The following is a 57,671-nucleotide window of genomic DNA, read 5'->3' on the forward strand; positions in this document are numbered from 1 at the left end:
TGGAACGAGAGTGCCAGCTGAGCGAGCGGAGGAGCCATCAGAATCAATACAATGATGGCGAAACAGCTGCCCACGAAAGAGGCGATGGTAGTGATCATCAGTGCCGCGCCGGCTCTACCTTTCTGCGACATCGGGTAGCCGTCGAGGCAGATCACGGCTGACGAGGCGGTACCCGGCAGGTTGAGGAGAATCGACGCGATCGAACCGCCGTACTGGGCGCCGTAGTAGATCCCCGCGAGCATCACCAGGGCGGCAGTGGCGGGCACGTGAAAGGTCAGCGGCATCAGCAGCGACACGGCTGCCAGGTGGCCAATGCCGGGGAGAACGCCGACGATCATGCCAACGCTCACACCCAGCAGGCAGTAGAGCAGGTTTTCCATGGTCAGCGCGGTGGCCAGGCCGAGCTGAAGACTCTCGAGTAGGTCCATGGTCAACTCCAGATCAGAAACGGAATGGGCACGCCCAGCACCAGGGCAAATAGCCCCCAGATCGCCGGGACGAGCACGCAGGCGAGCAGCAACAGCGCCAACTTGTTGGCGTTGCGGTCAGCCAGGCCGGCAAGCACCACCACCGCGAGCCCTGCGGGGGCGAAACCAAAGCGCGGCAAGAGCCAGGCAAACGCAATGATCGCCGCGGGGATGACCAGCCAGGGACGCAGGTTTAGGGGAGGGAGCTTTTCATGGGTGCGAAGCGAGCTGAGCACAACGCCGGCCCCCAGCAGTAACAGCAGCGTGCCAAGGGTGATCGGGAAGAAGCCTGGGCCCATACGACGTGGCGTACCGAAGCTGTAGTCGGAGGCCACCACCAGTACCAGGCTTCCAATCAGCACGCAGACCAATCCCGCCAAGAAGTCCTTGGAGGTAAGTACATTCATCGTCTAATCCCGTCAGAAGTGGCCAGGGCCCAATGGGCTGAGCCCTGGCCATTGATGTCAGTCGGCGCTGATGTTGGCTGCTTCGATGATGGTCGAGAACTGCTCGCGCAGATCATCCAGCATCTGGCCGAAATCCTCTGACGTCATGGGAGAGACGATGGCGCCCCGATCGGCGAAGGTGGTCTGGGCCTGCTCGGTTTCCAGGTAGGCCACCACATCTTCATAGATCTTCTCTACGATTTCATCGCTGACGCCCGACGGTGCGAACAGGCCTGCCCACTGGCCGGCTGCAACATTGGGAACCCCTCCCTCCATCAGGGTGGGAAGATCGGGATGCGACGCCACGCGCTCCTCACGCGCGACCCCCAGCAGTTTGATATCACCGCTATCGACGAAGGGACCAACGGACGACAGGGCCAGTACGCCGACCTCGGCTTCTCCAGAGGCAACAGCCGTGGCAGCCGGTGCACCGCCTCGGTAAGGGATGTGCACGGTATCGATGCCGGTTTCGTAGTTGATCCACTCTGGCACGATATGGTTCAGCGACCCGATGCCGGCTGATGCAAAGCTGATTTCACCTGGATTGGCTTCGGCATAGGCGAGGTAGTCTTCGGTGGTGTCGAACGGTGCGCCGCTGTAGGCCGCCAGCACGAGCGGGGTATCGCTGATCATGGTGATCGGGCGGAAGTCGGTGGCAGGATCGTAGGGGGCATCGTCAAACAGGTAGGGGTTGATGACGTTGACGCCCATGTCAGCCACAAACAGCGTGTGGCCATCGGGCGCGGCGCGCGCCACCGTAGTGGCAGCAACAAAACCTGCACCGCCGGTCCGGTTGTCGACGATGACCTCTTGACCCCATATTGGCGTCATGGCCTCTGCCACGGTGCGGGCGGCGATGTCGGCAATGCCTCCTGGTGCATAGGGCACCACGATGGTCACTGTCTGGTCGGGCCACGCATGTGCTGAGAGTGGGACGCTGGCGAGGGCGATAGCGCCGATGGCGTGTGCAAGGACCTTCTTATTGTTCATGTGGTATTCCTTATTATCGTTCTAACGGTGTGCTTGGCGTGTATCTTGGGCCTCTCGGTACGCAGGCAGATGGCGTGTCTGCCTCAATGGCGTTGAGTGGCGATCTCGTCTTGCCCTCCGTTGGCTGGCCAATCGAATCCTGACCTCAGGTTTGACCAATTATCGGGATAGGTCAAGAAATGGTTGCCCAATTTTTTTAAGCGACCTACAGTTGAGAATAAGGTGCTATTCACGCAAGGGGATGTTATGGAAGAACATCACGCAACGCTGGTACAGCTGCGCGCCTATCTGTCGCAGAGCGGCAAGCGGCCCAATGATCGCTTGCCCCCTGAGCGGGAATTGGCACGGCACGTAGGTGTCACGCGAGGTGAATTGCGCAAGGCGCTGGCCATTCTCGAGAAGGAGGGGCTGGTATGGCGCCACGTGGGTAAAGGCACCTTTGTCGGTGATCGCTCGCCTCTCAAGGCGTTCGATCCGGCGAATCTATTGCATCACTGCAGTCCGTCAGACATCGTTCGAGCGCGCATGACCTTTGAGCCCGGCCTGGCCGCTGAAGCGGCGCTGCAGGCCACGCCGAGGGATATCGAGGCGATGCGTGACGTGGCCAGGCGGAGTCGCGAAGCGTCGACCTGGCGTGAATACGAGGCCTGTGATAACCAGATCCACAAACTGATAGCCGATTCCACCCAGAACCTGATCACGGCCTCGATGTTCGACATGCTGTCGGGCGTGCGGCGGGCGATGGTGTGGGGGAGGCGCCGCACAGAGACGCTGCGCCCGCTGCCGGACCATCACTCGTTCATTGAGCACGAGCGTATTATCCAGGCGATTGCCGATCGTGACCCTGCCGCCGCCTCTGCGCAGATGCTGCAGCACCTTCTGAGCGTGGAGCGCCAGCTGCTTACGCCACACTCGCACATGGAATTGGTCCATCCCTTCGAGGGTGACGCCGATGTTTCAAACCAATCAAACCAATATAACCAATAAATGGCCGACGAATGATCGGCGCTGGAGACGCTTGCTATGACGAACCAACGATTGGATGGCAACACCCTGGAACGTTGCCGTGCGCTTTCCACCTCAAGCCTGAGCGATGCGCTTGATAAGCATGGGCTGCCCGGGGCGGTGGAGGGGTTGCGACCATTAATGCCGGAGGCCTGCATCGCGGGGCAGGCGTTTACCCTGGCCTACATGCCCGTGGGGGCCGAGGGCGGCACCGTAGGAGACTTCCTGGATGATCTGGGGGTGGGGGACGTGGTGGTGATTGACAACCGCGGCCGCACCGATTGCACCGTATGGGGCAATATCATGACCGAGGTGGCCAAGCGCAACGGGGTAGAGGGCACCGTGGTCGACGGCGTGAACCGTGATCTGCAGGAGAGCCTGGCGCTGACCTACCCCATCTGGTCGCGGCAGGGGCATATGCGAACGGGCAAGGACCGCGTAATGCTGCAGGCGATGAATGTGCCGGTCTGCCTTGGCACGGTTCGCGTTGAGCCGGGCGATCTGGTCTGCGCCGATGGCAACGGTGTGGTCGTGATTCCGCTGTCGCAAGTCGCCTCTGTACTCGCCACGGCAGAAAGCATCGAGGAGAAGGAAGAGGCCATACTGCGCGATGTTCGTAGCGGGTCGTCGTTGGGTGAGGCGCGGGCTAATCACGGCTACCATGCGCTACAGACCCGGGATGCTAGCTGACACTTCATGCTGATACTGCTGTCGATACTGACGCTGGCGCTGGCGGGGATTGTCAAAGGCGCCATTGGCTCTGGAGTGCCGCTGATCGTGGTGCCGGTGTTCACCGTGCTCTACGATATCCAGACCGCTATTGTCGTCTTGCTGGTGCCCAACCTGCTGAGCAATCTCTGGCAGGTTTGGCTCTACCGTCGCCATCTATTGCCCCTGTGCTTCCTGGTGGGATTTGCCGCAGCGGGGGGCTTGGGCGTGCTGCTGGGTACCTGGGCGCTGGTGAGCATCAACGAGAAGCTGCTGTCGATCACCGTTGCCGTAACCATGCTGGCTTACCTGGGATTGCGCCTGCTCCGACGTGATGCCGAGCTCGGACAGGCGCTGGCCAACAGGCTGGTCATCCCTGCCGGCCTGTGCGGCGGCGCACTGCAGGGCGCGGTGGGGATGTCGGCGCCGGTATCGGTGGCGTTTCTCAACTTCATGCGGCTGGAGCGCCGGGTGTTCATAGGCTCCATTTCGACGTTCTTTGCGGCCATCACGGTGGTACAGATACCCGCGCTACTGTCCGTCGGACTCGTCACATGGCCCCTGGCCATGGCCAGCGTGGCAGCATTCGTCGTCATCTGGCTGGCCATGCCGCTGGGAGGGCGGCTAGGGCATTACCTTGCCCGCGACGTGTTTGACAAGGTCATCATGGCACTGCTGTTTATCATTGCCATGCGGATCCTGCTGGACGCCTTGCTGTCATCCGTCAACGGTTAGCAGGCCCAGGGATAGCGGTATCCGGCGGGTGCCCGGGAAAGCACTGATTGATAATAGCGGAGGCCGGGGCACATACTGAGGAGAGCGATGACCGACTCCTCCTTATATGGATGCTGCTGCCCATGTGGATCCTACAACCATGTCGGCCGACATGGTGCCGGACACGACACCCCGTCATCCTGGTGGTGATCAGCGCCGTCCTGGCTGTCTTGGCGTCGAGCGCCAACGCCGATACCCATGACCCTTGGCACCCGTCCTGCGTGGCCTGCCTCGGCGACCTTCCGACCCTGGCCGCTGAAGTGACTGCGTAGTGAAGCTCCTGCGTCTCTCCCTTATCAGCATCACCGGTTGCCTGGTCGGCTTGGCGACCCTGGTGTTGCTGGGAGGCTACAGCCTGTCGCAGATGCAGGATAGGCAAGACGAAGTCGCCGTCTTGATGGCGTTGCAAAGTCGCATCAATAGTTTCTCTGTGGTCAGCGACAAGCTGCTGCGACAGCGGGCCGACCTCGAGCTCTGGGAGGCGTATCGGGGCGAGGCGGCCTCGATCCAGGCGGATTTGATCCCCTTCGCTGAAGACCACCTCGGTGCCGTGCAGGCCATACGCCATATCGACGATATCGTTGAGGAGCTCGAAAGCTTTTATGCGGTTCTTGTGCTCCCCCTGCCCGGTCAGATGATCACCAGCAAGGTGGCTGGCTATGGCATCGCTCTGGACGCGGCCCTCCAGGACATCGTTGGTCTGCGTCAGCATCAAGCCGCCAGGGCAACCCATAGGCTGTCCATCGGCTTCGCCACCACCGCGGGTGCCTTTGGGGTTCTCTGCGTGATCGCCTTTGGTGTGATATTCAGGCGCATCAATGGTCCCCTGCGAGCTATTTCCCGCGCTACCAGGCGGGTTGAGGCCGGAGAGTGGGGAGTTCGCGTCCCGTCGACGGGGACGGATGAATTCGCCGACCTTTCAGGCACCTTCAATCGGATGCTCGACCAGCAGGACAGCATGATGACGACCTTGTCCGGGGCCCTGGCCACGCGTCGGGCGCTGATCGACTCCCTCCCCGCCCATATCGCCCTGCTGGATGGCGACGGCAAGATTCTCGACGTCAACGACCAGTGGCGTCATTTCGGCACTCTCAATGATAGCCAGGACGCCAACTTCGGCGTCGGCAGCAACTACCTCGAGATTTGTCGTGCTGCCGATGGGGACTGTGCCGAGGATGCCCACAAGGCAGCCGTGGGCCTGAAGGCCGTGCTCGACGGCGACGAGCAAAGCTTCGTTTTCGAATATCCCTGCCACTCCCCGAGCCAGCCGTACTGGTTTCGCATGATGGCCAACCGGCTCGAGCCTGGCCGGGGCACGGAAGATTCCCTGGGTGTCGTGGTGATGCATGTGGATATCACCGAGCGCAAGATGGCGGAGATCGAGCTCAAGCAGCAGGCCTACCAGGACCCACTCACCGGTCTCGCCAATCGACTGGGCTTCAGTGAGGCTGTCTCGCAGCACCTTGACCGGCACGGCTGGGATCCGCAGGCCATCATCGCTCTGCTGGATATCAGGGAGATGCGCAACGTCAACGATGCCCACGGCTACGACATCGGAGATCGCCTGCTGATCGAGATGGCGCGTCGCCTTGAAGCGCATCTCTGCGACAACACTCTGATCGCTCGTATCAGCGGCGACCAGTTCATACTTTTCCTCCCCGGTGACGGCTCTTCCCACCCCAGTGAGCGTCTCGATGCGCTGACCGAGATCTTCCATCTGCCGGTGTGCATCGATGACATCGTCATCGAGATTGCGGCCCGTGTGGGCTACACCCTGCTCGGCGAGGACGAGCGTAGCGACGAAACCCTGCTCCATGAGGTAGAGATTGCCTTGCACGAGACCCGTCAGCGCGACATCAGTGAGTTCTATCGCTACAACCCCGAGATAGATCGGCTCGCCCAGCAGCGCATCGACATGACGCGCGACCTCCGGCGGGCCCTGAAGGAGGGCCAGTTCGAGCTGCACTATCAGCCCAAGGTGGATCTGGCCACCGGCGAGATGATGGGCTGCGAGGCGCTGCTCCGGTGGTTGCACCCGGAGCGTGGCATGCAGATGCCGGGCCAGTTCATCCCGGTCGCCGAGCAGAGCCAGTTGATCGGCCCGATCGGTGACTGGGTGCTGTTCCAGGCCTGCCGCCATCTCAGTGAGTGGCAAGAGGCAGGTCTCGATCTGGTCCAGGTCTCGGTCAACGTCTCGCTGGACCAGTTCCGCCTGGGCGACTTTACCCGCAAGGTGCGCGAGGCGCTCGATACCCATGGCATCGACCCGGCGGCACTGACCCTCGAGATCACCGAGAGTGTGTTCAGCGAGGAGTCCGAGTTGCTGCGTCGACAGATCAACGAGCTGCATGCGCTGGGGGTAAGGCTCTCACTGGATGACTTCGGCACCGGTTACTCGTCTCTGCTCTACCTTCAGCAGTACCCCTTCGACGAGATCAAGATCGACATGGGGTTCGTACGGCGCATTCTGGACGACCCTCTCAACCGCAACATCGTGTCCATGATACTGGGCATTAGCCAGGTGCTCGGGGCCGACACCGTGGCGGAAGGGGTAGAGAATACCGCCGTGCGTGACGCCCTGCTCGAGTTGGGATGCCATATCGGCCAAGGTTACTACTACAGCATGCCGCTCGAAGTGGAGGATTTCCGCTGGTTGCTGGAGAAGCGCTCCCGGCTGCCCCTGACGCCGCTCCCTTCCGGAAATAGTTCAAGAGATGGCGCACCATAGAGCAAGATTCCCCGCAGTTTAGCGTTAGGCAGTCTGGAGGTTCGATGAACGACACCGACACGACCACGGAGCGCGGTCTTATCAAGCGAGCCACCGGCATCCATCACCTGGATGCGGTCACCCACGGAGGACTGCCGGCCGCTGGAGCAACCTTGGTGGTCGGCGAACCGGGCTGCGGCAAGACCATTATCGGGCTGCAGATACTCGCCAGTGCCCTGGCAAGGGGGGAGGGCGGTGTCTTCATGAGCTTCGAGGAGGCTCCCGAGCAGATCCTGCGCAATTTCGATTCCTTCCGCTGGGGGCGGCAACTGCGAGAATCATCGCGCTGCGAAATCCTCGACGGCCAGGCGATAAAGGGGGGCGCATTCTCCGGCGGCTTCGATATCGAGGGGCTGCTCGCGGTGCTGGATCACTGCGCCAAGCGCGTGGAAGGCGCCTGGATCGTCCTCGATGGGATCGACCAGCTGCTACGTCGCCAACCCGACAGCCAGAGTGCCATCGACCAGATCGTCCAGCTCAATGATTGGAGCATCGAGCAGGGGTATTCTCTGCTGCTGACCGGCAAGCATACGGGCAAAGACCGTTTCCAGCCGGATCACCTCGGCGGCATCGAGTTCATGCTGAACACGATTCTGGTGCTGTCGAACACCCTGGTGGACAAGCGCCTCAACCGACGCTTCCGCATAGCCAAGTATCGGGGCACTAGCCACAACCCCAACGAGCTTGCCATGCTGATCGACGCTACCGGCATCCAGCTGCCCTATGCCGAGCCTTTCGCCGCCGAAGCGGTACCGGCCGCCGGCGAACGCATCAGCATCGGTATCGAACGTCTCGACAGCATACTCGAGGGTGGCGTCTATCGCGGCTCGATCACCCTGATCTCCGGCCAGCCCGGGACCTCCAAGACGACCCTGGGGGCGGCCTTTGTTGCGGCCGCCGCCGGGCGTGGCGAGCGAGCGCTTCTGCTCAGCTTCGACGAATTTGCCCGCCAGATCGTGCGCAATGTCGCTACCTTGGGCATTGACCTGCAGTCGCCCATCGATAGCGGTCATCTCAAGGTAGTCGCCAGGGCCAGCTGGGACGGGCTGGTGGAAGAGCACTACATGGCCGTGCTTGCACTACTCGATGATTTCCAGCCGGACTGCCTGGTCATCGACCCGGCCTCAGCCCTGCTCAAGTCGTCCGGTGCCGACAGCGCCTTCCTGGCCCTGGAGCGTCTGATTGCCGTGACCCGCACGCGGGGCATTACCACCATGATCACCTCGCTGTCAGAGGCCGATGACCCCTTTGGCGAGTCCTCCCTGAGTCACGCCTCGACCCTCGCGGATACCTGGATCGTGCTGCGCTACCAGATCAACGGCGGTGAGCGAAATCGCTCGCTGTCGGTGGTCAAGTCGAGGGGCACGGCCCACTCCAATCAGGTCCGCGAGATGATTCTCTCCTCCGAAGGTGTCGATCTCGCCGATGTCTATCCTTTCGGCAGCGAGGTCTTGATGGGCACGGCGCGGGCCCAGAAGGAGAGCGAGGAAGTCGACCTGCGACAGCGCCAGGTCAAGGAGCGCTTTCGACAGCAACAGCAGTTGGAACTGGAGATCGACAAGACCCGTGCTTCCATCCAGCAGGGCCAGGCGGAACTCGAGCGCCTTCAGGAGGAGCTGCTGGCAGAGCATCGTGACCAGACGGCAACCGATCGTGGCGCGGACCACCACCAGGACAGTATCCTGCGCCGCCGGAATCCCGGCCAGGGAGGGCAGGACCAGTGAACAGCGCACCCGCAGACGATGCCCACCCGCATGACGCGGTTCTTATTCTGTTCGTGACCGGCGAGGCGCCCCGGTCCCGCCGGGCCCACCAAAACCTGACGACCGCCCTGGCGGCTAGCGGAATCGGAGACGCCGCGCCCCGCGAGATCGATTTGCTGGGTGATCCGCAGGAGGCCATCAACTTCGGCATCTTCGCCACACCCGCCCTGATGCTCGTCGATGCGTCGGGAAGGCGCACAGTGCTCTACGGCGACCTCTCCGATGAGCACAGCCTGAAAACCTTTCTCTCGCCGCTCCGTGAGCCAAGGCGATGACAGCAACACGTCTAGGCAACAGACATTGTCCCAAGAAACGAAAAAGCACCCGTAGGTGCTTGATTAGATAATTCGTTTCACATTGCATCAGCGCGCTCCTACTGCTTAAGGTTACAGAGTGAAACAGCTCATTCTGTAGACTTAAGGAAGTTCCATGCCCCCATCATTACTGCGTTCAATCCTGTTGGTTGCTGTTGCCTTGCTCGTTTCGGCCTGCGCCACACCCAAGCCGCCCACTTGGCAAAAGGAAGGGGTCAGTGCCGAAGAGACGCGTACGGCCTACGCTGAGTGCCGCTATGAAATTGGCATGTCGGACAAGACTCAAGCAGAAGGACAGCAACTGCTGAATTACTGCATGGAGCGTCATGGCTTCAGGCTCCGCCCCTAGGCGCCATCAATCGGTCGTAGCCTTCTGCACCCAAGTTTGATGAGATAGACGCCAGTCACCACGGCCGCTCTAAGCGGCCGGCTCATCGCAAAGGGAACCGCTGTACATGATCCTCACCCTCAACCAGCTGGAACGGCACCTGTTCAAGGCGGCCGATATTCTGCGTGGCCGCATGGATGCCTCGGAGTTCAAGGAGTACATCTTTGGCATGCTGTTTCTTAAGCGCTGCTCGGATGTCTTCGAACAGCGTCAGGAGGAGGTCCGCGGCCAGCTCAGGCAGGCCGGCAAGGGCGAGGTGGAGATCGCCAACGTCATCGAGATGCCAAGCTGGTACAAGGCCACCTTCTACGTACCCCACCAGGCCCGCTGGTCGTATCTGCTCAAGGAAGCCCACCAGGGCGTGGGCAATGCGCTCAACAAGGCGCTGGCCGGACTCGAAGAGCATAACCCCAGCCTCGCCGGGGTGCTCGAGCATATCGATTTCACCCGCAAGGTGGGTTCCACCACGCTGCCGGATAAGAAGCTCCGCGAGTTGATCGTCCACTTCAGCGAGTACCGCCTGCGCAACGAGGACTTCGAGTTCCCCGACCTGCTCGGCGCCGCCTACGAGTACCTGATCCGCGACTTCGCCGACTCCGCCGGCAAGAAGGGCGGCGAGTTCTACACGCCGCGTCCGGTGGTCCGCATGATGGTGCGGCTGATGAACCCCCAGGAGGGCCACAGCGTCTACGACCCCTGCATGGGCTCAGGCGGTATGCTGATCCACGCCAAGGAGTACCTGGAGGAGCAGGGCGGCGATCCGCGCCGGCTCAACCTCTTCGGCCAGGAGGCCTCCGGCTCGGTGTGGGCCATCGCCAAGATGAACATGCTGCTGCACGGCATCGGCTCAGCCAACCTGCAAAACGACGATACCCTCACCGACCCGCAGCACGTCGAGGGGGGCGAGCTTACGCGCTTCGACCGCATCCTGACCAATCCGCCCTTCTCCATCGGCTACACACCGAGCCAGCACTTCCCTGAGCGGTTCCACTACGGCAGCGTGCCTGAGGGCGCCAAGAAGGCCGACCTGATGTTCCTGCAGCACATGGTCGCCTGCCTCAAGTCCGACGGCCGCCTGGCCACCGTCATGCCCCACGGCGTGCTGTTCCGCGGCGGCGATGAGAAGCGCATCCGCGCCGGCCTGCTCGAGGATGACCTGGTCGAGGCGGTAATCGGCCTGGCCCCCAACCTCTTCTACGGCACCGGCATCCCGGCCAGTGTCCTGGTACTGCGTGCCAAGGGCGCCAAGCCCGATGAGCGCAAGGGCCGGGTGCTGTTCATCAACGCCGACCGCGAATACTACGAGGGCCGCGCCCAGAACCACCTGCTGGCCGAGCATATCGAGAAGATCGCCAGTACCTACGAGACCTTCGAGGAGGTGCCCGGCTTCGCCCGGGTGGTGTCCCTCGAGGCGCTGCGCGACAACGACTACAACCTCAACATCCGCCGCTACGCCGACAACACTCCGTCGCCGGAGCCCCAGGACGTACGCGGCCACCTCAAGGGCGGCGTGCCGGTGGCGGAGATCGACGCCAGGCGCCCGCTGTTCGACGCCCAGGGCCTCGACCCCATGACGCTCTTCACGTCCCGAGCGAACGACCCCGACTACGTGGACTTCGCCGAGCACCTGGCCGAGAAGCGTGACCTCAAGCCCGCCATCGAGTCGGACGCCGGCCTTAACACCAAGGAAGCCAGCGTGATGGCCGCCTTCGAGACGTGGTGGGCCGAGCACGGCGCCAGCATCACCGGCCTCTCCGGCAACGGCGGCCGGCTTACACAGCTGCGCGACGAGCTGCTGGGCAGCTTCACCGCGGCCCTGGAACCCACCGCCATGCTCGACCGCTTCGCGGTGCGCGGCATCATCGCGGGCTTCTGGTTCGACAACAAGAACGAGTTTCGCACCCTGCAGACCAGGGGCTGCCTGGGCGTAGTGGACGCCTGGCGCACGACGATCAACAGCCTGCTGGAGGACGAGCAGAGCAAGGCCAACCCCCTCGACCATCGCCTGGTCCATTTCCTGCTGGAAGAGTACGTCGCCGAGCTCGAGGCGCTCGCCGCCAGCAAGGCCGAGCTCGACGCCCGGATCAAGGCCGCCGAGGCCAAGCCCGAGGGTGATGAGGACGGCGCCGATGTCAGCGAGGACGACGACGCTCCTACTATGGCCGAGATCAAGGCCTGGAAGAGCGAGCGCAACCAGGTGAAGAAGCAACATAAGGCCAAGGTCGCCAGCTTCGAGCAGCACCTCAACGCCGCGGTGGACGCTCTCGACGAGCCCGCCGCCGCCGAGCTCGTCGGCACCATCCTGCACAACGGCCTCAAGGGCATTCTCGAGCGCTATATCCGCCAGCAGCGCCAGCAGGTGATCGCCGCCTTCGAGACCTGGTGGGACAAGTACCGGGTGACGCTGGCCGATATCGAGGTCGAGCGGGACGCTGCTGCCAAGGAGCTGCAGCAGTATCTGGAGGGGCTGGGGTATGTTTGAGCCTATCTCCGAGCTCGCTGAAATCAATCCGCCCCTCAGAGCCCCAGTTCTAGATCGTTCTGACGACCTGGTTTCTTTCATCCCGATGGGTGACGTGAGCGAAAGCGGTCAGTGGTTGACTCACAAGACGAGGCCGTTACGAGAGGTGAAGTCTGGCTTCACTCCGTTTCAGGAAGGTGATGTTCTTATCGCAAAGATCACCCCCTGCATGGAGAATGGCAAAGGCGCCCATGCCGTTGGCCTGGAGAACGGAGTCGGCTATGGCAGTACAGAGTTCCATGTTCTGCGGGCCAAAGCCGAAAACTCGCCCCGCTATATCTTTCACATCTCCCAAAGCTCGAGCCTCAGGCTGAAAGCGGAAGCCTCTATGATCGGATCAGCCGGTCAGAAGCGGGTGCCCTCGGAGTTCTTTCGAAAGCACCGAGTCTTTGCCCCCGTCCTGACTGAACAGCGCCAGATCGCCCAAATACTCGACACCCTCGACACCCAGATCCACAAGACCGAGGCGCTGATCGCCAAGCTGGAGAAGGTCAAGGAGGGCCTGCTTCACGACCTGCTGACACGCGGCATCGATGAAAATGGCCGGCTACGACCCAGCCCCGATCAGGCGCCGGAGCTCTACAAGGAGTCGCCGCTGGGGTTGATTCCTAGGGAGTGGAGTATTGCCTACCTGAGTGATTTACTGGCTTCTGTCAGTCCTGCAATGCGTTCAGGCCCCTTCGGAAGTGCATTGCTGAAAGATGAACTGGTGGAGAGCGGCGCGCCCCTGCTCGGGATTGACAATGTCAAAGTAGAGGAATTTTCAGCCAATTTCTCTCGATTCATCACACCCGAAAAATTCGCCGAGCTATCAAGGTATGCGGTCCGCCCCAACGACATTATGATTACAATCATGGGTACAGTCGGCCGGTGCTGCATAGTTCCCGAAGGCATTGGGGATGCGCTTTCCTCCAAGCACACATGGACTCTGACTCTCGACCAAGAAAAGTATTCGCCTTTTCTGGCCATGCTGCAGATTAATTATATGTCTTGGGTGCTCAATCATTTCAGTCGTGATCAGCAAGGTGGAACTATGTCCGCCATACGGTCTGAGACACTAGCGTCGCTTTGCCTTCCTGTTCCGCCCCGGCATGAGCAGTCTGAAATAGAGTTCCGTCTTCTTGAAATAAACAAACGTCTTGCATCGGAGATTACTGCGCTTAGCAAGATGCGACTTGAGAAATCAGGCCTTATGGACGACCTCCTTACCGGCCGTGTCCGCGTCACACCGCTGCTCGACCAAGCCCGGGCCACCACCCCGGCATAGAGCGGGGCTCTTACAACACCATCACAACACCAGGACCAAGTCGCACAGGGAACTGCCATGACCACCTTCGACAGCGCTCTTTCAATGTTCTGGCGCTCGCTGCCGCTCTTTCCGAAGTTCAGGCTCAAGGACATCATCACCGGCAAGATCCAGCTCCCCGATTTCCAGCGCGGCTGGGTCTCGGGTGGCGCATGGCGGGCTGTCGGTCGGACAACTAAGATAAGAGCGAGACGTCCAATAAGTGAACGCAGGGAAGCCCCATGATCAACGTGCCGATTCCTGACTGGACCGCAGAAGGCGTGCTGCCGCCGGTGGATGCGAACAGCCCGACATCGCCGGCCCGCTCCCCTTACGAGGTGTCACTGGTCGATCTCGTCCAGCGCTTCGGCACTTCACAGGAGCGCATCAGGATACTCGATGGTTTTCTGCGCTACCGCCAGGGGCTTCACGATGCCGGGCTGACCCAAGGGTTCCAGTGGCTGGATGGAAGCTATATGGAACACGTTGAGTCACTTGAGAAACGGCCCCCGAATGATATTGACTTGGTTAGCTTTATCGAGTTTCCCGAAGGAATGGATGAGCGAACAATTCGAGATCACTTTTCTGATGCGATTGGTTTATCAAGAAGCAGCCGAATTCTCGTCAAAAGGTCATTCATGGTGGATGCCTTCCTGGTGCCTCTCAGTTCTATATCTGCGGTCGAGCTTGTACAGATTAGCACCTACTGGTATAGCGTCTGGTCTCACCGAAGAGATAGAGCATGGAAGGGATTTCTTCAGGTTTCTCTTTCGCCAGCTCACGAAGCGAGGCAGTGTCTTGACGCCCTCGCTGCTCAGGAGGATGGCTCATGAACCGTCAGGAATATATTGACCTTCAAGCCGAATGCAACACGCTTAGGGGGATGCTGGCAAAGATACCTGGAGATCGTGTGCTCTCCAGGGCCAGCCTGGAAATTCGGCTTGAAGAACTCGAAGAAAAATTGGCAGATACCTCTGTCCTGGAGTGCGAGCCTGCCAAGGCAGTACTGACGTTCAACGGCCGTCCTGTCAAAGGGTCAGAGGGAATTCTGGCTGCTTTCGCTTCCAAGGCGCTCTCTTCGTTTTCGGAGGCAATTACCGCCGTGGGCGCCTCGCTTCATGCCACGCTGGCAGCCACGGGTCCGGTGCCTAATCGCGACCAGTATCAGATGATGATCACCGGTACCGCTCGCGGCTCATTTGGCTTTCAGCTTCAGGACGCTACAGCACAGCTAGAATTTGCTGAGGATAGCACCGTCGCCAAGGCTCTGGAGGCAACGCGCTCCTTACTTGACGGAAGTATCGGAGTCGATGACGATCAACTGGCAGAAGCCGCTGCTGATATGGATCAGCGTGCGCTGGACAAGATTCGCAGCTTTGTAAGCGTACTGAATGACAACGAAGCCGTTTGCACGCTCATGCATGGTGACAAATCATTTCACTTCAAGGATTCAACTCAGGTCAAACGCAGCCTCGAACGGTTGAGCACGGAGTATCTATCCGAGAGCGAACGGATGCTCTCGGTAGTATTTGGCGGCGCCCTTCCACACAGGGGAAGCTGTGAATTCCAGATTGAAGAAAGCAAGGAGTGGTTGACAGCCAAGATAGGGCCAGGCGTCGAATCCCCCGACTCCATCAATGATCATCGTGGGGAAATGGTCGCGGCTAAGATGCTGGTGACCCAAGCCGGGCATGGCAGGCCACGCTACAAATTGCTGGAGCTGCCTGCATGGCCAACACGTCAGTCGTCGGAGTGAGCGCGTGAGCGAGCGCTCGACTATGGCGACTCTGCCGCACGCCATGCTGGGGGAGTTGATCCGCCGCTACTGAGTGCTGGGTATCGAGTGCTCTATGCTTGAGGTGCATCACCTCGCCTGGCTGCTGGTACGGCAATGCCAGCGTCATGGGCTGCGTGATCCCCTTGGGGCCGCCTTCCAGGCTCACCGCTACGGGCCTTATGCCGATGACTCATTGAAAGTGACCTTGGCCGGAACGGTTGGTGATCTACTCGGCTGCGAAGGCGACATTAACACCTCGGATGTCGCCATTGTATGGTTTGACGAGAGCCAACACGCTGAAATGGAAGCGAGGCTGGCAATGGCCGATACCGAGCCCTATCGAGCGCCATTCAATACCCCATACTTAGATCCTGCGCCTGGTCCACCAGGGCCTGCAGCGCGGCTTCGCTGGAGATGGCCTTTCCCGGCTCCTCCCCCCACAGCATGCCGACAGGCACGGCGTAGCAGCCCGGCACTTGCAGCTTGAGGCAGTGGCGACCGGTGTAGATCAGCATGCCACCGCGGAACCCTCTGCCGGCCTGGTCGGCGAGCCGGGCCAGGCCGGCGGCGTCCTTGGCCTGGACACTGGCGGCACGCTTGACCTTCACTCCCCAAAGCTCCTGACCGCGCTCGATGACGAGATCGACCTCGACCTGGTCCTTGTCTCGGTAGTGGGAAAATCGTAGCTCAGGGTCTACCCAGGAGGCCTGAGCCATCAGCTGTTCGACCACATGGCTCTCCATCAGGGCACCGAAGCGTTCTGCCTTGGTTAGCCACTGGTCAGGTCCCAAGCGTCCCAGAGCCGCGGCAAGCCCGGTATCCATTAGATGCAGCTTGGGGCTCTTGATCAGCCGCTTGGCCTGATTACGGTGCCAGGCGGGGAGCTGCTGAACCAGAAAGAGGCGCTCCAGGATACCGAGGTACTTGACGACGGTTGCACGCTCCATTCCCTGTTCCTTGCTCAGCGTGCTGACGTTGAGCAGGCTGGCAGTGCGGTAGGCCAACAACTCGATCAGGCGCAGCATCCCGTCTTCGTCCTGAATGGCCGCGATATCTCGCACGTCGCGCTGCACAATGGCGTTGAGGTACTGGCGATACCACTGACGTGCCCGGTGGGGCCGCCGGCGGTTGGGTTCGGGATAGCCACCTTGGCAGAGCACCTCTGCCGTAGGGGCGAGTGGCGCGGTATCCGGCACCATTTTGGGTGCTAGCTCCCCCGCCACCAGTGTCGCGAGCAGAGTCGACGTGCTGACGCGCTTCTCCTGCTCGGTCAGCGGATGCAGGTAGATGACCTCCATGCGTCCAGCCAGGGAGTCCTGAGCCTTGGGTAGGAGCAACAAGTTGGCGGAGCCTGTGAGCAGGAAGCGGCCCGGCTGGCGATTGCGATCCACCACTGACTTGATCGCCAGCAGCAGTTCCGGTGCTCGCTGTACTTCGTCCAGAATGACGCGTTCAGGCAGGCTCTCGACAAACCCGAGCGGATCCTGCCGAGCCGCTTCCAGCAGCGTCGAGTCATCCAGATTAAGATAGGTGCGCTCGGGCTCGATGCGCCGAGCGAGGGTCGTCTTGCCCACCTGACGCGGCCCCAGTAGGCAGACCACCGGCGTATCAGCGAGGGACTCAAGCACTCGATCGCGAATCAGCCGTGGGAGATAAGGGGATTCCATGCTGCGCCTCTTTCAGCGTCCAGTTGCTGGCTAGAGTATCGTCCACCTGATGGCTAGTTCATCGTCCAATTGATTCCTGATGGTTCGTCTAATTGATGATAGTTCCTTCGTCAATCTGTTGAATAACCCTCTGGCTGACTGTGGTGCTTGGCGGGGGCGGGGGCGGCTCCGCCCAGGAAATTTCCCGCTTGGCACCGCTTTCGTTACCATCGAAGGCACTCATTGCATCCTGGAGCTCTCACCATGGCAGGTCCCGAGTACACGGACGTCGAGAAGCCCTTCATCGACCAGTTGGTGGGGCAGGGCTGGGAGTTCCTCGCCGGTTCCCTGGACGATCCCGGCGCCACTCACCGTGAGAGCTTCTCCCAGGTGGTGATGGAGCCCGTGCTGCGCGAGCGGCTGCGCAAGATCAACCTGCACGACGGCCAGCCCTGGCTGGACGACAGCCGCCTGGACCAGGCGGTATCCGCCATCACTCGCCTGCCGGCCAGCAGGGTGCTGGAAGCCAACCAGCTCGCCACCGATCTGCTGGTCAACGGCCTGGCGGTGGAGGGGCTCGAGGGCTGGGACGGCGGTCGCGGCCAGACTCTGCGCTACATCGACTGGGAGGAGCCGGCCAATAACGCCTTCACCGTGGTCAACCAGTTCAAGGTGAAGTGCCCGCCGGGTCACGATACCGGCAAGGGGCACGTGATCCCTGACCTGGTGCTGTTCGTCAACGGCATCCCACTGGTGGTGGTGGAGTGCAAGAGCCGCAGCGTGCCGGAGGGCCTCAGCCAAGCGGTGGATCAGCTGCGCCGCTACCATGACCAGCGCTTCCTGGAGGGCGAGGTGGGGGAGCATGAGGGCGCTCCGGCGCTGTTCGCCACCAGCCAGTTCCTGGTGGCCAGCAACTTCGATGAGGCCCGGGTGGGTACCATCGGCGCCCGCTTCGCTCACTACCTGAGCTGGAAGACCGTCGCCCCGATGCGTGAGGCCGAAGCGGCTATCGATCTTGGCGTGGCCGATCTCTCCGCCCAGCAGCGTCTGATCGCCGGCATGCTGACGCGAGCGAACCTGCTCGACATCGTGCGCCACTACACCCTGTTCATGAACGTCGGCGGCCAGACGATCAAGCTGGTGTGCCGCTATCAGCAGTTTCGCGGCGTGACCCGGGCCGTCGAGCGGCTGAAGAGCGGCAAGACCCGCCTCGAGGACGGCGAGGCCGACCGCCGGGGCGGTATCGTCTGGCACACCCAGGGCAGCGGTAAAAGCCTCTCCATGGTGTTCCTGGTGCGTAAGCTGCGCACCGACCCGACCCTGCGGCGCTTCAAGGTGGTGGTGATCACCGACCGCAAGGACCTCCAGGCCCAGCTGGCGGCCACCGCCGAGCTCACCGGCGAGGGCGTCGAGCGGGCCGGCAACACCGCCCAGCTCAAAAAGCTGCTGGCGCGGGACGGCCCCGGGCTGGTGTTTGGCACGGTTCAGAAATATAGAGACCAGAAGTACCGGGACTCTGACGCCGACGACGAGGCAGACTCATACGATGAGCGCAGTGGCGGGGGGTTGGACAGCGGCCGCCGCGATGCTGCCGAGCCCCTCAAGAAGCCGTCCCTGAGCGCTCCCTTCGAGGTGCTCAACACCAGCGAGGACATCCTGATCCTGGTGGACGAGGCCCATCGCACCCAGGCTGGTGATCTACACGCCAACATGATGCGCGCCCTGCCCAACGCCGCCCGTATCGGCTTCACTGGTACGCCCATCATCATGGGTGACAAGAAACGTACCCACGACATCTTCGGCGAGTACATCGACCGCTACACCATCAAGGAGGCGGAGCAGGACGGCGCCACCGTGCCGATCCTCTACGAGGGGCGGACCGCCAAGGGGGCGATCAAGGATGGCGCCAGCCTCGACGGCCTCTTCGAAGACCTGTTCCGCGACCACAGCAAGGAGGAGCTGGAGGCGATCAAGAAGAAGTACGCCACCAAGGGGCAGATCTTCGAGGCGCCACAGCTGATCCAGGAGAAGGCCGAGGACATCCTGCGCCACTACGTCACCCACATCCTGCCCAACGGCTACAAGGCCCAGCTGGTGGTCTACAGTCGCCGTGCGGCACTGCGCTACGTCGAGGCTTTGGAACAGGGCAGAGCTGAGCTGCTGGAGGAGGCGCTGGCGCTCTCTCCCGAGGACAAGGCGCTGGACGACACCCAGCTGCTCGCTCGGCCACTGCGGGTCAAGGCGGCCATCCAGGCTTGGCGCTATCGCGACGTCCTGCGCGAGCTGGAATTCGCCGTGGTGTTCAGCAGCGACAACAATGACGACCCCTCCTGGGCCAGGTGGAGCGACCGTGCCGCCGTCGAGAGCCATATCAAGCGCTTCAAGAAGCCACTGCCGCCGCTGGATGGAGCAACACCCAAGGACCCCACCAAGCACGACCCGCTGGCCTTCCTGATCGTCAAAAGCATGCTGCTGACCGGCTTTGATGCGCCCATCGAGGGGGTGATGTACCTCGACCGCTCCCTGCGCGAGGCGGAGCTGCTGCAGGCCATCGCCCGGGTCAACCGCACCGGCCACGGCAAGACCCACGGCATCGTGGTGGACTATTTCGGCGTAGCCAACCACCTCAAGGAGGCGCTAGCCGCCTACAGCGAAGAGGACATCGAGGGCGCCCTGCAGAGCCTCAAGGATGAGATCCCGCTGCTGCGCGACCGCCACCTGCGGGTCGTCGACGTGCTGCGCGGCCAGGGCGTGGACGACCTGGACGACACCGAGGAGGCGGTGCAGGCCTTGGCTGATGAGCGTGTGCGCGCCGAGTTCGTGGTCAAGCTCAAGGAGTTCAATCGCGGCCTGGATGACGTCCTGCCCCGGCCCGAGGGGCTGGAGTTCGTCAACGACGCCAAGCGGCTCGCCTTTATTCATGCCCTGGCCCGCAATCGCTACAAGGACACCCCGGAACTCGGCCGCGACATCGGCAACAAGGTGCGCAAGCTGATCGACGACTACGTGATTTCACTCGGCATCGACCCACGCATCCCGCCGGTGCAGCTCACCGACGCCGAATTCGACGCGCACCTCGGCCGCCAGGCCGGTGACCGCGCCAAGGCCTCGGAGATGGAGCACGCCGTGCGCTCCCACGTGCGCAAGCACCTGGACGAGGACCCGGTGAAGTTCGGTCGCCTCAGCGAGCGCCTGGAGGAGCTGCTCCAGCAGCTCGACGGCCAGTGGGCCGATCAGGTCGAAGCGCTGAAGACACTGATCGGCCAATTACGCGATGGCGCAACTGGTCCGGGCGAGGGGATGCCCGATATGCCCGCTCATGCTCAACCCTTCTGGCGCGAGCTGGCTGCCAGCGCCAGCCTGGAGCCGGATAGCATCGACTCGGCCACCGCCCAGAAGCTGCTCGATGCCACTGGGGAGGTGGTGGCGACGATCCAGCAGGAGATCGCCATTCCCGACTTCTGGAAGCCCTCGCATATCCCCGATCAGGAGCGCCTCAAGCAGCACCTGTTCAGCCAGCTAATGATGGGCAGCCTGGTTCCCGTGGATCAGGCCGAGGCCACCGCCGAGCGGCTCTTCGACCTCGCCCGCAGCAACCACCAGAAATTGGTGAGCGCGTGACGCAGCTCGCCGTGGACGACCTCACCTTCGAAGTGCGTGAGAGCTCGCGTCGCAAGACGTTGGAGATCACCGTGGACCGCGAGGGCGAGCTGGTGATTGCCGCGCCCACCGGCACCGAGGAACGGCTCCTGCGCGACTTCGTGATCGAGAAACGGCTGTGGATTTATCAGAAGCTGGCCGAGAAGGCCGAGCGCCGCCGCCGGCTGCCGCGCAAGGAGTTCGTCAACGGCGAGGGCTTCCTCTACCTGGGGCGCAGCTACCGGCTGAAGTGCGTGCCCCCTGATGCCCAGGAGGCCCCGCTCAAGCTCGCCGCCGGCCGCTTCCAGCTCCGTGAGGACGCCCTGAGCGAGGCCCGGGAACACTTCGTTCGCTGGTACAGCGCCCGCGCCAGTGACTGGCTTGCCGCCAGGGTGAAGGCGCATTCCCAGCGCATGGAGGTGGAACCCGCCGGGGTAACGGTCCAGGATCTCGGCTATCGATGGGGCTCCTGCGGCAAGGGCAACCGGGTCTACTTTCACTGGAAGACCATCCTGCTGCCTCGCCATATCGCCGAATACGTGGTTGTCCACGAGCTGGTTCACCTTCACGAGCCCCACCACACCCCCGCCTTCTGGCGCCGCCTGGAGCGGGTCATACCAGACTACGAGCAGCGCAAGCGCTGGCTCGCTCGGCATGGGATAGAGGTGGAGGGCGTCTAAAAGTGATGGGACGACCGTTGCTACCAGGGGAACACCATTGCTGGCATCTTGCCAAAAAGCTGACCACACCATGCCAAAAACAGACCCAATCATGCCCCCAGAAACGAAAAAAGCACCCGTAGGTGCTTGATTCGTATGCTTTGTTGGTGGAGGCGGCGGGAATTGAACCCGCGTCCGCCGGCACTCGCTCTTCGGCTCTACATGCTTAGTTCCGTCTTTTGATTTAACGCCACTGGCTCCGACGGGCAGGATCCAGCTACGCGATTCTTCAAAGTTTTAGCAGTTGACGTGAAGACGCCGCCAACCGCGATCCCATCAGTTTGCGCTCATATCCCCGCCGTGATGAATGGGCACATCACTTTGGGGCCGGACTAGAAGCTAACAGCTATTAAGCTGCCAGCGCGCCCTGAGCGTAGTTGTCGTCGTTTGCGACTATTTAGTCGTGATGTTTTATTTACGAGATACATCACGCTCTCGGCATGCACCTAGGAGGTTGTCACCGGCGTCGAAGCCATGTCGCCCCCGTGGAACCTCTTCATTCTAACAGGTGGGGACGGCGCGACGCCAGTTCAAGCGTGCGCCGCTCAGTGATCGCGCATGATCCGTGCCTTCTGACGGTTCCAATCGCGCTCCTTCTCGGTGGCGCGCTTGTCGTGCTGCTTCTTGCCGGTCACCAGCGCCAGCTCGCACTTGATCAGGTTCTTCTTCCAGTACAGCTTGAGCGGCACGCAGGTGTGCCCCTTGTCCTGGGTGCGCGAGAAGATCTTGGCGATCTCCTTGCGATGCAGCAGCAGCTTGCGGGTGCGCGTCGGATCGGCGAGCTCATGGGTGCTGGCGGTGTTGAGCGGGGTGATGTGACTCCCCAGCAGCCAGGCTTCGCTGTTCTTGATCAGGATATAGGTGTCGGTGAGCTGCGCCTTGCCGGCGCGCAGGCTCTTGACCTCCCACCCGGCCAGCGCGAGGCCCGCTTCGAAGGTCTCGTCGATGTGGTACTCGAAGCGAGCCTTCTTGTTCTGGGCGATGACGGAACTGGACGGGCCTTTGCCCTTGCCTTTCTTGTTGGCCATGGAACCTCATGTGTCGATATGCCTTGGCAGCCCCATTCGAGATGGGGGGAAGCGTGATAAGATTCAAGGCTTGACGAAATAGCCGACCATGATACGCGTACGGCCCAGCAAAGTCAGCGGAGAGGTAAATGCCTACGGTCAATCGGTCCGCCCTGGTGCGGCACTCCCCAAAGGCCATGTTCGACCTGGTCAATGATTTCGAGCGCTATCCGGAATTTCTCCCGGGCTGTCGGCGGGCGCGTCTGATCGAGCGCGACGAGGAGCACCTGATCGGTGAGATGACCCTGGGCAGGGCGGGGATAGAGCACAGCATCATGACCCGCAACGATCTGGTTGAACCGGAGCGTATCGAGCTGTCGCTGGTCAAGGGGCCCTTTCGCCGCCTGCGCGGCCGCTGGCTATTCACGCCGATGGGCGAGGACGCCTGCAAGGTCAGCCTGGAGATGGAGTTCGAGTTCGCCAATCGGCTGCTGGGCATGGCCTTCGGCAAGCTGTTCCAGCAGGTGGCTGGCCAGCTGGTGGAGTCGTTCACCCGCCGTGCGGATGACCTCTATGGCCGCTGAGGCCTGTCTGCTTGTCGGCCAGGGGGCGCGTTGATGGCCGCCACGATGCGGGTCGAGGTGGCTTTCGCCATGCCCGAGCGGCAGAGGCTGGTAGCACTGAGGGTGCCTGTGGGTACCACGGCGCGCCAGGCGGTGCTGCGGGCCGAGATGGCAAGTGAGTTTCCTGAGCTGGGGGAGGCCTTCTTCCGTGAGGCGCCGCTGGGCATTTTTGGCGCGGTACTCAAGCGCGATGACCAGCCCCTAGCGGAGGGCGATCGGGTCGAGATCTACCGGCCGCTGCAGATTGATCCCAAGCAGGCGCGCAAGCAGCGCGCCTCGCAGGGCAAGGCGCGCTGAGCGATATCCACTCGCCTGACAACGTTGCGCAGCGGTTAGAGTGACGGATCCTGCTGGATCGGCTCCTGCTCGCTGGGCTCCGGCTGGCTAGGCTCTGGCGCGCGCTCGGCAGGGGCGCCGCCGGCCGGCGCAGTGCCGCCGCCCTGCTGGGGCTCTGCCTCGGGCTGAGGGCCCTGCGGGGCCATGCCGTCGTCCGGGCCAACGCCTTCCGGCGCGGGGCCGGGGCCGTCCTCGGGCATCAGATCGATATCCCGTGACAGGTCGCCGTCGCGACTGATATCGACGAGCCGGTCGCCGTCGAAGGTCAGGGTGACGCGGCGCTGATCCACGCCGCCGTAAGCTTCGTCGAGGCGGAACAGATAGTCCCACTGGCTGGCATCGAACGGCCCCTCGAGCAGGGGAGTGCCCATCACGCCTCGCACCTGGTCGCGACTCATGCCCGGCTGCAGTTGGCCGACCATGTCCTGAGTGACCAGGTTGCCCTGGGCCAGATCGCGCTTGTAGACGCCTATGTAGCTACACCCGCTTATCAGAGTGAAGGCAACGGAAAGGGTGACGGTTTTGATCAGCTTTTGCATTTGAGCCTGTTCTTCACTATCGTTGAGTCGGTCGATCATACCCGACCCTACACGTTACTGCGAAGAGCAACCATGGCCGATCAAAACCATGAACTACGCAAGGCGGGTCTGAAGGTGACCCTGCCCCGCGTGAAGATCCTACAGATCCTGGAAAATGCCCCGGGCCAACACCACTTGAGCGCGGAAGATGTCCACAAGGCGCTGCTTGAGGCCGGTGAAGACGTTGGCCTAGCGACGGTCTACCGGGTGCTGACCCAATTCGAGTCCGCCGGTCTGGTGATTCGCCACAACTTTGATGGCGGTCACGCGCTGTTTGAGCTCTCTCAAGAGGAGCACCACGACCATATGGTGTGTCTCGAGAGCGGTGAGATCATCGAGTTCTTCGATGAAACCATCGAGCGCCGCCAGCAGGAAATAGCCGAGGAGCACGGCTTCGAGCTGGTTGACCACGCCCTGGTGCTCTATGTGCGCCCCAAGGGCTCCAAGGCGACACGCCAGGAAGGCATTCAGAAAAAGTAAGCGGAATGCTGTTGCGTTACATCACTCGGCCCCGATCCATGATCGGGGCCGAGTGGTTTATGGGCACTGCCAGGCGCGTGTCAGCAGAGGGCTAGTGATGGGCGCGCTGGCTGGCGTCGAGCATCTCGCGGGCATGGGCCAGGGTGCGCTCCGAGAGCTTGACGCCGCCGAGCATGCGCGCCAGCTCGCGAACCCGGCCGGCGCCGTCGAGCAGCATCATCTGGGTCAGGGTGGTGTCGGCCTCGGCCTGTTTCTCGATATGCAGGTGCTGATGAGCCTGGGCGGCGACCTGGGGCAGGTGGGTCACGGTCATCACCTGGCCGTTGGTCCCCAGGCGCTTGAGCAGCTGGCCGACGATCTCTGCCGTAGCCCCGGAGATACCCACGTCGACCTCATCGAACACCAGGCTCGGGATCGTCGAGTGGCTGGCTGCCACCACCTGGATCGCCAGGCTGATCCGTGACAGCTCGCCGCCAGAGGCGACCTTGGTCAGCGGCCGCGGCGGCTGACCCGGGTTGGCGCTGATCAGAAAGCGCACCGTGTCCATGCCGTCTGCGGCCGGGGTGTCGCGGGCCTCGACCTGCACCGCGAAGCTGGCCTTGCCCATGGCCAGAAAGGCCAGCTGCGCCTGTACCTCCTCGGCGAAGCGGGTGGCCGCCTGCTGGCGCGCCTCGCTGATCGTCCTGGCCTGCTGGCGCCAGGTGTCGCGCAGCTGCTCCACCTCCTGACCCAGCGCCTCGAGATCGTGCTCGCCACCTTCCAGTTCGGCCAGCTCATGGTGCAGGCGCTGGTGCAGGGCGACCAGCTCGTCCGGCAGGACATGGTGCTTGCGGGCGATGCGATGCACTGCACCGAGCCGCTCGTCGACCTCGGCCAGGCGTGCCGGGTCGAGCTCGGTGCTATCGACGAAACGCTGCAGTTCGCGGCCGGCCTCCTCGACCTGGATGCGCGCCTCCTCGAGCATGCCGAGCACCTCGGCGAGGCTGCCGCGATCGCTACCGGGTAGCGCGCTGAGGCGGCCCACCGCCTGGGCGAGCAGCGTCTGGGCGCCGCCGTCGTCGTGGTCGCAGCAGTCGGCGGCGGCCTGCGCCTCGCGCAGCGTCTCCTCGGCGTGGGCCAGCCGCGTCTGCTCCTCCTCGAGTATCTCGAGTTCGCCCTCGGCCAGCGCCAGCTGATCGAGCTCCTCGACCTGATAGCGCAGCAGTTGGCGGCGCGCCGCCAGCTCGTCGCCGTCGTTGGCCAGCCGCTTGAGGTTGCGCCGCGCCTGCTGCCAGCGGCGATGGGTCTCGCCCAGCGTGGCGACGGCATCGCGATGGCCAGCGTAGTCGTCGAGCAGGCGCAGGTGGGTCTCCTCGCGCAGCAGCGCCTGATGCGCATGCTGGCCGTGGATCTCGATCAAATATTCGCCGAGGGCCTTGAGGTCGGCAATGGTCGCCGGCTGGCCGTTGATCCACGCCTTGGATCGCCCGGCGGCAGTGATCACCCGGCGCAGCAGGCAGTCGTCGCTGGGCAGCTCGCGGCTCTCCAGCCAGGCGCGGGCCTCGGGCAGGGCGGTGATATCGAAACGCGCCGAGAGGTCGGCACGCTCGCGACCGTGGCGCACGCTGCCGGCGTCGGCGCGTTCGCCGAGGCACAGCCCCAGGGCGCCGAGCAGGATCGACTTGCCGGCGCCGGTCTCGCCGGTGACGGCGGTCATGCCACCATGCAGTTCCAGGTCGAGGCTATCGACGATGGCGTAATCACGAATTGCGAGCTGTACCAGCATGGCCGCCTGTCTCCTTGCAGTCTTTGTCGCCCTCTGTGCGTTTATACAGTAGCCGATAATCGGCGACAATGCTCGCGACCTCGCCGCATCAACCCATGCCTTGAGATTGTCGTCGGCATCCCCATATAGGCTGCAATCCGATTTACTACAGCCTGCAGATACTGCATGTCGTGAAATGTTCAGGCGGCTGCATGCCGCCTTTCGATGTCAGGAGACACTCATGGCCAAACAACCGCAGACGCCGCTGGACGAAGAGCTGGCGCGTGCCGAGCAGGACGCCGAGCCGCAAGAGACGCCGCTGGATGGCGATCTCGAAGAGGCCATCGATGCCGCCACCGACGAGGGTGAGCTGGTCGAGGAGCCGGTGGCCGGCGATGCCGACGCCGATGTCGATGCGCTCAATGCACGCATCGAGGAGCTCGAGCAGAGTGCCGCAGAGGCCAAGGACCAGGCGCTGCGCGCCGCCGCCGAGGCCCAGAACGTGCGCCGTCGCGCCGAGCAGGAAGCCGACAAGGCGCGCAAGTTCGCGCTGGAAAAATTCGTCAAGGAACTGCTCCCGGTGATCGATAGCCTGGAGAAGGCGCTGGAGGCCATGGAGGACGGCGCCAGCGACGCTCACCGTGAAGGCGTGTCGATGACCCTCAAGCTGCAGCTCGACGTGCTCGGCAAGTTCGGCGTCGAGGCGGTGGAGCCCCACGGCGAGCCGTTCGACCCGCAGTACCACGAGGCCATGGCGATGGTGCCCAACCCGGAGCTCGACCCCAATACCGTCATGGACGTGATGCAGAAGGGCTACCTGCTCAACGGGCGCCTGGTACGGCCGGCCATGGTGGTGGTCAGCCAGGCGGCGAGCTGATCGCGACAAGGCGATTGGGGGCATGGGTCTTGAAAAGCGTCAAGCGGCCCCCAGATAGACGACAACCCCGCGGCGTAGGCCGCGATGTACGAATCAAGTAACAACTTTCGAGGATTTCCTATGGGACGCATCATCGGTATTGACCTGGGGACGACCAACTCCTGTGTCGCCGTTCTCGACGGCGACAGCGCCAAAGTCATCGAGAACGCCGAAGGTGGCCGCACCACGCCGTCCATCATCGCCTACACCGATGATGGCGAGACGCTGGTCGGCCAGGCGGCCAAGCGCCAGGCGGTCACCAACCCCGAGAACACCCTGTACGCCATCAAGCGCCTGATCGGTCGTCGCTTCAAGGACGACGTCGTGCAGAAGGACATCAAGATGGTGCCCTACACCATCACCGAGGCCGACAACGGCGACGCCTGGGTGGAAGTGAAGGGCAAGAAGCTGGCACCGCCGCAGGTCAGCGCTGAAGTGCTGAAGAAGATGAAGAAGACCGCCGAGGACTATCTGGGCGAGGAAGTGACCGAGGCGGTGATCACCGTGCCGGCCTACTTCAACGACAGCCAGCGTCAGGCTACCAAGGACGCCGGGCGCATCGCCGGTCTCGAGGTCAAGCGCATCATCAACGAGCCCACCGCGGCGGCGCTGGCCTACGGCATGGACAAGTCGCGCGGCGACAAGACCGTTGCGGTCTACGACCTGGGCGGCGGTACCTTCGATATCTCGATCATCGAAGTGGCCGACGTCGACGGCGAGACGCAGTTCGAGGTGCTGGCCACCAACGGCGACACCTTCCTGGGTGGTGAAGACTTCGACATGCACCTGATCAACTATCTGGTCGATCAGTTCAAGTCGGACTCCGGCATCGACCTGTCTGGCGACAACCTCGCCATGCAGCGCCTCAAGGAAGCCGCCGAGAAGGCCAAGATCGAGCTCTCCAGCGCTCAGCAGACCGACGTCAACCTGCCCTACATCACCGCCGACAACACCGGCCCCAAGCACCTCAACGTCAAGGTGACCCGGGCCAAGCTGGAGTCGCTGGTGGAGGACCTGGTGCAGCGTTCGCTGGGGCCGTGCAAGACCGCCCTGGCCGATGCCGGCCTGTCCGCCTCCGAGATCGACGACGTGATCCTGGTCGGCGGCCAGACCCGCATGCCGATGGTGCAGAAGAAGGTCGCCGAGTTCTTCGGCAAGGACGCCCGCAAGGACGTCAACCCGGATGAAGCCGTGGCCGTGGGTGCGGCGATCCAGGGCGGCGTGCTGGGCGGCGACGTCAAGGACGTGCTGCTGCTCGACGTCACTCCGCTGACCCTGGGTATCGAAACCCTGGGTGGCGTGATGACGCCGCTGATCGAGAAGAACTCGACCATCCCGACCAAGAAGACCCAGACCTTCTCGACCGCGGATGACAACCAGACTGCCGTGACCATTCACGTGCTGCAGGGCGAGCGCAAGCAGTCCAGTGGCAACAAGTCGCTGGGTCGCTTCGACCTGGCGGATATTCCGCCGGCGCCGCGTGGCGTGCCGCAGATCGAGGTCGCCTTCGATCTCGACGCCAACGGCATCCTGCACGTCTCGGCCAAGGACAAGGCCACCAACAAGGAGCAGTCGATCGTCATCAAGGCCTCCAGCGGCCTCTCCGACGACGAGATCGAGCAGATGGTTCGCGACGCCGAGGCCCACGCCGACGAGGACAAGAAGTTCGAGGAGCTGGTGCAGCTGCGCAACCAGGCCGACGGCATGATCCACGCCGCCCGCAAGACGGTGCAGGAGGCCGGCGAGCACGCCAGCGACGAGGAAAAGGAGGCCATCGAGAGCGCCGCCCAGGAGCTCGAGGAGGCCATCAAGGGGGATGACAAGGACGACATCCAGGCCAAGCTCGACAAGCTGACCGAAGCCTCCGGCAACCTGGCTCAGAAGATGTACGCAGCCCAGGCCGAGGCGGCCCAGCAGGGCGGCGGTGAAGGCGGCGAAGACGCCGGCAAGCCGGACGAGGACGTGGTCGACGCGGAATACGAAGAAGTCAACGACGACCAGAAGAAGCCGTAATCGTCGAGGGTATGCCACGGCCGACGGCAGCGCGGGGGGATGACTCCCGCGTTGCCGTTTCCGCGGATCAGGCGATAACTGCCTAGACCAGGAGGCGCATGGACCCATGTCCAAACGCGATTATTACGAAGTGCTCGGCGTCGAGCGCGGGGCCGACACGAAAGAGATCAAGAAGGCCTACCGACGCCTGGCACAGAAATACCATCCGGACCGCAACCCGGATGACGAAAGCTCGGCCGAGCGTTTTCGGGAGGTCTCCGAAGCCTACGAGATCCTGAGTGACAGCGAGAAGCGTGCCGCCTATGACCAGTTCGGCCATGCCGGCGTCGACGGCCAGGCCGGCGGCTTCGGTGGCGGCGGCTTCGGTGGTGGCGCGGGGGCCGGTGGCTTCAGCGACATCTTCGGCGACGTCTTCGGCGATATCTTCGGCGGTGGCGGCGGCCGGCGCAGCCCCCATGCGCCGCAGCGGGGCAGCGACCTACGCTACAACCTGGAGCTCGACCTGGAGAGCGCGGTTTCCGGCACCACCGTCGATATTCGCGTGCCGCGCCACATCGAGTGCGACCGCTGCGACGGCCAGGGCGCCGAGCCGGGTTCCAGCAAGGAGACTTGCCCCACCTGTAACGGTCATGGCCAGGTGCGCATGCAGCAGGGCTTCTTCGCCGTGCAGCAGACCTGTCACACCTGCCACGGCAGCGGCGTGCACATCAAGGTGCCCTGCCACAAGTGCCACGGCGAGGGCCGGGTGCGCGAGACCCGCACCCTGTCGGTGAAGATTCCCGCAGGCGTCGATACCGGCGATCGCATTCGTCTCAACGGCGAGGGCGAGTCCGGCATTAACGGCGGGCCGCCCGGCGATCTCTACGTCCAGGTGGCGATCAAGCCGCACCATATCTTCCAGCGCGACGGCAAGCACCTGCACTGCGAGGTGCCGATCAACTTCATCGATGCCGCCCTGGGCGGTGAGCTGGAAGTGCCGACGCTGGACGGCCGGGTCAAGCTCAAAATCCCCCCCGAGACCCAGACCGGGCGGCTGTTCCGCCTGCGCGGCAAGGGCGTCAAGCCGGTGCGCGGCGGCCCCCCGGGCGACCTGCTGTGCAAGGTGGTGGTCGAGACCCCGGTCAACCTCAACGAAGAGCAGAAGGAACTGCTGCGCCAGCTCCAGGAGAGCCTGGGAGGCACCAACAGCGCCCACCACTCGCCCAAGAAGAGCGGCTTCTTCGACGGCGTGAAGCGGTTCTTCGAGGATATGAAGCCGTAACGCTTCCGGCTCTCCCCGGAAACGAAAGGGCCCCCGGCATCGCCAGATGCCGGGGGCCTTTGTGTCCAGATTTCAGCGTTGGAGGTGATCCATGTATCAAGTTAGGGCCGCCTTGGCGTGGAGCCAAGGGGGCTGGTGAGGCAATAGGTTACCTGATCAATTCTAGACTGTGCAGCTTTGGAAGATGGAACTTCATGTCCTGGGAGAGGTTTCCCTGCAATTACCTGCTGTGCTAGTCTCGAAGTACATTTTGGCTATGCATTAAGCTAAGGTAGTGAGCTTTTTTCCCCATTGATTAAGGATAAGAAGCGTGAAGTTCAAACGGTTGCTGGATAGCCTAGCGAGATCATCGGCTCAAGCAGTAAGTACTCTTGGGCAAGGAGAAAGTGAAGAAGAGGAGCTAAAACAATATCTGTATGTGGAAACTGAAATAGAAAAAGATTTCAAAAAAACCCTAGATTCATGTCGAGGCTCTACTTCGGTTGTTTTCCTTTGTGGTTCTAGCGGTGATGGAAAATCAGAGATTCTAAAGCGGTATTATAAGGATTATTCAGAGGATTTTTTTTTCCACCTTGATGCAACTCATAGTTTTAGACCGGATCAGAGTGCTATTGAAACACTGGACCAACTTTTCGATAAATATAAATATTCCGATAAGCCGCTAGTAATAGGCATAAACGTGGGGATGCTATTCAACTATGCGGCAACTGGGTCGGAACGCCATCAAGATATAAGGTCAGCGATTGAGGAGTTTACCAGCGCAGGAATTTTCAGCTCTCCATTCATTTTTTTGAATTTCGAGGATTATCCGAAATTTAGTCTTGAGGATGGCTCTGCCGGGTCGGCATTTATCAGCAAGCTGCTAGAGAGGATAGTTTATCCCTCTGAAAAAAACCCTCTTTACCGTGCCTATTTGGATGAAAGAGAGGAGTCGTCCGGCTTACTGAGCATCAATTATAGACTCCTCCAGCAGGAAGTGGTAAGGGAGCGAATAGTACAGCTTTTGCTTTCTTCACGGTTGCGTTTTGATCAATTTTTATCTGCACGGGCGCTGCTGGATTTTGTTCACCACTTAATCTGTGGTCCGCAAAACCTTTTCGAAAACTTATTTGCATGTGGTCACAATGAACTCTGTGACATTATTAGTCATTTTGACCCTTGCTCAATCCGGTCGCAAAAGCTTGACCAGTTTCTCATCCAGCATTCCTTAGGAGTGAAGGAGCAGAGATTTACTGAATTCCAGGAAGAAGTTTTCAGTGCATTCAATATAAAAGGGTTAGACGCTGCTGGCTGGTTGCGACTATTCTATGTACTCCAAGATCTCAAGATCGGCAATAATTACCACCAGGAATATGTCGAGGATCTTCAGCGCCCTTTATATGGCCGATATATTGATGTATGGCGATTACATGCAGCCTTTGACAACGGTGCAGAAAAAAGACAATTACTTCGAAAGTTTTATAATGATGAATTGATATCAGCTTTAATGCGCTTTGGGAACCGCCTGTCTCCTTCATTGATAAAGCGAAAACACATGTATTTGTGCAAGCGAAACGGTGTTGTCATCTCTGCCCAAGCAGATATTCGGCCAGATTTCAAAAGGATCGAAGGCGAGGCAGTAAAAAATATTTACGAATTTCCTATTTGCTTAAAGGTTTCGGATGTTCCTTTGAGGACGTTTCACGTCAATGTGAATTTCCTTGAACTGGTAACAAAGATTAATAATGGTTATCGGCCTAATAAGCATGACAAGAATACCATTGTTATTTTGGAAGAAGTCGTGGATGAGGTGACCAGGGTTGCTGTTCGAGCGAAGAAGTTATTTTTCACAACCGATTATCGACAAATTTCGCTTACCAATGAGCCGGATGACGGGGAGTTTGTGGTTGGAGGTGATGAATGAGTATCTCTGAAAACTTGGCTAAGCTTGCTGATCAAGAAATACAGGAACGAAACCTTGTTAATAGTTTTCTGCCCTTTCGGCAGCAGAGATCTAACGCTGCAGAATACGATTTTGAAGCTATAGCTGGTAGTGTTCTCTCTGCAGCTCTTGGACAAAAAATTAAAAAAGGCCATAGTCTGGAATCATATAAGGGCGAAGTCATTTCGCGACTAGCAAATAAACTAACTGATAATTCCATGGATGGTCTCATTCATGAAATGTATTTCAGTGGTGAAGTTCCTGGTCTTTATAAGGTGTCGCCAGAATTTCTTCTATTTAAAGAGTCTGTTGCTGATGGATCGACCAATAAGCATGTGTCCCAGTTGTTTAAAAACTTCGTTGCAGAAAGTGGTAGGACATTTTCCAAGCTAAGTAGTGAAGTCAACTTCCTAGAGTTAGAGTTGATATCAGAGCTTCAGGATGATTTGGAAGCATACCGGCCAGTATCACTGGAGTCTCCCTATCTTCCCTTCCTTTCCGGGTTATTTGTTGAGGATCTTCAGTTCCTATCCGGGCATCCTAACTATCTGCTTGACAACATTCGTTCGTTCTTTGGTCTATATGTTTTTTTGTATAGTGCCCAATTGGCATTAAATATTAATGAATGGGAATCTGAGCCAAAAAGCAAGCCTCTTTATTTTATACTAGATACTGAAAAGGCAAGTTTGGAGCGCAAAGATGTAAGAAAAGCCTTTCTATGGCTGAAAGATAAGGTTGCTGATTTGTTTCCTGTTTTATCAATGTTGGAGTATCTGAATCAACCTCAGAATAAGAAAGCAGTTAAGTATCCATTGTGGCAGTTTTTAAGCTATATTGAGAGTCTCAGTGAGGTGGAGCGTGGCAATGTTCAAAGGTCAATGGAGATCTTCTGCGAGAAATATCGGGATAAGCGAAGTCTTCCAAAGCATGGAGAATATCCAAGTGACATTGTTTCCATGATCCGTGTCTTAACGGGAACTGCCAAGGAGATCTTCAGTAGACGGGGAACTAGTCAGTTCACGGTTAATAGCAAGTTTGTGAATGCGTTTGAGAATGAAATTGCGCAACACTTCATTCAGGCGAGAGGCCGTTCAGGACGAGTCTTAGTGATCTCTCAGGACTATTTGCTTCTACTTGCTAATTTGGCAGTTGGTGCTCGAGAGAAAATACAATTTCAGGAACTATTAGCCGAATTTCGGAAGCGAGGTATTTGGTTTGATCGCCAATCTGAGCAAGCGATTATAAAGTTTCTCGAGCGCATCGGGAATGTTGAAAGAATGAGTGATAGCGGGGATGCAGTATATGTCAGAAAGACACTTTGAAGCCTTTCTCGTAAAGAATCTGAAAAAATGGCTGCAAGGGAAGATATCAAAAGGAGACCGATATCAGTTCAAGTCGCCAGATCCAGAAAATACGGTTGCGCTGGTTTCAGAACTTTTATCAAGCCGGGACGGCGTGCTCTCGGTCCGTGATCAGGAGCTATCCTACATTGATATCGATGGCTTCCGCCTCTTGGTTGTGGGCCACTTAGAGCAGCATAATATACAGAACGCTTGTTATACTGAAAACTATATTTCCAACCTGCGAGACGCTGTCGCAGCACAAGACTCACCTTTTGAAAAATGTGCACTACTGATCATTCACAATAGCCTATTGGACACACTAATAAACAGTGCTCTTGATCTCGCGCGAGGAGACGCTGTATGGTCCCCGAAATCTATCAAGCAACAGCTTGAAGGGTTGATTTCAGAGGGGCTTAGCAATCAGGTCGCTTCACGTTGCCTACTCGAACATCAGGTTCGTGTAATCACAGAAGAAGATTCCAGTGTTTTCGGATTCAGGCACCTACACGACTCGATGCTTGACGGAGTTCTTTGTTTCGAGGAGTTGGGCCTATTTAATGACCCCATTGTGCTTAGCAATACTAATGAAAAGCAGGTCGAACGTCGTCTTGAGGTCAATCGACAGTTACGGTCAGAGATTGAGTTTGCTGTCGAACACTATCCTAACGATCTTGAAGAGCGGCTGACGAAATTCGGCTCTAAGTTTATCCAAAAACACTTTGGCGAAAATCCAGAAGAGCCATGGAGCACATTAAATTATGGCGATTTCAAGGCTGAAGAGGATCAGCAGAAAAAGCTTTCGCTTGATTTTGAGGGGCTAGAGGAAAAAGATTGTGTAGTTCAAGTTCGTAATAAAAAAGAGACTGCAGCAGGACTGCGAGATAAACACCTAATTATTGTGATGCCTGAAGGCCAAGAAAGATTTGAGTTTAAGATAAAATTCGTAGGACAAAGGCTAGAGAAGCATGAGCTAGAGCCGCAGCCTAAAAAAATTTCAGATCGTGTCGCTATTGAGTTCTATGGCCGAGGCAAAAAGTCGGTTTATACGGTATCTGGTGCATGCGGAGTAGATCCACTGTTTTTTACACTGCGCTTAAATCGCGACTCTTCGAGCGAGAAGTATAGCTTTCATTGTATGGTCCTCCGTGAGGGAGCATTTCACCTGGCTTCCTTTGAAAACCAGTTTCTAATTGACCGAATCCGAAGGGCTCTCGTCCTACAGGCCGAGCAGCATGTGCTGGAAATCAATCCGAAGCTAACGGAATGCCTGACCCTTGATGACAGTGGAAAAGCGATATCTACCACGGAATACGGGAGAGTAGATTTTCAGCAACTGTATGAGGAGTCCGACGAGGTAAGTTTCATCCTAACGAACGGCGAGACGGAACTAACCGTACTAGTTGAAGGAGAAGCAAGCAAGGAGAGTGTCCGCTTACCCTTGATGCTTGATCCGGACCGGTTCGCGAGACTTTTCAATGACGATAACTACAACGGTATTTATCGACGGGCTAAAGAAACAGTTGTCATAGACAATCAGGAATCTGAACCACTGTTCCTGAGGAAACAGTTACTATTGGCCGAAGCTTCATTCGTGTCAGATGAATTAATCGAATGGGATCAGAATCATAGCAATGGAATCTCAGCTTCGAATTTGCAGCTTGCTGATAAGGTACTTTATACTAAGTATCAAGCGCTGATTGCCTACTTTCAGCAGAGGAAGACACTCCCTTCGCTTGCAAGCTGGGGGCCTGAGCTAGTCGATATTGCCAGGGATTTTGTTTTCGCGTGTATTCAATATCTTGAGTCCATTCCGAAAGGGCAAACCCTCAGCACCGTGAACCGTTTGGTCATGCGTGTAGGTTTTGCCACAATTGAAGGGCGAAGGTTCCTTACACCATTCCATCCGTTGGTAATCGCTTACTATATTAATTTGATTGATGAGATAAAATTTGATGGAGACGCTCGAAGCTTTAAACAGCTTCCTGAGGTCACGAAAAACCGTTTAACCCCTCGTGGATTGATACCTCATCTTTATGATCCGGTGCACAGGTATAGTTACACACAGTCTGTTAAGCAGAACCCCTTTTGGCTCGAGGTGGTGCCCCATCAAGACACGAGTTTCGATTTCGTTACCACTCTTGTTAAACACAAGATCGAAGAGTTCACGGCTACCTTCACAAAACTCTTTCAGCATGTAGAAGATGCCCCCCTGCTCATCAACTCGGTGAACAATGCTGAAAATTATGAATTGTTCCGAGGTATTGTTTCTTATTACCAGGATAATTTGGAAAAGGGGTGCTATATTCACGTTAATCTTTATGATGAGGAGCTCATAGAAACAGAGTTTGATGTTTTTGCCGAGATGGGGCTGTATGACGACATTAAGAAGAATTATCGATTAGATAAAGGCGCTGCGCGTCGGAATGCAGACACCATTATTGATCTTTTAAGGACTCGTTTTACCTACAGTAAGTTCCGGCACGATGCGGCTGATAACCAGGCCTATGCTCATCTTTGTTTTTTTAAGAATGATCAAAAAGTTGAAGCCGTAGACAATAACATAGACGAACATCTGTCAGGCGTGGCCTGTGGCGGCTTGTTAAACGGTGAGTCATCTCGAAGTGAGAACGGTCGGTTCTTCACCGCTTTTGGGCTAAAAGGAGTCGTCTACGAGAACAAGCCACACCTGAAGCTCGCTAAGCTTGTTGGCTCACTTTCTCGTCCTGCGCAGTCGAAAAATGACCGCTACCATGATCATTCAGCTATCAGCTTAGCTGTCAGCGAGGACTTCAGATCTCTGCTGCAGCGTTCATACGATAGTTCAATATGGACAACTATTATCGATCCAAAGGTGACCTTGGAGTTTTTCGAGACGACCAAGGGTGTGATACTCATCCACTATTCCGATCAGTACACTAGTTCCTCTGGGTATGATGCGATCACCGTAACTAAGCAGGTGGATCTGTATAAGAATATACTAGGAAGTTCTGGTGTCGATCTTATTCGGGAATTTAACGCCTTTAATGGTGAGTGGCTCCTCAAATTAATCACGGACCCCCTTACCGAAAAAATTGCCAAACAGGGGATAATAGGCGCATACAAGATCGTGAGTGTGTTGCTAGATCAGTCGGATATCACCTGGGTTCCGCTCTCCGTTGCAGAAATGATCCGTGTGGCTGGCAATATTGGACTAGCGATGTCTGATAGTGACTTCTCACGTTACAACCGAGAGATTCGAAAAGGCGTTATCTCTGACGACATCATCTTTGCTGGATTCAAAGATAACCACCTCTATCTCCTACCTGTTGAGGTAAAAGCAGGCTCCCGTCCAGACTTTACCAAGGCTCGGAAGCAGGCGGTTGAGCTGAAAAGATACATGGAAGAAGATTTGTTGGGACCGAACACCATGGAGGCACGGCTATACAGGGCTCTGTTTGTCAGGCAAGTTCTTCTCCAGATAGAAAAGTACGAGCTTTATGAGGTTTTTGAAAAAGAGCACTTCGGATTCTTCCTCGAAAGGAGAGAGGAATGGCTTGAAGGAAATTATGCGATTGGCCAGCTTCGCAACTATCCAAAAGCGATGGTTGTCGCACACATCAATGCTGAGAGTTGTTTTGAGGAAAATTACGAAATACGGGAAGAGGTGCTTGAAGCAGAGATTCCTATGGGCATCCTTGAACAGCTTGTTCGCACTCCCTATCGAGAGCTAAAAAAGAAAATTAAAGATAAAAGAATTCTCCACGTACCAGATGCATTTTTCCTTTCATCTTTTGAGCAATTCGAAGATGCTGATGGAGAGTGTGTCTCTAAGGAATCGCAAGAGAAGAGTGAGGAGGTAGAATCAGTTTCCAAGGTAGAGGAGGTAGAGGAGGTAGAGGAGGTAGAGGAGGTAGAGGAGGTAGAGCCGCTAGCTCCAGCTAACGACGGCGCCTCATCAGGTGAAGAGGATTCGTTAAAAGTTGAGCCGGGTCCTCTTAAGGTCCAGTTTGGCACCGACGTGCAAACTGGTGAGTCGGTCTACTGGGAGCCAACGAATACTGATAAGCTCTTCAATACGAACACTGGTATTATCGGCACCATGGGGACTGGAAAAACTCAGTTTACCAAGTCAGTAATTACCCAGTTGTACCGAAATCAGCACCAGAACGTTGATGGATTACCCATTGGTATTCTGATCTTTGACTATAAGGCGGATTATGTAAAAGAAGATTTTGTCCAGGCTACTAACGCGAAAGTTCTAGATCTCCACCGCCTTCCTTTTAATCCGTTCGCCATATTTGGTGACCGACCGATGCAGCCCGTACACACAGCGAATTTGTTCAGAAGCACGCTTGCAAAGGCTTTTGGTCTCGGGAACAAGCAACAAAATAAAATTCGCACGTTAGTGATGGATGCATATGAGCGTGCAGGTATTTATCCGCAAGATAGGGTGACCTGGACGAGGCCGGCTCCGACCTTATGCGATGTATGGGGGCTCTATCAGGAACAAGAAAAAGTGGAGCATGATTCTCTCCACGCAGCGCTAGACGATCTGATGAGCTTTGAAATCTTTGAGTCAAATACATCTGAGACACTATCACTCTACGATATGCTGGAGGGTGTGACAGTCATTAATCTATCTGGCTATGATACGCAGATACAGAATTTAGTAGTTGCTTTAACTTTAGATCTGTTCTATACGCAGATGCACCAGAAAGGTAGCTCTCGAATTAACGGTAAATATCGCCAAATATCCAAAATGATTTTAGTGGATGAGGCAGATAATTTCATGTCGCAAGACTTTGAAAGTCTGAAGAAAATTTTAAAGGAAGGTCGAGAGTTTGGGGTGGGCTCTATTCTGTCAACGCAAGAGTTGACTCATTTTAGAACGGCTGAAAATGATTATTCTAACTTGATACTTTCATGGGTTGTTCATCAAGTTCCAGGTGCTAGTAGCAAAGATGTAAGATCAATTTTTAATGTCAGCTCGAAACAAGACGAAGAGGCCATTGTCAATAGTATAAGAAAAATGTCTAAGCATAACAGTTTGTATGTAACGGGCAGCAAAAAAGTCATTAAAACTAAGGATTTGGCATTTTGGGAGCTAATCGGAAATCTTTAATCTCTAGATTTTAATAATCAATGAGGTTGCCCCTCCGGCACTGAACAGTCTATGGTGAAGCTATGGAGGGGCACTCAGTTTGACACTGGGTACCCCGGAGGTCACATAACGGCACGCTCCACATGAAGTGCCCATTTTTTTGCGGCTTCGCTCTTTTCTTGTTTTCCATATAGATTTATTAGAACTGCTTCAGTGACTTCCTCTAGCTCTCCTAACCATGTCGATTTTTCTAGCATCATATGGCCACTAATGAATTCTTGCGTTGTCTCCGTGATCGGCCCTTGCTCTATAGACCTGAAAAAAAGTTCCCTTGCAAGTATGTTAGGTGGCACACCTGTGCGTTGCTTTTCGCGCTTTAGTTTTTCTTCCATGCTTTTCGTTAAAGAAAATCGACTAGGCAGCATTAGAAGTATCCTTTCACCAAAATAGTTTCGCCAGAGTTATTGGAAAAATTGAGTGAATAAGTTTTAGAGATGGCATCTTTAAAAGCTTTAGCAACTTCGTTAATTCGTATTTCTGTATCTGTTGAAAGCAAAACCACTTGGTGGCTTGCATTGGGAAAATAGTTTTCAGTTACCCTTGCTCTATGCTTTGAGTCCAGGCGACCGAGCGGTGTGTCAATGATGATAGGTAGTCGGCGTCCTGAGGCTTGTCCTAGTGCTTCCAACATTGCTGTTGCGTATATCTGTTTCTCGCCAGCCGATAGTTGCTCGCGTTCTATGATTCTTCCATCGCTATACGCTAATTGCACTCCAAATGTATTTGGATCAATTTTCGGGATAAGGCTATTATGCCACTTGCGTGTCAATCGCTTGAAAGACTCACCAAAATGATATTCAAGCTCGTGAATTTTGCTGATCTTTGCTTGATTGGAGTAACTGGCTAACATCTCTCGGGCTGATTTGGCCATTTCGATAGCATGAACATTATCAGATTGGTGCTGGTGCTCGGCTTCAAGCTTTCGCAGTTTGCGAATACAGTCCATAGCAGCGCGTAGCTCACGCTTAGAGTTTTCACGCTTTTCTTCAATTTGGCTATTAAGGCGGCCTTGCTTAATCTGTGCTTCAGTCAGCTGTTCATAGAGTGGTTTGATTCGCTGCTCGTCTGGAGCGCGCTCCAGATTTGTGGCGCACTCACTGATCTTGTGCCGAAGGTTCTCGAGCTGCTTCTCAAGCTCGTCGACCTCCTTCTTCTGCTTTGGTGCTTCTACGGTGATCTGGTGACGCAGATTTTCAATCTCCCTATCCGAAATGTCATGCACCATCTCCACCTTCTTGGGCGGCTTCAAGTTCTTGCCAAAGGCCTTTTCAATAGCTTGATCAAGTAGCCCTTCTTTACCTTGCAGTGCGCCTGCCAGCTCGTTACGCAGTGCTTTAGCTTGGCGTTTCGCGGCTTGATGAGTGACTAGCTGCGTGCGAAAGCTGCTCTCGGCATCGAGCTGAGCTAGCAATGTCCCTAGTGCTGTGGGTGCCAGTGCCAAGGGATAGAGAGAACCTTTTAGTGAACGTATCTGACTTCTGATGATTTCCTGTTCAGCCAGCAGGCGCTCCATCCGCTCCTTTTCAGCTGCCTGATTTTCGTACCAGGCGCCGCCATGGGCTTCTATCTTCTGCTCCAGGCGAGCGATATCGGCCCTCAGGTTATGCAGTTGATCCTCTAGTTTTTCTTTACTCTCGAGCTCATGTTGGTAGGCTGCGTATCGCCGCTCATACTCAGCCTCTAGCGATTCGGCCTCTTGGCGAATCGCCTCGGGTAGTCTGCCTTTCGAATGGTTGCGGATGTAGACGCCGAGGTCTGCACGCAGCTTATTAACAAGGTCTAGCCCTAGCAGTCGTTGGATGGCATCAGCTAGCGCTGCATTGCCCTTGGATTCCGCCAGCTCTGCAATTTTCTCTCCATCGAAGAAGAAAAGGTCGGCAATCCCCAGGGGGATCAGATCATTCAGGAAACTCTGGTTTTGCTCATGAGAGAGGTTGGATAGCACCTCTTCATCACGTGTAATCTGGAGGTTTTCTGTAACCGCACCGCTGGTATCACGGAACCAGCTGCGTACGACATCGTAATCGTGCTGTTGTCCACCGCGGCTATCACTGAACATCAGGCGTACGTAGGCACTATTCGGTGCACGCTCAGCTCCACTGGGCTTGTGTATGCAGTCCGCCAAGTATTGGAAATACTCCTCACTGGAGACCTTGGCGCCTAGAATGCGGCGTCCATAAAGAGTAAGCCGAACGGCTGTCAGGATGGATGTCTTGCCAGCACCGTTCAGGCCGCCAAATAGGATAATTGGTTTTTGGCCGCTTGGGCCTTCTGGTGTAAGATCGATCTCATGGTCACCTCGAAAGACCCTGAAATTGCCCAGTTTCAGCGTGTTCAGGATCATTTGCTCAGTTCCTCGTACTGGATTTCCAACCCAGCCAGCAGCTCGTCATAGACGCTCTTGGCGTTGCGAGTTTTTCCTTGGTAGCTGGTGTTTTCCTGGAATATGTCTTGCATTTTCCCCTTGGCCGCTTGCATCCCCTCCAATGCCATACTGGCATCCTGTTTCTTGGTGTGCAGTGTGTCGAGCTCTCCCCAGTCTTGGTTGAGAAGGGTGTCGATTCTCTTGAAGACCCCGTGGCGTTTGCTGAGCCCATCCAGAGATTGCTCCAGCTGCAAGAGCTTGATGGCAAGCTCAATGGGAGTGCCATGCTCCTGGCAAGCCTCTCTCAAGGCGACCGCATCCTGTTGCGACAGCACCCCCGCTGAGTCCTGCATCCACTCAAGCTTATAGCCATAAACGCTGGCATAGATGGCGGGCAGCGTATCCAATGCATCCGGCTCATTGGGGTCGTTGAGCCACTCAAGGCGGATATGCTTCAGCTCGTCCTCATGGATCAGGCGTATGGGGTTGCCGCCGTCGTTGAGATTCTTCTGGATCTCAAGCAGTTTTTTGAGCCAAGCCTGGCGGTATGATATCCAATATGGGCCTGGAATTACCTTCTTCTCGATGGTGGTGTCATCGTCGATTTGGCCACGTGCGTACTGCACCTTGCCGGTACGGCGCTTATGGTTCCGGTACTTGGCTTTGTTGTGAGGCTTTGTCGTTCGATACAGCAGGTCGCGGAAGGATTTGAGTCGCTTCATCCAGACCTCCCCCGACTCAATCAACCCCTCCATGGCACGGTCTTTTGTTACCACGGTACAGGTCCAGCAGCCGAAGCGGGAATTCCCGCAGGAGGGTGTCTTGGTGTCGATGACAACCGGGCACTCGCCCGCACTTGAGTCCTTGTATAGCTCGAACAACTGGTGATGCGTTCCGCCCCATGGCGCAGGTGCGCCCAAGAGGTACATCCACACTTCATCGAAGGTCCAGTCTTCGATGGGCATGTAGGTATAGGCACCGGGCAGGGACGAGTGCTTGGATAGAAGCGATCCGTCCACCTTGTGTTTGGCAATAACCTGGGCCCGTGAAGCGCTTTCCTGGCTACGGGCGCCTAGAACCACGACCACCTCGCCGTGACGGGTCACTTTATCCAGGATGAAGCTGCTTACCGGGTCAATTTTCATCCGCTCGGTACACCAGCGGAAACTTTGCGTCGGTGCGGGATACCCTTTACCAAGGAGGTTAACCCAGAAGGTTTCATTTGCCTTCGGAACTACCTGGTGGGCGGTGAACGGGAGGCCCTGCTCTTTTGCTCTTAGATTGATGTGCTCCAGGGTCGAGGAAATCATATCGACCACTACCGGTGTCTCAACCAGCGTATCGGAGCTGACGACGTAAACGTGCTTGTGTCGCTCGTGAGCAGGCAGCTTCTCGATAGCCGTATAGATCAGCGATAAGACGACGGTCGAATCTTTGCCGCCGCTGAAGCCGATCACCCAGGGGCGCTCGTCTTCCAGGTATAGGGTTTGTAGTTCGGAGAGCAGGTCAGGGAGGGGCCGCCCGGCAAAGCTCTGCGCGGCAACCATTTCGTCCTGAGTGGCAAAAAGCGTGGCGGTGCTCATGTTAAAAACATGTCCTCGAGTTGGCGCTGGCCATCGCTGAGCGGGATGCCTAAACGCTGTTTGAGGTAGCTGGCGAGTAGCTCAACAGAGGTGTGGGATTTGGAAATACGGCCATTTTGCAGGCAGCGTCCTTCCCATTCGGGATTCGAGCGTTGCCAATTCTCATCTGCCAGGGGCTGCAGTCGATTGGCATACCAGTCGGGATCATAGTCCGGCGCCTCATACCTCAACGATGCGCAAGAAACGGCTAGTGCTTGTAGAAAAACGCCATGGGCATGAATGCTGCCTTGGCGTAACCGCATAGGTAGGCTGGTATTATCCAGGGCATGCTGCCAGTCAGGCATGACTTGGCATACCCCCAGCCAGAAGGCGATGCATTGAGTATGTTCGGGGCCGCTGGCCATGTCGCGCTTACGCTTCTCCAGAAAGCGCCAGTTGGCGTTCTTGATTGCGCTCAGTGTGAACAGTTTCCTAGATTTCAACGGCAGGGAGCTCTTCTCGACCTCGGTAAGCTCTCGGAAGCAAGGCACTTCCTGCATCACGCAGCGGGCCAGGGTTGAGGCGGAATCGCGCTTGTCAAAAAATGTGTTAAGCGAGGTGCTGGGACGGATCGCGTGGCGGTTCAGGTCAGCAAACATCTGCTGGCTGCGCTTCAACCCTTCGTCGATGAACAGCAAAACAGGAATGCTGTCGTGGCCTAGCTCACGCTTCTTGGTAACAGCCCGCTCAATAGCGGCGCGCCGATGCTGGCCATCATTAATGAGAAGCCGGGCTTCTTGAGGGATGCGGAGCATGCCGACTAATGGCACCAGCTCCTCCCCGGTGGGCACAAATTCTGCCTCCTGGTCTAGCGAGGCTGTGATGGCAGGCAAGATATAGTTATCGGAATTTTGCGTCAGGTAATCGGTTATCTCAGGTATGCGTCCAGGGTTGACAGCACGTTGCGCTCGCTCTTCCGGCGGTAGGCCAGAATCGTCATAGTGGAACAGCTTTGGAATGAGGCGCAGCGGGCACATGATGGTGTAGCATGCACGCCCTCCCTGAATCCCTCGCAAAGCTGGGAAATCATGGGTTTGCTGAGTTTTTACTCTTGCCATCTGTGCCATGAGTACGTTACTTAAGACGTAAAGGTACGTTTATTTTAACGTTTATGCTGCCGACTGGAAAACTATTTTTTACAGGTTTTCAGCCCTGCAGGCATGAAGTCGTTGCTAATCAGTAGTCTGTATGTGCATGGCTATGTTGGTATCTGTTGTTGGTCGGCGCCTATCGCCGCGCGTAGCCACGACTCCTCGGCTGGCTTCGCCGTTTCAAACAACCGCCGCCATGCCAGGTAATTCGGCAAGTACGCTGTCCCCACCCCATGAAAGCGCCCCATCCAGCCCTTCAATCGGCTGATATAACTGTTGACGTTCTGAATGTGGTATTCCTTGCCGATCACTCGCTGATTATCGAGTGTGATCAGGCGATGATGAGCAATGCCATGGTCAGCAGAGAAGGTTTTATACCAACTGTGCCCGTCAGAACATAAAATCGAGTCGCGATCGATAATCGGTGACAGAAATTCATGGACAGTAGATTTCTGGAGCGCCGGATCCACTAAGTCGCTGATCTTCCCGTTACGGTCGCGCGCAATAAGCACCTGAATCTTTTGCTCTTTTTTCTTCAAATTGCCTTGCCCGCCGCGCTTTCGAGTTTTGCGGTGAGTGATCTGGCGCTTTCCTTTGCAGGACTCCAGGAAGAACGTTTCGTCTACCTCGATGATGCCGGATAATGGATTGGCGTTATCTTGAGCGCTCGTTTTCAGGAAGCGATGTCGCCAGCGGAAGGCCGTCTTCAAATCGATGCCCACTCGGGCCGCAGAGACGCGCAACGTCAGACTATCTCGCATGCAGCGCAGGTAGTCGAACCACTTGTCGCGGTGCTGCAATTTGGCCAAAGGCGTGCCTGTGAGGGCATTGAACGTCTTGTGACAATCAGGATTCGGACAGCGATACCGCTGCAGGCCACCGCTGCGTCCCCACTTGGTAGGGTGCTCAGCGCCACAGTGCGGGCATGAAAGGTGAGATCTTGCGGTGTCGAGCAGAGTATTCGCTTGTGAGCTGATTTGCCCAAGGATCTGATATGCCAGGTATTTCTTGAGATCAACAGGGAGGCTTGCCAGGGTCTGCTCAAGGGCTTTGAGGTCTGCTTGTTTCATGGCGTGCTCCAGAGGCAAACTGGATATACAGTAGTTTATACAGTATTTTTAAAGCACGCCAACAACAGATACCAACATAGCCATGTGCATACAGTAGAATGAGGGCGGCAAAAGGGCAAGGTAACGTCAGATCTTCCAGTCGGCGACGGTGAGGCTGGCATTGGCCATTCGCTCGTCTTAGTCTTGAGTTCAATCGAAAACGAAGGGAGGTCGCCATGCCGATGTCGCGAACGGAGATCGCCACCGGGTCAGCGGCGAAGCTGATGAACCGGCTGTGCAAGCACTGGGCCCACAAGCTGGAGGTGGTGCAGGGCGAGTCCGAGAGCCGGGTGGTGTTCGAGGAGGGCTCCTGCCTGATGCAGGCCGGGCCGGACAAGCTGGTGGTGGCCCTCGAGGCATTGGAGGAGGAGGGCCTCGACCGCCTGGAGGGTGTGCTGGATGCCCACCTTCAGCGCATGGCGGGTGATGAGGAGCTGGTCATCGTCTGGGAAAATTGAACGCTACGGCGTCGCCCCGCGCCGCCCACCTGGGCATGCTGTTGTGGGCGGTGCTGGTAGGGCTGTCGTTTCCCGCCGTCGAGCTGATGAGCCAGCTGCCGCCGCTGTCGCTCACCGCGCTGCGCTTCGCCATCGCCTGCGCCGGGCTATGGTGGCTGGCGCGCCGTGCCGCCGATTTCCTGCCCACCTGGCGGCTGCTCCCGCTCTATAGCCTGATGGGGCTCTGCCTGGCCGGCTTCTTCGGCGCCATGTTCTGGGCGGCGCACCATGCCACCGCGCTCTCCATGTCGACGCTCTATGTCACCGTGCCGCTGCTGGCCTTCCTGCTGGGGCTCGGCTTTCGCGTCGAGCGGTTGGGCTGGCAGCTGCCGGCGATTCTCGCACTGGGCGCCATGGGGGCGCTGGGGCTGGCCGTTGCCGAGTCGATGGGGCATGGCGAAGGGCTCCAGTTCGGTATCGGCGAGGCGGTATTCTTCCTGGGCTGTATCTCCTCGGCACTCTACCCGGTGCTGAGCAAGTGGGGGCTCGCCCATGGCTGGCTGCCGGAGGCGGCCTCGGTGCGTACCTTCTGGAGCCTGGGGCTGGGCGGGGTATGGATCGGCCTGCTGGGGCTGGCGATAGAGCCCGTCGCCGAGCTCGCGTCGATGCGCTGGCAGGATCTCCTGCTGGTGACCTACCTGGGGTTGTTCTCCAGCGCCTTGACCTTCTGGCTGATGCAGCGGGCCACCTCGGCACTGACCCCCGGTGCCGTCACCGCCTACGGTTATCTGGTGCCCTTCGTCTCCATGCTGCTGCTGTTCGTTACCACGCCCGAGCAGATCGGCTGGCACTGGCTGCCGGGCAGCCTGCTGGTGCTGGCGGCCATCGGGTTGTTGCTGCGCAACGGCCGTAGCGAAGCGCCGTCATGAGTCGGCGGGTGACGCCGGTTCGCTGCCGGGTGTCGGCGCCAGGCGGTCGAATCGGCTACGGATCTCGGCGTAGAGGGTTTCGGGGTCGCTGACATGACGCCGCGAGAAGTGGAAGGGCAGCAGTTGGCTGACATCGGCCGCGGCGGCGATTTCACCGCAGGCGCGGGCGGTCAGGTGGCCGGTGCGCCGGGCCTGGTCGCGCTCCTGCTCGAGGAAGGGCGCTTCGCAGAAGAGTGCATGGGCGCCTTGCGCCAGCCCGATCAGGCGTCGGCGGTTCTCCTCGGTGTCTCCCAGGTCGGTGGCGTAGACCAGGCGCTGGCCGGGTTCGGTCAGCAACAGCACTTCCGCCAGCTCCCGGGTTGCCAGGCAGCTACCATCGGGCAGCCGGATGCGGGCTGAGCCATCGCCTGCCAGTACCCGCTCCTTGAGTTCACCGAGCCAGGGCCCTGATGGCCAGCCATGCGCCTTGAGCTGCTCCTTGCGTACCTTGAGCCGGGTGTCGGGTTCGAAGGCGAAGGCCAGTACCGGCGTGCCGTGGTCGAGTGTCACTGCGCGCACGCGAAATCCAGGCTCCTCGTGCAGCACGCCATTGGGTGCCGTGCGTGGGGGCAGTGGCGTCGATGCCTGGCCGGCGGCAAGATGAAAGCGCTCGACCCGCTCGCCGTGCAGTTCGCTCACCTCGAAGCGGGGCGCGCGTTCGCCGACCCGGTCCCACAGTACGCCGTGAATCAGGCTGTCCAGATGGCCGGCCAGCCCCGGCGGGCCGTACATCCGGCACGGCGGAAAAGTGCCGATACGCGAGCGCAGCAGCCACAGGAAGCCACCGATATGGTCGAAGTGAGCGTGGCTGATGAAGACGTCGGACACCTGATGAGCGAAGCGTGCCGACAGCCGACCGGGGTCGCCCAGGTCGAACAGCAGGCTGCGCTTCTGATGAGGCAGGCGCAGATGCAGCAAGGGATCGCCGAAGACGCCATTGACCAGGGTGACCCGGCAATCATTGAGGTGAAGCACCGGGGTAGGGCCGTCTCGAGCCGCAAGCCTCTGCATGAATGGCTCCTGTCGCGTGGCACACGGTTAGGCCCAGTGTGGACGATGCGCCCGCTCCCGCCCAAGGGCTCGCTGACCCGCTACCGCTCCCCTCTGGTATACTCGCGGCATCTTCACGCCACCGCATTCGCAGGAGTCCGCATGACCCGTATCGCCATCGTCGGTGTCGCCGGCCGCATGGGCCGCACCCTGGTCAACGCCGTGCAGCAGGACGCCGGAGCCACCCTGGCCGGCGGTATCGTCGAGCCGGGCAGTTCGCTGGCCGGTGCCGATATCGGCGAGCTGGCGGGCGTCGGCAGGCTGGGCGTGACCGCGGTGGACTCGCTCGACGCCATCGTCGAGGACTTCGACGTGCTGATCGACTTCACCAGCCCTCAGGTCACGCTGTCCAACCTGGCGTTCTGCGCCAAGCATGGCAAACGGATCGTCATCGGCACCACCGGCCTGGATGACGAGGAGCTGGCCGCCCTCGACGCCTACCGGGACAGCATGCCGCTGGTCTTCGCGCCCAACATGAGCGTCGGGGTGAATCTCACGCTGAAGCTGCTCGAGACGGCGGCCCGTGCGCTGGGCGACGAGGGCTACGATATCGAGGTGATCGAGGCGCACCATCGCCACAAGGTGGACGCCCCCTCGGGCACCGCGCTGAAAATGGGCGAGGTGGTGGCCGAAAGCCTCGGGCGTACGCTCAAGGAGCACGGGGTCTTCGCCCGGGAGGGTCAGTGCGGGCCGCGCACGGACAAGGAGATCGGCTTCGCCACGGTGCGCGCCGGGGATATCGTCGGCGAGCATACGGTGATGTTCGCCACCGAGGGCGAGCGCATCGAGATCACCCACAAGGCGAGCAGCCGCATGACCTTCGCCAAGGGGGCGGTGCGGGCGGCGCGCTGGGTGGCCGACCAGCCCAATGGGCGGTATGACATGCAGGACGTGCTGGGTTTGTGAATATCAGGTGATTCGCCACCAACATAGGCAACACCGCCGGGAGGCTTGCAGCCTCCAGTCGCGAGCTAAAGCTGCTCCGACAGTGTGGCCATGAGAACCCTTGGCATTGCATGCCAGTCTGCGATGAGCCAAATGTAGCGCCGAAGATTGGACTTGCAGCGCCTCCTCTTCGGCCGCCCCCGGCGCCCCTCACTGGCGACTTCGCTTATACGTCGCCAGGGGTGGTCGAAGAGAGGAGAATCCTGTAAAATCTCTAAAATTTTGGCCGGGCGCCTGAAAACAGCAGTCATCACTGCGCGCTTGTTGCGTTGGCCAGCCCCCGATGAATATGACAACAAGCGGGATGAAACCGGTTTTTCTATCGGCTTCGTCCCGCTTTTTTACGAGCCGAATCTGTCGCAGTGACGATAGCCGCGGAGCCTGCGCCCCTCAGGCTCCCACCAGCATGGGAGGACCTTGTCTTGAACAGCCCCGCATTGAACAAACCCGCGATACTGGCCCTGGAAGATGGCAGTCTCTTTCACGGTACGGCCATCGGTGCCGATGGACAGACCAGCGGTGAGGTGGTGTTCAATACGGCCATGACCGGCTATCAGGAAATCCTCACCGATCCCTCCTATACCCGGCAGATCGTCACCCTGACCTATCCCCATATCGGCAATACCGGCGTCAACGCCGAGGACGTGGAGTCCGATGGCATCGCCGCCGCCGGCCTGGTGATCCGCGACCTGCCGCTCATCGCCAGCAACTTCCGCTCCGAGCAGTCGCTCTCCGACTACCTGAAGAGCCAGAACGTGCTGGGCATCGCCGATATCGACACCCGCCGCCTGACACGCATCCTGCGCGACAAGGGCGCCCAGAACGGCGCGATCCTCGCCGGCGACCTGGCCGCAGGCGAGGATGCCGCCGAGCGCGCCCTGGCGGCGGCTCGGGCCTTCCCGGGGCTCAAGGGCATGGACCTGGCCAAGGTGGTTTCCTGCCAGGCCTCCTACGAGTGGAGTGAAGGCGAATGGACCCTGGGCGAGGGCTACGCCGACACCAGCCAGGGTGAGCGTCCCTTCCATGTGGTCGCCTACGACTACGGGGTGAAGCGCAATATCCTGCGCATGCTGGCCAGCCGCGGCTGCCGGCTCACCGTGGTGCCGGCCCAGACCCCGGCCGCCGAGGTGCTGGCAATGAACCCCGACGGCATCTTCCTGGCCAACGGCCCCGGTGACCCCGAGCCCTGCGACTACGCCATCAAGGCGATCGGCGAGCTCCTGGAGACCGATATCCCGGTGTTCGGCATCTGCCTGGGCCATCAGCTGCTGGCGCTGGCCTGCGGCGCCAAGACGGTGAAGATGGGGCTCGGCCATCACGGCGCCAACCATCCGGTGCAGGACCTCGACACCGGCCATGTGATGATCACCAGCCAGAACCACGGCTTTGCCGCCGAGGAGTCGACCCTGCCGGCCAACCTGCGCGCGACCCACCGTTCATTGTTCGACGGTTCGCTGCAGGGCATCGAGCGCACCGACCGCCCGGCGTTCAGCTTCCAGGGCCACCCCGAGGCGAGCCCCGGCCCCAAGGACGTGTCGCCGCTGTTCGACCGTTTCGTCGCCATGATGAAGGAGCGCCTCGCGACGCGCTGAATGAATCTGCCCGGCCAGGCCCCAAGGGCCACCGCCGGGCATCGAACGCTTCAGCGACTCTGCGAGAGCCGCCTCACTCGTTAGCCATCAATTTTCGCGGGAACCGTCATGCCCAAACGTACCGACATAAAGAGCATCCTCATCATCGGCGCCGGCCCCATCGTCATCGGCCAGGCGTGCGAGTTCGACTACTCCGGCGCCCAGGCCTGCAAGGCTCTGCGCGAGGAGGGGTACCGGGTCATCCTGGTCAACTCCAACCCGGCCACCATCATGACCGACCCGGCCATGGCCGACGCCACCTATATCGAGCCGATCACCTGGCAGACGGTGGAGAAGATCATTGCCGCCGAGCGGCCCGACGCCCTGCTGCCGACCATGGGCGGCCAGACCGCGCTCAACTGCGCGCTGCAGCTCGATGAGCATGGCGTGCTCGAGAAGTATGGCGTGGAGATGATCGGTGCCAACGCCGATGCCATCAACAAGGCCGAGGACCGCGACCTCTTCGACAAGGCGATGAAGAACATCGGCCTGGCCTGCCCCAAGGCCAAGGTGGCGCACTCCATGGAAGAGGCCTGGGAGATCCAGGCCGAGCTGGGCTTCCCCACCATCGTGCGCCCCTCCTACACCATGGGCGGCTCCGGTGGCGGCGTGGCCTACAACAAGGAGGAGTTCGAGGAGATCTGCACCCGCGGCTTCGAGCTCTCCAACAACCATGAGCTGCTGATCGACGAGTCGCTGCTGGGGTGGAAGGAGTACGAGATGGAGGTCGTTCGTGACAAGAACGACAACTGCATCATTGTCTGCGCCATCGAGAACTTCGACCCCATGGGCGTGCATACCGGTGACTCCATCACCGTGGCCCCGGCCCAGACGCTGACCGACAAGGAGTACCAGATCATGCGCGACGCATCGCTTGCGGTGCTGCGCGAGATCGGCGTCGAGACCGGCGGCTCCAACGTGCAGTTCGGCGTCGACCCCAAGACCGGGCGCATGGTGATTATCGAGATGAACCCGCGGGTGTCGCGCTCCTCGGCGCTGGCGTCCAAGGCCACCGGCTTCCCCATCGCCAAGATCGCCGCCAAGCTGGCGGTGGGCTATACCCTGGACGAACTGCAGAACGACATCACCGGCGGGCGCACCCCGGCGTCCTTCGAGCCGGCCATCGACTATGTCGTCACCAAGATTCCGCGCTTCACCTTCGAGAAGTTCCCCCAGGCCAACGATCGTCTCACTACCCAGATGAAATCGGTGGGCGAGGTGATGGCCATCGGCCGCACCTTCCAGGAGTCGCTGCAGAAGGCGCTGCGTGGCCTGGAGACGGGCAATGACGGACTCGACCCCAAGTTTCCTGATTTCAAGCTCGGCGACTTCACCGGCGACGCCATGGCCCACATCAAGGGCGAGCTGCAGGCCGCCGGCGCCGAGCGCATCTTCTTCATCGCCGATGCCATGCGCGCCGGCATGAGCGTCGACGAGATCTTCACCCTGACCAATATCGATCCCTGGTTCCTGGTGCAGATCGAGGAGCTGGTCAATATCGAGCAGGCGGTCAGCAAGCGCTCACTGTCCGAATTCACCCCCCGGGAGTTGTTCGGCCTCAAGCGCAAGGGCTTCAGTGACGCCCGCCTGGCGAGCCTGCTGGGCGTCGCCGAGAAGGAGTTCCGCAAGACCCGCCAGAAGGCCGGCATCCGCCCGGTCTACAAGCGGGTGGACACCTGCTCGGCGGAGTTCGTCTCGGACACCGCCTACATGTACTCCACCTACGAGGAGGAGTGCGAGGCCGAGGTCTCGGATCGCCAGAAGATCATGGTGCTGGGCGGCGGGCCCAACCGCATCGGCCAGGGCATCGAGTTCGACTACTGCTGCGTCCATGCCGCCTTCGCCATGCACGACGACGGCTATGAGACCATCATGGTCAACTGCAACCCGGAGACCGTCTCCACCGACTACGATACTTCCGACCGCCTCTACTTCGAACCGGTGACCCTGGAGGACGTGCTGGAGATCGCCGACAAGGAGAAGCCGGTTGGCGTGATCGTGCAGTTCGGCGGCCAGACGCCGCTCAAGCTGGCCCGGGAGCTCGAGGCCGCCGGCGTGCCGATCATCGGCACCACCCCGGACGCCATCGACCGCGCCGAGGACCGCGAGCGCTTCCAGCATATGATCGAGAAGCTGGGCCTCAAGCAGCCGCCCAACGCCACCGCGCGCAGCTTCGAAGAGGCCTTCGCCAAGGCCGAGGCGATCGGCTACCCGCTGGTGGTGCGCCCCAGCTACGTGCTCGGCGGCCGGGCCATGGAGATCGTCTATGACGCCTCCGAGCTGGAGAACTACATGACCCACGCGGTCAAGGTCTCCAACGACTCGCCGGTGCTGCTCGACCACTTCCTCAATGCCGCCATCGAGATCGATATCGACGCCGTCTCCGACGGCCACCAGGTGGTGATCGGCGGCATCATGCAGCACATCGAGCAGGCCGGCGTGCACTCCGGTGACTCCGCCTGTGCGCTGCCGCCCTACTCCCTGCCCGCTGAGGTGCAGAACGAGATGCGTGCGCAGGTCAAGCGCATGGCCGTGGAACTCGGCGTGGTGGGCCTGATGAACGTGCAGCTGGCCTGGCAGGACGGCGAGATCTATGTCATCGAGGTCAACCCCCGTGCCTCGCGTACCGTGCCGTTCGTCTCCAAGTGCATCGGCATCTCCCTGGCCCAGATCGCCGCCCGCTGCATGGCCGGCAAGACCCTGGCCGAGCAGGGCTTCGAGCGCGAGATCGTGCCGCACTTCTATAGCGTCAAGGAGGCGGTCTTCCCGTTCAACAAGTTCCCCGGGGTCGACCCCATCCTGTCGCCGGAGATGAAGTCCACCGGCGAGGTGATGGGCAGTGGCGACACCTTCGCCGAGGCTTTCTACAAGGCCCAGCTCGGCGCCGGCGAGGCGATCCCGGCGCTCACGGGGGAGCGCAAGGCGTTCCTCTCGGTGCGCGATCCGGACAAGGCGGGTGTTATCGAGGTGGCGCGTTCTCTGCTAGCATTAGGGTTCGGCCTGGTCGCCACTCGTGGCACCGCTGCGGCTCTCGAAGCGGCAGGCCTCCCGTTTGGCATCGTCAACAAGGTCTATGAAGGCCGGCCGCATATCGTCGATCTGCTCAAGAACGACGAAATCGCCTATATCGTCAATACCACCGAGGGTCGTCAGGCCATCAATGACTCCTCGGTGATCCGTCGTACCGCGCTCGCCCGCAAGGTGCCCTATGCCACGACCCTGGCAGGGGCCAGCGCCGTTTGCATGGCGCTCGAATATGGCGATGCCATTACGGTACGCCGGTTACAGGAACTGCATGCAGGAGCAACGCAATGAACAAGGTCCCCATGACCGTTGCCGGCGAGGCACGCCTGCGCAAGGAGCTGGAATATCTGAAAGGCGAGGCGCGCCCCAAGGTGATCGCCGATATCGCCGAGGCCCGTGAGCACGGTGACCTCAAGGAGAACGCCGAGTACCATGCCGCCCGGGAACAGCAGGGCTTCATCGAAGGGCGCATCAAGGAGATCGAGAGCAAGCTCTCGGCGGCCCAGGTCATCGATGTCATGAAGCTGCCGCAGACCGGCAAGGTGATCTTCGGCGTCACCGTCGAGCTGATCAACCTCAACAATGACGAGACGGTGACCTACCAGATTGTTGGCGAGGACGAGGCCGAGATCAAAGCCGGCAAGATCTCGGTGACCTCGCCCATCGCCCGCGCGCTGATCGGCAAGGAGGAGGGCGACGTGGTGGTGGTGAACACCCCGGGTGGCGAGGTGGAGTACGAGATCGCCGGGGTCGAGCACCGCTGAGTTATGTGTTACGCGCCAGCAAAAGGCCCGCGACAGATTGTCGCGGGCCTTTTGTGACGTTGCTCGCGCCGCTGGCGCGTCAGCGCTTAGTGACGGCCGTGGTGGCCCTCGAAGCGCTTGACGTTGGAGAGCTTGGGATTGCCCTTGGGGTTGGCTCGATAGAGCAGCGCCATCTTGCCGATGGTCTGAACCCGTTCGGCACGGCTGGCCGCGAGCAGTGCCTCGAGCGCGGCGGCGCGGTCGTCGCGCTCCGTCAGGGCCAGCTTGACCTTGATCAGCTCGTGGTCGCTGAGCGCGCGATCGAGTTCGGCCAGCAGCCCCTCGGATACGCCGTTCTCGGAGACCGTTACCACCGGAGTGAGGTGGTGGCCGATACTGCGAAATGCTTTCTTTTGTGCCTGTGACAAGCTCATGGTATGTTGCGTCTTCCCGGTTGCGCTCAGCGCACCATGGTACGGTGAAACGCGCCTCGACGAAAGCGTTCAAACGCTTCTCGTCGGCCGACGTCTCGCTTCGCACCTTGCCGCTTCAGGCGCTGGTCTGCTGGCTTTCCAGATCCCTATTTCAAACGATGTCTCAAGGTGATGCCGTGGCTCGTTCCACTCCCTCCCCGCGTGGCGATGCTTCCAGTTCCGGCGACAAGCGTGCTTCGGGCAAGTCCGGTGCCAGCAAGACCAGCAAGGGCTGGCTGAAGGAGCACTTCGACGACCGCTTCGTCCAGCAGAGCTGGCAGGACGGCTTTCGCAGCCGGGCCAGCTACAAGCTGCTGGCGCTGGACGATAAGGACCGGTTGTTCCGGCCGGGCATGGCGGTGATCGACCTGGGTGCGGCGCCGGGCGGCTGGAGCCAGGTGGCCGCCGAGAAGGTGGGGCCCGAAGGCGTGGTGATCGCCTCCGACATCCTGGAGATGGACGGGCTGGCCGGGGTCGATTTCATCCAGGGCGACTTCACCGAGGAGTCGGTGCTCGAGGCGATACTCGACACCCTGGGCGATCGCCCGGTGGACCTTGTGATGTCCGACATGGCCCCCAATATGAGTGGTATGGCGGCCATCGACCAGCCCCAGGCCATGTACCTGGTCGAGCTGGCGCTTGACCTGGCCCGCCAGACGCTGAAGCCGCAGGGTCGTTTCCTTGCCAAGGTGTTCCAGGGCGAAGGCTTCGACGCCTATCTCAAGGAGCTGCGTAACAGTTTCGACCGGGTGGTGACCCGCAAGCCAGAGGCCTCCCGCGCGCGTTCGCGCGAAGTGTACCTGCTGGCGGAAGGATTTCGCGGCTGAGCCTCGGCTTGGCCACAACGATAGTCAAAGACTAATGGCGCAATGGCCGGACAGGGCTGCCCAACTATGTCACAGTATGGGCAGGCATAGCCCCCGCAGCTGGGCGGAACACGCCCCGCTGTGCGTGGTCCTACAAATAGGCGTTTCGGCCGACAGATGCTTGCAACGAGGGTAGGCCCTTGAACGATATGGCAAAGAACCTGATTCTGTGGTTGGTTATCGCCGCAGTATTGCTCACGGTATTCAACAACTTTACCGTCGATACCACACCACAGACGATGAACTACTCTCAGTTCGTCCAGCAGGTGCAGAATCAGCAGATCCGTAGCGTGACCATCGATGGTCACACGATTACCGGTGAGCGTCAGGATGGGTCGGAATTCCAGACCATCCGGCCTGCAGCGGAAGACCCCCGGCTGATGGACGACCTGCTGACCAACAACGTCACCGTGGTGGGCAAGGAGCCGCAGCAGCAGAGCCTGTGGACACGGCTGCTGATCGCCAGCTTCCCGATCCTGCTGATCCTGGCCATCTTCATGTTCTTCATGCGTCAGATGCAGGGCGGTGCCGGCGGCAAGGGCGGGCCGATGAGCTTCGGCAAGTCAAAGGCCAAGCTGCTCTCTCAGGATCAGATCAAGACCACCTTCGCTGATGTGGCCGGGTGTGACGAGGCCAAGGAAGAGGTCGAGGAGCTGGTCGACTTCCTGCGCGACCCCTCCAAGTTCCAGCGCCTGGGCGGCAGCATTCCCCGTGGCGTACTGATGGTCGGACCACCGGGTACCGGTAAGACGCTGCTCGCCAAGTCCATCGCCGGCGAGGCCAAGGTGCCGTTCTTCTCGATTTCCGGTTCCGACTTCGTCGAGATGTTCGTCGGTGTGGGTGCGTCCCGTGTGCGCGACATGTTCGAGCAGGCCAAGAAGCAGGCGCCCTGCATCATCTTCATCGACGAGATCGATGCCGTGGGCCGTTCACGCGGCGCCGGCATGGGCGGTGGCAACGACGAGCGCGAGCAGACCCTCAACCAGCTGCTGGTGGAGATGGACGGCTTCGAGGCCAACGAGGGTGTCATCGTCATCGCCGCCACCAACCGTCCCGACGTGCTCGACCCGGCGCTGATGCGTCCGGGGCGCTTCGACCGCCAGGTGGTGGTGGGGCTGCCGGATATTCGCGGTCGCGAGCACATCCTCAATGTACACCTGCGCAAGGTACCGCTGGGCGACGACGTCAAGCCGTCGCTGATAGCCCGTGGCACGCCCGGCTTCTCCGGCGCCGACCTGGCCAATCTGGTCAACGAGGCGGCGCTGTTCGCCGCGCGCCGCAACAAGCGCCTGGTGAGCATGGAGGAGCTTGAGCTGGCCAAGGACAAGATCATGATGGGCGCCGAGCGCAAGTCCATGGTCATGACCGACAAGGAGAAGCTCAACACCGCCTATCACGAGTCGGGCCACGCCATCATCGGCCTGGTGATGCCGGAGCACGACCCGGTCTACAAGGTCACCATCATTCCGCGCGGCCGGGCGCTGGGTGTGACCATGTTCCTGCCCGAGGCGGATCGTTACAGCCTGTCCCGTCGGCAGCTGATTGGTCAGATATGCTCGCTGTTCGGCGGCCGTATCGCCGAGGAAATGACGCTGGGGCCGGATGGCGTGACCACCGGGGCGTCCAACGACATCAAGCGTGCCACCGAGCTTGCTCATAACATGGTGGCCAAGTGGGGGCTCTCCGAGGAGATGGGCCCGATCATGTACGACGAGGACGAGTCGCACCAGTTCATGGGCGGTCCCGGTCAGGGCGGCAAGCTCAAGTCCGGCGAGACCACGTCGCGCCTCGACAAGGAGGTGCGCAAGATCATCGACGAATGCTACGCCAAAGCGCAGCAGATCCTCGAGGAGAATCGCGACAAGCTCGACGCCATGGCCGATGCGCTGATGCTCTATGAGACCATCGATGCCGACCAGCTCCGCGATATCATGGAGGGCCGCGCGCCGCGTCCGCCCAAGGACTGGGAGGATGGCGATTCCGGTACCGGCGCGCCGGTGACCGGGGAGGCCCCCCCCCGCGAAGAGTCGGAGCCAGAGGCCGCGGAGCCCACCGATAGCGGGAGTGGTGGTGATGCAGGCGGCAGTGGTGATGAGGATGAGGACGAGGAACCACGTCGTCGTCCCTCCGACCCGCTGGGTGGACCCGCAGGGTCCTGATATCGACCCGTCGCAGGCAGGCGCCCCTCCGGGGCGCCTTTGCCGTGCGGGGCAATCGTTTTGTCAGCATGCCGCCACAGGACCGACTGCATGATGGAAACCGCTTCACCGACCTGGCTGCCCTGCGGGCGTCATCGCCTCGATCTCTCCTACCCTCGCGTCATGGGAATTCTCAACGTCACTCCCGACTCCTTCTCCGACGGCGGCCGGCATACTGTCATCGATGATGCCGTGCGGCATGCCGAGGGCATGCTTGCCGAGGGGGCGGCGATCATCGATGTGGGCGGCGAGTCCACCCGTCCGGGCTCCCAGGCTGTCTCCACCCAGCAGGAGCTGGACCGGGTGATGCCCGTGGTCGAGCGACTGGTCCGCGAACTCGATGCGCTGGTGTCGGTGGATACCAGCAGCCCCGTGGTGATGCGGGAAGCCGTCGCGATGGGTGTGGGGATGATCAACGACGTGCGGGCCCTGCGGCAGGAGGGCGCGCTGGAGGCGGCGATGGGTACCGGCCTGCCGGTCTGCCTGATGCACATGCAGGGCGAGCCGCGAGACATGCAGCAGTCCCCTCGCTATGATGTGCCGGTGGAGGAGTCGGTCAGCGATTTCCTGGAGTCACG

Annotated in this window: 46 protein-coding genes and 1 other RNA gene (2 of these 47 cut by a window edge); 32 read left to right on the top strand and 15 right to left on the bottom strand. The window is 59.4% G+C overall.

The features are described from left to right. The 3 genes in view from IEI94_RS06205 to IEI94_RS06215 are tightly spaced (at most 57 nt apart) and all read right to left on the bottom strand, a layout consistent with a single transcriptional unit that may run on beyond the window. Positions 1-428, bottom strand: the beginning of a protein-coding gene (locus IEI94_RS06205) for a tripartite tricarboxylate transporter permease (RefSeq protein ID WP_191166455.1). The gene continues 1,078 nt to the left of window position 1, outside the view; 428 of the gene's 1,506 nt are visible here — the first part of the coding sequence; it begins with the start codon at positions 426-428; its stop codon lies off the left edge, out of view. A gap of 2 nt (positions 429-430) precedes the next feature. Further along, on the bottom strand, positions 431-874 hold the full coding sequence (locus IEI94_RS06210) for a tripartite tricarboxylate transporter TctB family protein (RefSeq protein WP_191166456.1): 444 nt from the start codon (positions 872-874) through the stop codon (positions 431-433). Between the two features lie 57 nt (positions 875-931). Further along, positions 932-1,903: a Bug family tripartite tricarboxylate transporter substrate binding protein gene (locus tag IEI94_RS06215; protein ID WP_191166457.1), complete on the bottom strand. Its 972-nt coding sequence runs from the start codon at positions 1,901-1,903 to the stop codon at positions 932-934. A 246-nt stretch (positions 1,904-2,149) separates the two neighbouring features. Here IEI94_RS06215 and IEI94_RS06220 point away from each other — a divergent pair, with 246 nt between their 5' ends. The 12 genes from IEI94_RS06220 (at position 2,150) to IEI94_RS06275 (ending at position 15,184) form a co-directional block, all read left to right on the top strand. Then, positions 2,150-2,890 (top strand): FadR/GntR family transcriptional regulator, encoded by a 741-nt coding sequence (locus IEI94_RS06220; protein WP_191166458.1) that lies wholly within the window; start codon positions 2,150-2,152, stop codon positions 2,888-2,890. Between the two features lie 36 nt (positions 2,891-2,926). After that, positions 2,927-3,598: an RraA family protein gene (locus IEI94_RS06225; RefSeq protein ID WP_191166459.1), complete on the top strand. Its 672-nt coding sequence runs from the start codon at positions 2,927-2,929 to the stop codon at positions 3,596-3,598. Between the two features lie 6 nt (positions 3,599-3,604). Further along, a complete protein-coding gene (locus IEI94_RS06230) occupies positions 3,605-4,351 on the top strand; it encodes a sulfite exporter TauE/SafE family protein (RefSeq protein WP_224749963.1) in 747 nt (248 codons plus the stop codon). Positions 4,352-4,661: 310 nt separating this feature from the next. Next, on the top strand, positions 4,662-7,118 hold the full coding sequence (locus IEI94_RS06235; protein ID WP_191166460.1) for an EAL domain-containing protein: 2,457 nt from the start codon (positions 4,662-4,664) through the stop codon (positions 7,116-7,118). Positions 7,119-7,162: 44 nt separating this feature from the next. Further along, on the top strand, positions 7,163-8,881 hold the full coding sequence (locus tag IEI94_RS06240; RefSeq protein WP_191166461.1) for an ATPase domain-containing protein: 1,719 nt from the start codon (positions 7,163-7,165) through the stop codon (positions 8,879-8,881). Beyond that, positions 8,878-9,195, top strand: coding sequence for a circadian clock KaiB family protein (locus IEI94_RS06245; RefSeq protein WP_191166462.1), 318 nt, complete (start codon positions 8,878-8,880; stop codon positions 9,193-9,195). The genes IEI94_RS06240 and IEI94_RS06245 overlap by 4 nt, the downstream gene beginning before the upstream one ends. Positions 9,196-9,349: 154 nt before the next feature. After that, positions 9,350-9,583 carry a hypothetical protein gene (locus IEI94_RS06250; RefSeq protein WP_191166463.1) on the top strand — a complete coding sequence of 78 codons (234 nt, stop codon included), beginning with the start codon at positions 9,350-9,352 and terminating at the stop codon, positions 9,581-9,583. Between the two features lie 106 nt (positions 9,584-9,689). Next, a complete protein-coding gene (locus IEI94_RS06255; RefSeq protein ID WP_191166464.1) occupies positions 9,690-12,104 on the top strand; it encodes an N-6 DNA methylase in 2,415 nt (804 codons plus the stop codon). Next, a complete protein-coding gene (locus IEI94_RS06260; protein ID WP_191166465.1) occupies positions 12,097-13,410 on the top strand; it encodes a restriction endonuclease subunit S in 1,314 nt (437 codons plus the stop codon). The genes IEI94_RS06255 and IEI94_RS06260 overlap by 8 nt, the downstream gene beginning before the upstream one ends. Positions 13,411-13,467: 57 nt before the next feature. Further along, a complete protein-coding gene (locus tag IEI94_RS06265; RefSeq protein ID WP_191166604.1) occupies positions 13,468-13,674 on the top strand; it encodes a hypothetical protein in 207 nt (68 codons plus the stop codon). Next, the gene (locus IEI94_RS06270) at positions 13,671-14,261 is read left to right on the top strand and encodes a DUF6932 family protein (RefSeq protein ID WP_191166466.1); all 591 of its coding nucleotides are present in this window, start codon (positions 13,671-13,673) and stop codon (positions 14,259-14,261) included. The genes IEI94_RS06265 and IEI94_RS06270 overlap by 4 nt, the downstream gene beginning before the upstream one ends. After that, positions 14,258-15,184, top strand: a complete 927-nt coding sequence (locus IEI94_RS06275) for a hypothetical protein (protein ID WP_191166467.1) — start codon at positions 14,258-14,260, stop codon at positions 15,182-15,184. Before IEI94_RS06270 ends, IEI94_RS06275 begins: the two co-directional genes overlap by 4 nt. 371 nt (positions 15,185-15,555) lie before the next feature. Here the strand turns inward: IEI94_RS06275 and IEI94_RS06280 are convergent, their stop codons facing one another. After that, a complete protein-coding gene (locus IEI94_RS06280) occupies positions 15,556-16,872 on the bottom strand; it encodes an ATP-binding protein (protein WP_191166468.1) in 1,317 nt (438 codons plus the stop codon). A 243-nt stretch (positions 16,873-17,115) separates the two neighbouring features. On the opposite strand from IEI94_RS06280, the gene IEI94_RS06285 reads away from it, so the two are divergent. Continuing rightward, positions 17,116-20,472 (top strand): type I restriction endonuclease subunit R, encoded by a 3,357-nt coding sequence (locus tag IEI94_RS06285; protein WP_191166469.1) that lies wholly within the window; start codon positions 17,116-17,118, stop codon positions 20,470-20,472. After that, the gene (locus IEI94_RS06290) at positions 20,469-21,170 is read left to right on the top strand and encodes a M48 family metallopeptidase (RefSeq protein WP_191166470.1); all 702 of its coding nucleotides are present in this window, start codon (positions 20,469-20,471) and stop codon (positions 21,168-21,170) included. The genes IEI94_RS06285 and IEI94_RS06290 overlap by 4 nt, the downstream gene beginning before the upstream one ends. Before the next feature lie 144 nt (positions 21,171-21,314). Here the strand turns inward: IEI94_RS06290 and ssrA are convergent. Continuing rightward, positions 21,315-21,694: a transfer-messenger RNA gene (gene ssrA, locus IEI94_RS06295) on the bottom strand. A gap of 60 nt (positions 21,695-21,754) precedes the next feature. Continuing rightward, a complete protein-coding gene (gene smpB, locus IEI94_RS06300) occupies positions 21,755-22,237 on the bottom strand; it encodes an SsrA-binding protein SmpB (RefSeq protein ID WP_191166471.1) in 483 nt (160 codons plus the stop codon). A gap of 128 nt (positions 22,238-22,365) precedes the next feature. On the opposite strand from smpB, the gene IEI94_RS06305 reads away from it, so the two are divergent. Further along, on the top strand, positions 22,366-22,800 hold the full coding sequence (locus tag IEI94_RS06305; protein ID WP_191166472.1) for a type II toxin-antitoxin system RatA family toxin: 435 nt from the start codon (positions 22,366-22,368) through the stop codon (positions 22,798-22,800). Positions 22,801-22,833: 33 nt separating this feature from the next. Beyond that, a complete protein-coding gene (locus IEI94_RS06310) occupies positions 22,834-23,136 on the top strand; it encodes an RnfH family protein (protein ID WP_224749964.1) in 303 nt (100 codons plus the stop codon). Between the two features lie 35 nt (positions 23,137-23,171). On the opposite strand, the gene IEI94_RS06315 is transcribed toward IEI94_RS06310, so the two are convergent. Then, a complete protein-coding gene (locus IEI94_RS06315) occupies positions 23,172-23,714 on the bottom strand; it encodes an outer membrane protein assembly factor BamE (RefSeq protein ID WP_191166474.1) in 543 nt (180 codons plus the stop codon). A gap of 72 nt (positions 23,715-23,786) precedes the next feature. Here IEI94_RS06315 and fur point away from each other — a divergent pair, with 72 nt between their 5' ends. Next, positions 23,787-24,233 (top strand): ferric iron uptake transcriptional regulator, encoded by a 447-nt coding sequence (fur, locus tag IEI94_RS06320; RefSeq protein ID WP_191166475.1) that lies wholly within the window; start codon positions 23,787-23,789, stop codon positions 24,231-24,233. Between the two features lie 91 nt (positions 24,234-24,324). Here fur and recN read toward each other — a convergent pair whose 3' ends face one another. Continuing rightward, positions 24,325-25,998: a DNA repair protein RecN gene (recN, locus tag IEI94_RS06325; protein ID WP_191166476.1), complete on the bottom strand. Its 1,674-nt coding sequence runs from the start codon at positions 25,996-25,998 to the stop codon at positions 24,325-24,327. A gap of 220 nt (positions 25,999-26,218) precedes the next feature. On the opposite strand from recN, the gene grpE reads away from it, so the two are divergent. The 6 genes from grpE to dptH all read left to right on the top strand — a co-directional run bounded on the left by grpE (position 26,219) and on the right by dptH (position 38,532). After that, positions 26,219-26,854: a nucleotide exchange factor GrpE gene (grpE, locus tag IEI94_RS06330; RefSeq protein ID WP_191166477.1), complete on the top strand. Its 636-nt coding sequence runs from the start codon at positions 26,219-26,221 to the stop codon at positions 26,852-26,854. Between the two features lie 120 nt (positions 26,855-26,974). Then, a complete protein-coding gene (dnaK, locus tag IEI94_RS06335) occupies positions 26,975-28,906 on the top strand; it encodes a molecular chaperone DnaK (protein WP_191166478.1) in 1,932 nt (643 codons plus the stop codon). Positions 28,907-29,012: 106 nt separating this feature from the next. Then, positions 29,013-30,167: a molecular chaperone DnaJ gene (dnaJ, locus tag IEI94_RS06340; protein WP_191166479.1), complete on the top strand. Its 1,155-nt coding sequence runs from the start codon at positions 29,013-29,015 to the stop codon at positions 30,165-30,167. A 310-nt stretch (positions 30,168-30,477) separates the two neighbouring features. Then, complete coding sequence (gene dptF / locus IEI94_RS06345; protein WP_043510053.1) at positions 30,478-32,070, top strand: DNA phosphorothioation-dependent restriction protein DptF; 1,593 nt, start codon at positions 30,478-30,480, stop codon at positions 32,068-32,070. Beyond that, a complete protein-coding gene (gene dptG / locus IEI94_RS06350) occupies positions 32,067-33,410 on the top strand; it encodes a DNA phosphorothioation-dependent restriction protein DptG (protein ID WP_043510051.1) in 1,344 nt (447 codons plus the stop codon). Before dptF ends, dptG begins: the two co-directional genes overlap by 4 nt. Beyond that, the gene (gene dptH / locus IEI94_RS06355) at positions 33,391-38,532 is read left to right on the top strand and encodes a DNA phosphorothioation-dependent restriction protein DptH (protein ID WP_043510062.1); all 5,142 of its coding nucleotides are present in this window, start codon (positions 33,391-33,393) and stop codon (positions 38,530-38,532) included. Before dptG ends, dptH begins: the two co-directional genes overlap by 20 nt. A gap of 101 nt (positions 38,533-38,633) precedes the next feature. Here the strand turns inward: dptH and IEI94_RS06360 are convergent, their stop codons facing one another. From IEI94_RS06360 to IEI94_RS06380, 5 genes are all read right to left on the bottom strand, one after another. Then, positions 38,634-38,936 carry a DndE family protein gene (locus tag IEI94_RS06360; protein WP_051495990.1) on the bottom strand — a complete coding sequence of 101 codons (303 nt, stop codon included), beginning with the start codon at positions 38,934-38,936 and terminating at the stop codon, positions 38,634-38,636. Beyond that, positions 38,936-40,915 carry a DNA sulfur modification protein DndD gene (gene dndD, locus IEI94_RS06365; RefSeq protein WP_043510049.1) on the bottom strand — a complete coding sequence of 660 codons (1,980 nt, stop codon included), beginning with the start codon at positions 40,913-40,915 and terminating at the stop codon, positions 38,936-38,938. Before dndD ends, IEI94_RS06360 begins: the two co-directional genes overlap by 1 nt. After that, complete coding sequence (gene dndC, locus IEI94_RS06370; protein ID WP_191166480.1) at positions 40,912-42,519, bottom strand: DNA phosphorothioation system sulfurtransferase DndC; 1,608 nt, start codon at positions 42,517-42,519, stop codon at positions 40,912-40,914. Before dndC ends, dndD begins: the two co-directional genes overlap by 4 nt. Next, positions 42,516-43,625: a DNA sulfur modification protein DndB gene (gene dndB, locus IEI94_RS06375; RefSeq protein WP_197030423.1), complete on the bottom strand. Its 1,110-nt coding sequence runs from the start codon at positions 43,623-43,625 to the stop codon at positions 42,516-42,518. Before dndB ends, dndC begins: the two co-directional genes overlap by 4 nt. A 131-nt stretch (positions 43,626-43,756) precedes the next feature. Next, a complete protein-coding gene (locus tag IEI94_RS06380) occupies positions 43,757-44,719 on the bottom strand; it encodes an IS1595 family transposase (protein WP_043510047.1) in 963 nt (320 codons plus the stop codon). A 215-nt stretch (positions 44,720-44,934) separates the two neighbouring features. Between IEI94_RS06380 and IEI94_RS06385 the strand changes: the two genes are divergently transcribed. After that, entirely contained in the window at positions 44,935-45,216 is a 282-nt protein-coding gene (locus IEI94_RS06385) for a DUF2218 domain-containing protein (protein WP_043511120.1), read from the top strand. Beyond that, the gene (locus IEI94_RS06390) at positions 45,213-46,124 is read left to right on the top strand and encodes a DMT family transporter (RefSeq protein ID WP_224749965.1); all 912 of its coding nucleotides are present in this window, start codon (positions 45,213-45,215) and stop codon (positions 46,122-46,124) included. Before IEI94_RS06385 ends, IEI94_RS06390 begins: the two co-directional genes overlap by 4 nt. Here IEI94_RS06390 and IEI94_RS06395 read toward each other — a convergent pair. Continuing rightward, positions 46,119-47,174: an MBL fold metallo-hydrolase gene (locus IEI94_RS06395; protein ID WP_191166481.1), complete on the bottom strand. Its 1,056-nt coding sequence runs from the start codon at positions 47,172-47,174 to the stop codon at positions 46,119-46,121. The two genes, IEI94_RS06390 and IEI94_RS06395, sit on opposite strands and share 6 nt — an antisense overlap. A gap of 141 nt (positions 47,175-47,315) precedes the next feature. On the opposite strand from IEI94_RS06395, the gene dapB reads away from it, so the two are divergent. The 4 genes from dapB (at position 47,316) to greA (ending at position 53,577) form a co-directional block, all read left to right on the top strand. Further along, complete coding sequence (gene dapB / locus IEI94_RS06400; protein WP_191166482.1) at positions 47,316-48,119, top strand: 4-hydroxy-tetrahydrodipicolinate reductase; 804 nt, start codon at positions 47,316-47,318, stop codon at positions 48,117-48,119. A 476-nt stretch (positions 48,120-48,595) separates the two neighbouring features. Further along, positions 48,596-49,750: a glutamine-hydrolyzing carbamoyl-phosphate synthase small subunit gene (gene carA, locus IEI94_RS06405; RefSeq protein ID WP_191166598.1), complete on the top strand. Its 1,155-nt coding sequence runs from the start codon at positions 48,596-48,598 to the stop codon at positions 49,748-49,750. A 108-nt stretch (positions 49,751-49,858) separates the two neighbouring features. Beyond that, positions 49,859-53,104 carry a carbamoyl-phosphate synthase large subunit gene (gene carB, locus IEI94_RS06410; protein WP_191166483.1) on the top strand — a complete coding sequence of 1,082 codons (3,246 nt, stop codon included), beginning with the start codon at positions 49,859-49,861 and terminating at the stop codon, positions 53,102-53,104. Further along, positions 53,101-53,577 (top strand): transcription elongation factor GreA, encoded by a 477-nt coding sequence (greA, locus tag IEI94_RS06415; RefSeq protein ID WP_066451861.1) that lies wholly within the window; start codon positions 53,101-53,103, stop codon positions 53,575-53,577. Before carB ends, greA begins: the two co-directional genes overlap by 4 nt. An 86-nt stretch (positions 53,578-53,663) precedes the next feature. Here the strand turns inward: greA and yhbY are convergent, their stop codons facing one another. Next, on the bottom strand, positions 53,664-53,990 hold the full coding sequence (gene yhbY / locus IEI94_RS06420; protein ID WP_043514607.1) for a ribosome assembly RNA-binding protein YhbY: 327 nt from the start codon (positions 53,988-53,990) through the stop codon (positions 53,664-53,666). Positions 53,991-54,166: 176 nt separating this feature from the next. Between yhbY and rlmE the strand changes: the two genes are divergently transcribed. The 3 genes from rlmE to folP form a co-directional block, all read left to right on the top strand. Further along, positions 54,167-54,856: a 23S rRNA (uridine(2552)-2'-O)-methyltransferase RlmE gene (gene rlmE, locus IEI94_RS06425; RefSeq protein ID WP_318153367.1), complete on the top strand. Its 690-nt coding sequence runs from the start codon at positions 54,167-54,169 to the stop codon at positions 54,854-54,856. A gap of 179 nt (positions 54,857-55,035) precedes the next feature. Beyond that, positions 55,036-57,054, top strand: a complete 2,019-nt coding sequence (ftsH, locus tag IEI94_RS06430; RefSeq protein WP_191166485.1) for an ATP-dependent zinc metalloprotease FtsH — start codon at positions 55,036-55,038, stop codon at positions 57,052-57,054. Positions 57,055-57,216: 162 nt separating this feature from the next. Beyond that, positions 57,217-57,671 carry the 5' portion of a dihydropteroate synthase gene (gene folP, locus IEI94_RS06435; protein WP_155833564.1) on the top strand. It continues 340 nt past the right edge of the window, so the window shows 455 of its 795 coding nt (coding positions 1-455); its start codon is at positions 57,217-57,219; its stop codon lies off the right edge, out of view.

It is taken from the genome of Halomonas sp. ML-15, assembly GCF_014779595.1.
GTDB lineage: Bacteria > Pseudomonadota > Gammaproteobacteria > Pseudomonadales > Halomonadaceae > Franzmannia.

Coding starts and splice junctions, on each gene's coding strand:
- IEI94_RS06210 (WP_191166456.1), bottom strand. CDS start 874: ATGAATGTACTTACCTCCAAGGACTTCTTGGCGGGATTGGTCTGCGTG.
- IEI94_RS06215 (WP_191166457.1), bottom strand. CDS start 1,903: ATGAACAATAAGAAGGTCCTTGCACACGCCATCGGCGCTATCGCCCTC.
- IEI94_RS06220 (WP_191166458.1), top strand. CDS start 2,150: ATGGAAGAACATCACGCAACGCTGGTACAGCTGCGCGCCTATCTGTCG.
- IEI94_RS06225 (WP_191166459.1), top strand. CDS start 2,927: ATGACGAACCAACGATTGGATGGCAACACCCTGGAACGTTGCCGTGCG.
- IEI94_RS06230 (WP_224749963.1), top strand. CDS start 3,605: ATGCTGATACTGCTGTCGATACTGACGCTGGCGCTGGCGGGGATTGTC.
- IEI94_RS06240 (WP_191166461.1), top strand. CDS start 7,163: ATGAACGACACCGACACGACCACGGAGCGCGGTCTTATCAAGCGAGCC.
- IEI94_RS06250 (WP_191166463.1), top strand. CDS start 9,350: ATGCCCCCATCATTACTGCGTTCAATCCTGTTGGTTGCTGTTGCCTTG.
- IEI94_RS06255 (WP_191166464.1), top strand. CDS start 9,690: ATGATCCTCACCCTCAACCAGCTGGAACGGCACCTGTTCAAGGCGGCC.
- IEI94_RS06260 (WP_191166465.1), top strand. CDS start 12,097: ATGTTTGAGCCTATCTCCGAGCTCGCTGAAATCAATCCGCCCCTCAGA.
- IEI94_RS06265 (WP_191166604.1), top strand. CDS start 13,468: ATGACCACCTTCGACAGCGCTCTTTCAATGTTCTGGCGCTCGCTGCCG.
- IEI94_RS06270 (WP_191166466.1), top strand. CDS start 13,671: ATGATCAACGTGCCGATTCCTGACTGGACCGCAGAAGGCGTGCTGCCG.
- IEI94_RS06275 (WP_191166467.1), top strand. CDS start 14,258: ATGAACCGTCAGGAATATATTGACCTTCAAGCCGAATGCAACACGCTT.
- IEI94_RS06280 (WP_191166468.1), bottom strand. CDS start 16,872: ATGGAATCCCCTTATCTCCCACGGCTGATTCGCGATCGAGTGCTTGAG.
- IEI94_RS06285 (WP_191166469.1), top strand. CDS start 17,116: ATGGCAGGTCCCGAGTACACGGACGTCGAGAAGCCCTTCATCGACCAG.
- smpB (WP_191166471.1), bottom strand. CDS start 22,237: ATGGCCAACAAGAAAGGCAAGGGCAAAGGCCCGTCCAGTTCCGTCATC.
- IEI94_RS06305 (WP_191166472.1), top strand. CDS start 22,366: ATGCCTACGGTCAATCGGTCCGCCCTGGTGCGGCACTCCCCAAAGGCC.
- IEI94_RS06310 (WP_224749964.1), top strand. CDS start 22,834: ATGGCCGCCACGATGCGGGTCGAGGTGGCTTTCGCCATGCCCGAGCGG.
- IEI94_RS06315 (WP_191166474.1), bottom strand. CDS start 23,714: ATGCAAAAGCTGATCAAAACCGTCACCCTTTCCGTTGCCTTCACTCTG.
- fur (WP_191166475.1), top strand. CDS start 23,787: ATGGCCGATCAAAACCATGAACTACGCAAGGCGGGTCTGAAGGTGACC.
- recN (WP_191166476.1), bottom strand. CDS start 25,998: ATGCTGGTACAGCTCGCAATTCGTGATTACGCCATCGTCGATAGCCTC.
- grpE (WP_191166477.1), top strand. CDS start 26,219: ATGGCCAAACAACCGCAGACGCCGCTGGACGAAGAGCTGGCGCGTGCC.
- dnaK (WP_191166478.1), top strand. CDS start 26,975: ATGGGACGCATCATCGGTATTGACCTGGGGACGACCAACTCCTGTGTC.
- dnaJ (WP_191166479.1), top strand. CDS start 29,013: ATGTCCAAACGCGATTATTACGAAGTGCTCGGCGTCGAGCGCGGGGCC.
- dptG (WP_043510051.1), top strand. CDS start 32,067: ATGAGTATCTCTGAAAACTTGGCTAAGCTTGCTGATCAAGAAATACAG.
- dptH (WP_043510062.1), top strand. CDS start 33,391: ATGTCAGAAAGACACTTTGAAGCCTTTCTCGTAAAGAATCTGAAAAAA.
- IEI94_RS06360 (WP_051495990.1), bottom strand. CDS start 38,936: ATGCTGCCTAGTCGATTTTCTTTAACGAAAAGCATGGAAGAAAAACTA.
- dndD (WP_043510049.1), bottom strand. CDS start 40,915: ATGATCCTGAACACGCTGAAACTGGGCAATTTCAGGGTCTTTCGAGGT.
- dndC (WP_191166480.1), bottom strand. CDS start 42,519: ATGAGCACCGCCACGCTTTTTGCCACTCAGGACGAAATGGTTGCCGCG.
- dndB (WP_197030423.1), bottom strand. CDS start 43,625: ATGGCACAGATGGCAAGAGTAAAAACTCAGCAAACCCATGATTTCCCA.
- IEI94_RS06380 (WP_043510047.1), bottom strand. CDS start 44,719: ATGAAACAAGCAGACCTCAAAGCCCTTGAGCAGACCCTGGCAAGCCTC.
- IEI94_RS06385 (WP_043511120.1), top strand. CDS start 44,935: ATGCCGATGTCGCGAACGGAGATCGCCACCGGGTCAGCGGCGAAGCTG.
- IEI94_RS06395 (WP_191166481.1), bottom strand. CDS start 47,174: ATGCAGAGGCTTGCGGCTCGAGACGGCCCTACCCCGGTGCTTCACCTC.
- dapB (WP_191166482.1), top strand. CDS start 47,316: ATGACCCGTATCGCCATCGTCGGTGTCGCCGGCCGCATGGGCCGCACC.
- carB (WP_191166483.1), top strand. CDS start 49,859: ATGCCCAAACGTACCGACATAAAGAGCATCCTCATCATCGGCGCCGGC.
- greA (WP_066451861.1), top strand. CDS start 53,101: ATGAACAAGGTCCCCATGACCGTTGCCGGCGAGGCACGCCTGCGCAAG.
- yhbY (WP_043514607.1), bottom strand. CDS start 53,990: ATGAGCTTGTCACAGGCACAAAAGAAAGCATTTCGCAGTATCGGCCAC.